Raw genomic sequence first — 56,482 nt, forward strand, 5'->3', positions numbered from 1 at the left:
TAGTGCCGAGCCATGCTCGGCAGGATGCGCCATGAACACCGCAGGAAATGCAGCCGAGCATGGCTCGGCTCTTCAGGCTGGCAAGCCGGTGATTGATTTCACCGGCCGCTGTGTGCTGATCGCCGGCGGCAGCAAGGGCATTGGCCGTGAAATGGCGCTGGCGTTTGCCGGCGCCGGTGCGCAGGTCTCGGTCTGCGCGCGCGGCCAGGCCGGTCTGGATGCCCTGCGTGCCGATGCACGGGTGCAGGGCTTCGAACTGCACACGTTCTCCGCCGATCTGGCCGACCCCGGCCAGATCCAGGCCTGGCTGCAGGCCGCCGCCGATGCACTCGGTGGCATCGATGTGCTGGTCAACAACGCCACTGGCTACGGCATGGCCGACGACGAGGACGGCTGGGCCGCCAGCCTGCAGATCGACCTGATGGCGGCCGTGCGTGCATCGCGCCTGGCCCTGCCTTGGCTGCGCGCGTCCAGTGACGCCTGCATTCTCAATCTCTCTTCGATCGCCGCGCAGCAGCCGCGCCCCGGTGGCGCACCCTACGCCGCCGCCAAGGCCGCGCTTTCGCACTACACCACCTCGCAGGCCCTCGCGCTGGCCAAGGACCGGATCCGCGTCAACGCGATCGCACCGGGCTCGATCGAGTTCGATGACGGCCTCTGGGACCGCCGCCGCACCGAAGATCCCGCCCTGTACCACGGTACGCTGGCGAAGATTCCGTTCGGTCGCTTCGGCCACCCGCGTGAGATCGCCGATGCCGCCCTGTTCCTGTGCTCGCCCCTGGCGCGCTGGATCACCGGCCATGTGCTCAACGTGGATGGTGGCCAGGTGTTGATGGGCTGACACCGGCACTCCGGTAGTTGCCAACCTTGGTTGGCATGCCTTTCGTCGACCAAGGTCGACGCCTACCACGGCTGGAATGCCTTTCGTCGACCAAGGTCGACGTCTACCACAGCTGGAATGCCCTTCGTCGACCAAGGTCGACGCCCACCATCGCATCCGCCGGGCATGGGATTGCCCGGGCAGAGGCACTATCATGTGCACACTGCCAAGGAGGACCCCGATGAGCGTGGCACCCCGACAGACAAGCGCCCTGGCCGTGGTCAGCCTGGTCATGGGCATCGCCAGCTGGACCGTCCTGCCCTTCGTGGCCAGCATCGTGGCCATCATCACCGGCCACATGGCCCGCGCCGAGATCCGCCGCCGCCCGCATGAACTGGAAGGCGATGGCCTGGCCGTCACCGGTCTGGTACTGGGCTGGGTGATGGTCGGCGCGGTGATCGCCGCCATCCTGGTCTTCATCCTGTTCTTCGGCGGCCTGGCCTGGCTCGCTGCGATGTCGAACTGACTGCCATGACCGCCTCCGACAGCACTGAACGCTTCAGCAGCCGCGTCGCCGATTACGTCCGCTACCGGCCCGATTACCCACCCGCGCTGCTGGAATGGCTGCACGGCCCGATGGGCGTCAGCCGCGAGGCGCTGGTCGCCGACATCGGCGCCGGTACCGGTATTTCCAGTCGCCTATTCCTGGCCAGCGGCCATCCGCTGGTGGCGGTTGAACCCAACGCCGCCATGCGTGGCGCGGCCGAGGAATGGCTGGCCCCGCAGTACCCGCAGTTCCGCGCGGTCGACGGCCGCGCCGAAGCCACCACATTGGACGACGCCAGCGTCGATCTGGTCAGCGTCGCGCAGGCCTTCCACTGGTTCGACACCGTAGCGGTACGCGCCGAATGGCAGCGCATCTTGCGCCCCGGCGGCCAGGCACTGATCTACTGGAATTCGCGCCTGCTCGATGCCAGTCCGTTCCTGGTCGGCTACGAACAGCTGCTGCTGGATTACGGCACCGACTACTCCGCCGTGGCCGAGCGCTACCAGGACGATGCCACCATGCAGGCCTGGTTCGGCCCCGGCCTGCGCGGCATGGTCGAGCTGCCGAACGTGCAGCACCTGGACTTCGATGCCCTGCGCGGGCGCCTGCTGTCCTCCTCCTATGCCCCGCAAGCCGGTCATCCGCGCCACGCGCCGATGATCGACGCTCTGCAGGACCTGTTCGCCGCCCACGCGGTCGACGGCCAGGTCGCTTTTGAATATCGAACCCGAGCCTTCCTCGGCACGCTGGACTGAACCGACGCATGTATTCGCTTGCCCGCCCCTTCCTGTTCTCGCTCGACGCCGAGCGCGCCCACGGCCTTGGCCTGTCCGCCCTGGACCTGGCCTACCGCACCGGCACCACGCCGCTGCTGGCCGCACGCATCGCGCCGATGCCCAGCACGGTGTTCGGGTTGACCTTCCCCAATCCGGTCGGCCTGGCCGCCGGCCTGGACAAGAATGGCGAGCACATCGATGCGCTGTTCGCGCTGGGTTTCGGCTTCGTCGAAATCGGCACCATCACCCCGCGCCCGCAGGCCGGTAACCCGCAGCCGCGCCTGTTCCGCCTGCCGGAACACAACGCGATCATCAACCGCATGGGCTTCAACAATGCGGGCGTGGACGCGCTGGTGCGCAACGTCGAGCGCGCGCGCAACCGCCGCGGCCTGCTCGGCATCAACATCGGCAAGAACAAGGACACCCCGAACGAACAGGCCGTGGACGATTACATCGCCTGCCTGGACAAGGTGTACCCGCTGGCCGACTACATCACCGTCAACATCTCCTCGCCCAACACCGCCGGCCTGCGTGAACTGCAGGAAGAAACCGCGCTGCGCCAGCTGGTCAGCCAGCTGCGCGACCGCCAGGAAGATCTCGCTGCCCGCCACGGTCGCCGCGTGCCGATGCTGGTCAAGGTGGCACCCGACCTGAGCGAGCGCGACATCGATGCCGCTGCCCGCGTACTGGGCGAACTGCAGGTGGACGGCGTGATCGCCACCAACACCACCATCGACCACAGCAAGGTGGCTGGCGACCCGCTGGCCAACGAGGCCGGTGGCCTGTCCGGCGCGCCGGTGCTGGAGCAGTCCACCCTGGTACTGCGCCGCCTGCGCTCGCGCCTGCCCGAATCGGTGCCGCTGATCGGCGTCGGCGGCATCCTGTCCGGCGCCGATGCCGTGGCCAAGATGGCTGCAGGCGCGGCACTGGTGCAGTGCTACAGCGGCCTGATCTTCCGCGGCCCGGCGCTGGTCTCCGAATGCGTGGAGGCGATCCGTCGCCGCCGCGAAGCGCCGAGCCGCGGCGCGGTGGCGCCGCTGTGAGCGCGCCCATGGATACCGTCGACGGCAACGCCCCGCTGCGCTGGACGCTCACCCGCAATGCGCCGCTGCAGGCGCTGAACACTTTCCATGTGCAGGCCAGCGCCGCTCAGCTGCTGGAACTGCACGATCCCGCGCTGCTGCCGGAGGTATTGGCACTGCCCGAGGTGGCCAGCGGCCCGCTGCTGGTGCTGGGTGCCGGCAGCAACGTGCTGATCGCCGAGGATCTGCCGGGCACCGTGCTGGTGTTCGGCAACCGTGACATCAGCTTCCTCGAGCATCGCGCCGACCATGCCGTGATCCGCGCCGGTGCCGGTGTGCCGTGGCACGGCCTGGTGATGTGGTCGCTGCAGGAAGGCCTGTCCGGCCTGGAAAACCTGGCCCTGATTCCCGGCACCGCCGGTGCCGCGCCGATCCAGAACATCGGCGCCTACGGCGCGCAGGTCGGCGAGTTCATCCAGGCCGTCGAAGCCTGGGACTGCCAGGAGCAGGCCTGGGTGCGGCTGGACAACGAACAGTGTGGCTTCGCCTACCGCGACAGCGTGTTCAAGCAGCAGATGGACCGCTACCTGATCACCGCCATCGAACTGAAGCTGCCACTGCTGCATGACCTGCGCATGGACTACGCCGGCATCCGCGAGGAACTACAGGCACAGGGTGTGGAGCTGCCCAGTGCGGTGGACGTGGCCAATGCGGTGATCGCGATCCGCCGCCGCAAGCTGCCCGACCCGGATGTACTGGGCAACGCCGGCAGCTTCTTCAAGAACCCGGTGCTGCCGCTGGAACAGGTCGACGTGCTGCTGCAGCACTTCCCCGAGCTGCCGGTGTTCCCGTCCGACCAGGACGGCAAGCGCAAGGTCTCGGCGGCATGGATGATCGAGTCCTGCGGCTGGAAGGGCTTCCGCGAAGGCGATGCTGGCGTGGCGCCGAGCCACGCACTGGTGCTGGTCAACCACGGCAACGCCACCGGCGCTGAACTGCTGGCGCTGGCGCGACGCATCTCTGCTTCCGTGCTGGAGAAGTTCGGCGTGCCGATCGAACCGGAGCCCCGCCTGCTCGGCGCACAGTGGTGAACACCCCCGCCCTCTCCCCCAGCGCCACCCCGATGCGGGCGGCGCTGCTGATGCTCGGCAGCACGATGGCATTCGGCCTGATGGCCGTGGCGATCCGCTATGCCACGCGCTACGTGCCCACCCAGGAAGTGGCGTTCTTCCGCAATGCCTTCGGCCTGCTGGCGTTGCTGCCGATGCTGCTGCGGCCAGGCCACGCGCCGCTGAAAACCCAGCAGCTGCCGCGCTACTTCGTGCGCAGTGCGATCGGCCTGGGTTCGATGCTGTGCGCCTTCTGGGCATTGGGCCATCTGCCGTTGGCGCAGGCGGTCTCGCTTTCGTACTCCACCCCTCTGTTCGTCACCATTGCCGCCGTGCTGTGGCTGGGCGAGACCGTGCGCGTGCGTCGCTGGGCGGCGGTGGTTGTCGGCTTCATCGGCGTGCTGGTGATCGTGCGCCCCGGCACCGCCGGTTTCACCGCTGGCAGCCTGGTCGCGGTGGCCGCCGCCGTGCTGAGTTCGCTGGTGGCGATCCAGATCAAGCAGCTGACCCGCATCGACAGCGCCGACACCGTGGTGCTCTATACCTACGTGTTCTGGGTGCCGCTGTCGCTGATCCCGGCAGTGTTCGTCTGGGTCTGGCCCACCGGCATGGCGTGGCTGTGGCTGCTGGCCACCGGCGTGCTGGGCACCATCGGCCAGCTGCTGTGGACGCGTGCGCTGCGCCTGGGTGAAGTCTCGGCACTGACCCCGATCAGCTTCCTGCAGCTGCCGCTGGTCACGTTGTGTGGCTGGCTGCTGTTCAACGAAACGGTGGACCGCTGGACCATCATCGGTGCCGGCATCATCCTCGCCGCCAACGCCTACATCGCCCATCGCGAGGCCGTGCTGTCGCGCCGCGCCGCAAGCGCAGCGGCCTCGGCGGCAGCCAAGCCCGCCGAGTAGATCCGCGCCATGCGCGGATGATTCCTGTCCGCCCGATCAACGATGGCGGCACAAAGAGCTGCCGAGCGTAACTGTAGAGTCGAGCCATGCTCGACTCATCGCGCGAAGCGCGACGGTTCACCCATGGCAGGTGACGTGCATTTACAACGCGCGATACACCCGCTCCGCCGCATCGAACACATTGCCCGGCGCGAACTGCTCGCCCAGGTAATGCAGCGACTGCCGGCGCAGTTGCGGCGAGCGCTCCTCACCATCGCTGCCCAGCAGCACCTGCTGGAACTCGATCAGGTCCTGCAGGATGCGCCAGTGCCGGTACCAGGCGATCCAGCGCGGGTCGCCGCGGTCGCTGCCGTAGCCGTCCTCGAAGCCCAGCGGATTCTCGCGCCCCCAGCGCCCGCCAACTGCCGCACCGATGAACATCAGGTCGCGCTCGCGCGGTGCCAGCGACAGGCCATCCCAATCAATCAGGTGCAGGCCCCCGTCATTGCCCATCAGCAGGTTGCCGGCATGCAGATCGGTGTGGCACAGGTGCAGGTCTACCGGCACGTCCTGCAAGGTCGCGAGCAGTTCCCGTGCCTGTGAATGCAGCGCCGCGATGCGCGCATGCTGCTGGTCCCATACCGAAACGAATGCGCGGCCCAGCCCGTCCTTCGCGGCCGCCAGACCCTCGCCGGCCAACCACTGCCCGACGGTCTCCAGCGCCGCGGTTTCCAGCCGGACGATCGGCAGCGCCTGCTGCAGTTCCGCTGGCAGCTGCGCGCCGTGCAGGCGCCGCAGCACCTCACCCAGTCGTTTCCACTGCGTGCGGCTCAACGCCGCCTCGAACCCGGACTGGCCTTCCACGTAAGGGAACAGGGTGAACTGCAATCCCCAGCGCTGTACCGACGCACCACCGGTCAGTGCCGGCCACGGCGCGACGATCTCATCGATACCCAACGTGCCGCGCATCCAGTGCAGGCTGTCCCACACCGATGGGTCGACCTGGTAGGTGCGGCATTTCAACCACCACTGCCCGTGCCGCGCATCGACGCGATACACGCTGGCATTGGCGTCGGCGCCCACCGGGCGTGGCACCACGGCGGTGGGGGTGATGCCATAGGATTGTTGCAGGACTTCGCCGAGATGCTGCGCCGAAGCGAATGACATGGATGCAAGCGGAAAGTGTTACCTGCCGCCACTATCGCAGATGCGCTCGCCACGACACAGACATGTCCGTCACAACATCACCTCGGCACGACCAAAGAACTAGCCTGCAATACGGCGCATCACCGCCTCCAGCGGACCGCGCGCGAACTGCCATGACCACAGCCACGCCGCAGCGGTCGCCAGCATCAGGAACAGCAGCGCCCACAACAGCACCGACGCGAGCGAAGCACTGCCATCAAGCAGGCCCAGGCTTTCCAGCGTGCCCATGCCCAGCAGGATGTGACCCACGTACAGGGTCAGGGTCATGCGCCCGGCTGCGGTGAACGGCTCCAGCCAGTCGCCCGGATGTACCCGTGCCAGCCACAGGCAGGCGGCGATGACACTGCAGGCCGCGCCCGCACCAGTAAGCACGTAGGCGGGTCCCGGCGGCATCGGCTGCGTTCCCAGCCACGCCTGCCACGGCGTTCCCTGCGCAATATGCTGCACGCCTTGGCCGGCGCCGATCAGCAGCAGCCCCAGCACCAGCAATGCATGCTGCACCCGCGGCTGCGACAACGGAAGGCGCGCCAGCAGCATGCCCAGCAGGAAGAAGCACACCCACGGCATCAACGGGTGGAAGCCATTGAACAGCAGGTTGCGGGCCGCGCCCGGCCATTGCCACAGACCGGCGTATTCCAGGGTCTGCCAGTTCCATCCCTGGCTGTAATCCCAATGCAGCAACGCCCAGAACGAACAGGCCGCCAGGCCCACGATGCTGGCCAGCAACACCCGCGGCGAGGCACGCAGCCACACCACCGCCAGCGCGAAGTACACCGCGTAGTAGTGCAGGATATCGGCCGGGAACAGGGTCAGGTTGAGCAGGCCCAGCACCATCAGGAACAGCGCGCGCCTCCAGGTCTGCACGCTGGCCGGCCACCACCCTTGCCGCTGCGTGGCCAACACCAGGCCCAAGCCAGCCAGCGTAACGAACGTCGCCGAAGCCTTGCCTTCCAGCAGATGGAAGAACCCTGCCAGCCAACCCTCACCCTCTGCCGGCACGGCCATCGCCAGACGGAAATTCACCAGCACCATGCCGGCCAGTGCCAGGTAGCGTGCCAGATCCAGGCCGTGCAGCCGCCGGTCCACGGCGCTCATGCACGCGCCCCCAGCAGCAGCGCGAGCAGGCCAAGATCCAGCGATGCTTCATCGGTGCCCTCGGCTTCGCCCAGCCCCCGACGCAGCGCATCGCTTTCGATGGCATCCAGCAGCACCTGCGCCTGCAGTGCCGGCGCCAGTACGGGACGCCGACGTTCGCGCTGTGCCATCTGCTGCAGGGCTTCGGCCAGCGTCGCCTGCAATTGCCTGCGATTGGCCGCGAAGGCCTCGGCGACGGCCGGATTGCGTGCACTCTCGGCCAGCACCTCCACTGCAAGTGTTGCCCACTCCGGCTGCCGGCACAGTGCGTGGAAGTCCTGCAGGAAGGCCATCACCTGTGTGCGTTCGCCATCGGACGCGGCCAGTCGCTGCAGCAACGGTGCCAGTTCTTCGCTCTCGGCCACCGCCACCGCAAGGATGATCGCCTCCTTGCCCGGGAAGTGGTTGTAGAGATTGCCCAGGCTGACGCTGGCCGCCTGCGCGATGTCACGCATGCTGGTCTGGTGGAATCCCTTCACGAGGAAGCACTGCAAGGCGGCCTGCAGGATCTGCGCGATGCGTTGCTCGTTGCGGTCGGCTCGGTTCATGGCACAAATAGTGAACGAACGTTCGTCCAATTAGAAGCTGGCAATCCGGCCAACGCCGGGCTCCGTTCAGCCAGCCTTGACCTCAACTGCGGTTGAGGCCCGATGCTGCGTGGCCTGTCCCACGCCCAACCCGGAGTTCCTGCATGCCACGGATGATCACCACCCTGCTCGACAGCCGCGTGCTGTGGTTCCTCGCGCGGCTGTTGCTGGCCGTGGTGTTCCTGTCCTCGGGCCTGGCCAAGCTGCTGGCGTGGGACAACAGCGTGGCCGAAATGCAGGCCGCCGGATTGCAACCACCTGTGCTGTTCAACATCGCCAGCGCCGTGGTGCTGCTGGGCGGCGCACTGTGCCTGCTGCTCGATCGCCTGCTCTGGCTGGGCAGCGGCGCGCTGGCGGTGTTCATGCTGCTGACCATCGTCATCGTGCATACCTTCTGGAACAAGCACGGCGCCGAACAGCAGCTGGCCCTGTTCTTCGCGCTGGAACACCTGAGCGTGGTCGGTGGCCTGATCTGCGCGGCCATCGCCAGCCATGCGCGGGCTCAGAAGAACTCGTCGAGCAACCGGTAGAACGCCAACCGTCGTTCGTCGGCAACCATGCCGTAGCGCTTGAACAGCGGCGCCACCCAACGCGTGTTGTCCAAATTGTAGACAAGGCTGCGCACGGCCAGCGCCAGGTCCTGGTAGCGGTCGGCCACACCCAGCCGGCCACAGTCGATGAAGCCACTGAAGCGGCCCTCGACCGCCATCAGGTTCGGCAGGCAGGCGTCTCCGTGGCTGACCACCAGGTCTTCATGGTCGGGCCGGGTGCTGCACAGTTCGGCGAAGACCTGCTGCGGACTCTGGCCCAGGCGTTCGTCATCGAAATCATCGGCATCCACCAGGCCCGCTTCAACGCGGGCCTGCGCAACCTGCACGCGCGACGCCAGTCGCTGGTCGAACGGACAGGCTGCCACCGGCAACGCATGCAGCCCGCGTAGCGCGTCGGCCAGCAGCTCCACCAGCTGCTGCGGCGCGAGCTCCGGCGACGAGGCCAGGTCGCGGCCAGGCAGCGCGCTCATCAGCAACCAGCGCCGGCCCGCCTCTTCGGCAGTGGCAATCACCGTTGGCACCGGTTGTCCCTGTGCCTGCAGCCAACGCAGGCGCGCGATCTCATCGCCCAGCTCACTGAAGGCGTCGATCACTTCCGACTTCAGGAAGGCATCGGCCTGGCCCGGCCGATGCACGCGGGCAACATCCGCACGCGACACACCGATCGATTGCCGCTCGATGCGCGCATCGGCCAACGCCTCCTGCCAAGCCCACGGCAGCGGCATGTCATCACTGATGGATTCGGGTGCTTCCATGCCGAGGTGTTCCTGTTGCCGGTGACCCCACGGATTCTCGCTCATCCTGCATGGACCGCAGCCAACAACAACGCGGAAAGGTACATGCCCAGGCCGAACACACTGTGCGCCACCAGGCTGCGCAGGCGCGCCTTGCCCGGCGCCGGGGTCTTTGAAGCGGCAATGCCCGCGCCCATGCCCGGCTGCAGGATGAGGAACGGTGCGGCGACGCTGAGGATGCCGAAGGCCAGCGCCGGCCACAGTGTCGGCGCCTGCACCCAACCGTTCCCCACCACGGCCAGCAGCAACGCGGCGAAGACCACACCGATCACGTAATGCGCGGTCCAGCCCAGCGCGCGCTCGCCACTGACCGCAGCCGAGCGGCCGATGCCATCGTGGCGGAAGCGCCCGCGCGGCAGATGCCCCAACCAGCGGCCCACCATCGCGAAATCCAGCGAGGGAATGCCGAGCAGCCGCCGCTGCACCAGCGCCCACAGGTCCATCACAGCGGTCGCTCCCACGCCGACTACCACCGAATCCATCACGAATGTCGCCAGGCCAGCCATATCGCACACCTTCAATTATTTGCTTGAATGATAGAGCGATGCTAGCGTGCGCCGCATGAACGCTGCAACAGAGCCACCGCTCTCACCGCTGGAAGCCTTGGCCGAGATCGCCCGCACGCTCGGCCATGCCCATCGCCTGGCCCTGCTGGAGCACATCGCCCAGGGCGAGCGCGCCGTGGAGCGCCTGGCCGAACTGACCGGGTTGTCGGTGGCCAATACCTCCCAGCATCTGCAGCAGCTGCGCCGTGCTGGCCTGGTTCAGACCCGACGCGATGGCAAGCGCATCCTCTACCGCAGTGGTGAGGGTCCGCTGGGCAACCTGCTGGCCGCGCTGCGCGACTATGCCGACCACCAGCGCAGCGAGATGCACGGCGTGATCCACGACAGCCTGCAGCGCCGCGATGCTCTGGAAGGCCTGACTGTCGAGCAGTTGCTGGAACAACGCAGCAGCGTGGTGCTGCTGGATGTGCGGCCGCGTGAGGAATTCGATCTGGGACACCTGCCCGGCGCGCTGAACATTCCCGTTACGGAACTGCGTGCACGGATGGACGAACTGCCGCGTGCCGTCCACATTGTCGCGTATTGCCGCGGTCCCTACTGCGTGCTGTCCAACGATGCGGTGGCGATGCTGCGCGAGGCCGGACTGACCGCGCAGCGGCTCGCCGCCGGTTACCCCGAATGGAAGGCCGCCGGCCTGCAGGTGGACCTGCCCCGGCACTGAGCGAGACACCGGTCATGGATGATGTGTTTGCCCCGTTGATCGATGCGACCTGGCGCAGCGTGTTCTCCGGGCAGCGCATGTTGCAGGATGATCCACTGCTGCAGTTGGCGTGCAGCGATGATTTCGATGAGGGCGAGGACGGCATGCTGCTGCAGCCGGTCGTGGGCCCCGCGCGCGCACTGCTGCGCCCGGCCCTGGCCGCTCGCCTGCAACTGCACGCGCAGCCGCACTGGACGCTCCCGCAGCTGCAACTACGCCTGCAGCAGCTCGGCCAGCGCACGCATGGCGCGGATCGCGTCTTCTACTTCCCCGCCGCAGAACTTGCGGCCCTGGCCGAGCGCCCTGCACCGCCACATATCCGCTGTCTTGGCCCGGCCGACGCAGCCGCGTTCGACGGGTTCCAGGCCAGCGCGAGCGAGGAGGATCTGGATGCCGCCTGGGTCGAGCTGGACCACTGGCAGGTGTTCGGCGCCTTCGATGGCGAGCGGCTGGTTGCCGCGGGAAGCATGTACCCGTGGAGCCTGGATCCGGCCCTGGCCGACATGGGCGTGCTGACCCTGCCCGAGGCCCGCGGTCGCGGGCACGCGCGCCAGCTGGTACGCGCCATGGCCGTGTCCGCACAGACGGCCGGGCTGCAGCCGCAGTACCGTTGCCAGCTCGACAACACCGCCTCGATCATTACCGCCGAACGCAGCGGCCTGCGTGCGTTCGCCGATTGGGACACCGTTCTGGCGGTCGACTGAGGCCGCCGCAGTACAACAAGGAAGCAACATGAAATTGATGGTCATCGGCGCCAGCAGGGGCCTCGGTCGGGCGTTCGTGGAAGGCCTGTGCAGTGCAGGCGACACCGTCATCGGCGTTTCACGCAACCGACCGCGCGATATTGAATGCCCCGAGGGCGTCACCCTGCAGTGGATCGAAGCCGATCTGTCCCAGCCGACCGTGGCTGCCGACCACATCGCAGCACAGGCACCTGCCGATCTGGATGTGCTGATCCACAACCTGGGCATCTGGGAACAGACCGCCTTCAGCGACGAGTACGCCTTCCTCGACGAAACCGATGCCGCACTCACCCAACTGGTCGACGTCAACATCACCGCCACCCTGGTGCTGCTGCAGCGCCTGCTGCCGCGGGTGCTGGGCGCGCCACGCCCGCAGCTGGTGCTGACCGGCTCGACCTCGGCACTGCCACGCAGCGGCCGCCCGGAAGTGGCGTTCGGCGCATCCAAGTTCGCGCTCAACGGCATCGCCGATGCATTGCGCGAGGGCTTCCGCGATCGCCGCCTGGCGGTGACCAGCCTGCAGCTGGGCTACCTCAACACCGACGATGCACTGTCAGTGCCGGTGGCCGAGGCCGCAGCGCGCGGCGACGGCGAGCTGGTGCCGGTGCACGACGTCGTTGCGATGGTGCGCGCGTTGCTGCAGTTGTCACCGTCCGGCTTCGTGCGCGAACTGGTGCTGCCGGCCATCGCCGACCCGCGCTACTGACCGCGCCTGCACAGGCCAGGCTCACCCTCTTCGCGCAACAGGTACCCGAGCACGATGGCGGTCAGCACGGTCGCCATCGCCAGGACAAACAGCTGGCCACGGACGGACTCCATGTATGCCTGGGCCAGCGCCGTTCTCGAAACGCCGGGCAATGCCTCCACCGCTCCGCCAAGGTCGCCCATGGACAGCCTGTGCACGGCGGCACGGGCCACGACGCTGGCGTCAAGCGCCATACTCCGGCCAATGCGGGATGAGAGCATGATGCCGACAAGCGCGAGGGCAATGGAATCGCCTGCCAGTCGCATTGCGTTGAAGATGCCCGCGGCCATGCCTGCCTGCTCTTTGCCAACCACGCTGACCGCCAGGCCATCCATGATCCCCCAAGGCAGACCGATGCCGATCCCGATGACCAGCATCGGCATCCAGCGCACCGAAGGTAGCTGGAACACCTGGGCCAGCCATGCGAGTCCAAGCGCGCCGATCAGCAGGCCCGCACAACACAGCGCCCGCGCCGGAATCCAGCGCAGCAGGTAACCGGCAACCAGGGGAACAACCAGCAAGGGTGCAGACAATGCTGCCATCGCCAGTCCGGCTTCGGTGGGCCGCAGCCCTTCAACACCGATGAACCCCGCCGGCAGCACCACCAGAAGGACGACGTACGAGAACGCAGGCGCAGCGGCGAGAATCTGCACGCCGACAAAGCGCCGGTTGCGGAACAGCCCGAGATCCAGCAGCGGTGTTCGATGGGAGCGCTCGACGGCAATGAACGCGGCCAGCAACACCATCGAGAGCGCCAGCAGTACCAGCGTCTGCGGATGCAACAGGCCGCGTTCCGGCAGCACGATCATGGCGTAGGTGAGTGACCCCAGCGCCAGCATGAAGGTGACGGCGCCCAGCCAATCCAGGCGTGGCGAACCGGTGCTCTTCGATTCGACGGATGACAGGGCGACCAACGGTACGGTCAGGGCGGCCAGCAACGCAGGCAGGAAGAACACCCATTCCCAGCCCAGCGCATCGATCAACCCGCCTGCCAGCAGCGGACCGCCTGCGGCTCCTGCACCAAAGGTGGTGCCGATCAGGCTGAACACCCTGGCCCGCGCCTGGCCGTCGAACACCTGCGCCAGCGACGCCATCGCACCGGCAAACGCAGCCGACGCCGCCATCCCCTGAAGCAGTCGCAGTGCATTGATCCACGCCACACCGGGCATCAATGGGATCAGGCCGGTGACCAGCGCAAACGACGCGCCGCCCAGAAGCCAGATCCGGCGCCTGCCATGCAGATCGGCCAGCCCACCGGCCACCAGCGTGGTGCAGCCGTAGGTCAACAGATAGGCGTTGATGATCCAGGACAACGCCGCAGGCGAACCGCCCAGCGCGTCCCGGATGGCGGGAATGCCAACGGCGGGGCTGGCAATGCTCAACGGAATGGTGAGCGCCGTCAGGCAGCCCGCAAGCACCACTCCAATGCGTGATGATCCGGCCGTCTCAGCAGAGGCAACAGACATGTCGATGAAGCTCCAGCGTGGCCAGGCGCCACCCCATTGATGCTATCGACGACGCTATCGCCTAAGAATCCATCGTTGTGTCCGTGCTTTAATGACATGAACGTCATCAATGGCCATGTCATGGACAGCTTTGCCGGTCTCAGCCTCTTCGTTCTGGTCGCCGAGGCACGCAGCTTCGCGGCCGCAGCACGACAGCGTGGCATCACCCCTTCGGCGGCAAGCAAGACCATCGCCCGGCTGGAAGAGCGCCTGGGCGCCCGCCTGCTGAATCGCAATACCCGCAGCGTCAGCCTGACTGCCGAAGGCGAGCAGTTCCTTGAACGCTGCCGTCGCATCATGACCGAGGTCGCCGCAGCGGAGCGCGAGCTGACCGACGCCCAGGCCGCGCCCAGCGGTCGCCTGAAGGTCAGTCTTCCACTCGCCAGCGGACTGATGCTGCCGGTGCTATCGGCCTTTGCGCACCGCTTTCCCGCCATCGAACTCGACCTGCACTTCAGCGACCGTCTTGTCGATGTCATCGAGGAGGGCTTCGACGCCGTTGTCCGCACGGGCAACCCCGCCGACTCCAGGCTGCACGGCCGCAACCTCGGCAGTGCCCGCCTGCTCTGTGTGGGCGCCCCTGCGTACTTCGCCAAGCGCGGCACGCCACAGCACCCGGATGATCTGAGCGGCCACGCGTGCCTTCTCCATCGCTTTCCCGGCACCGGCCTGATCGAACGTTGGCCACTGCCCACGCATGAGGGAGGCACCGAGCTGCGGCTGACTGCCGCAATGACCGCCAATCATCTTGAGACGATCCTGCACACGGCCATTGATGGCCATGGCATTGCGTGCCTGCCCGACTTCGCCACGCGTGATGCGCTGGACCGCGGTGAACTCGTCAGCGTCCTGGACCCATGGAGCACCGAGCGCAGCACCTTCTGGGCCCTCTGGCCAAGCCATCGCCATCAGCAACCGCGTGTACGCGCGTTTGTCGATTTCATGGCCGACCACCTCCTGCCCGAACCCAGCCAGTGCAATTGAACCTGCGCCCTGCTGCGACTACGCTGCTCGTCACTGGCCGTCGGTCACAGGCGGGAACCTGCTATGGATGCGCTTTCACGGGTCTCGGCCCAGGTCCTGGACAGCGCCCTGCCCAGCCTGCCGCTGTACCTGCTGCAGGCCACGGCGGTGATCGGCATGATCGGCGTGCTGCTGATCGCCACCCGCCGCGCCGGGCACGCCATTGAAGGCCGTCGCCTGTATGTCGGCGTGGCGCTGGGCCTGATCTACCTGTTCAATTCCTGGTTCGTGGCCCGTTACACCCAGGGAGTGGTCAAGCTGCACCTCGGCTTCGACATCCTGCTGGTCAGTGGCCTGCTGGGCGGTTGGCGCGGTGGCCTGACCTGCCTGGCCGCCAGCCTGCTGGCGCGCTACCAGTTTGCCGGCACCCAGTATTTCCTGCCGGCCGGCCTCGAGGCCACGCTGCAGATGCTGGCCGGCGTCTGGCTGCGCAGGCGCCTGCACCCGCGCATGCTCAATGAGCTCTCGCTGCGCGTGATCCTGCAGGCCTGGGGCGTGCGTATCGCCGTCACTGCGTTTGGCCTGGCACTGGGCGTCGCAATCATCGGCGCCAATCAGCTGCCCGTGGAGGAGTTGGCAATCCAGCGGCTGCTGGCACTGCCACTATCGCTGCTGATGCTCGGCGCGGTGTTCGCGCTGGTCTACAACGATGCGCAGATCGATGCACAGCGTCAGCGCGAACAGGCCTGGCTGCGCATCGATCCGATCAGTGGCCTGCCCAACATGCGTGCACTTGGCGAACGCCTGCAGCATTACTGGCGCGACAACGACGGCATCGGCAAGGCCTGCCTGATCGTGGCCGAGATGGGCAACCTGCGCGATCTGCGCCTGCGCTATGGTCCGCTGCAGGACAACGGCCTGTGGCAGCGCGACAGCACCGACGAGGTGCATCGGCTGCTGCCCTCGCTGCCAGCCGGGCAGCTGGAGATCTACCAGTTCGGCGATGCCGCGCTGGCGATCCTGGTGCGCGACCTGACCTTGTTCGAACTGCGCACGCAGCCGCAGATCACCGAGCTGGCCAGCAACCTGGCCGATCGGGTCGGCCGCGATTGGCCCGGCTTCCGGCCGCTGTTCCGCTGTGCGGTGGTCGAACTGAAGCCCCCCGCCGATGCCGACGAAGGACATCTTCCGTTCCGCGCGATCACCGTGGCGCTGAGTGCGATCGAATCAGGCGTTGTGTTCTTCGACGATCCGGTTCAGCGCGACAGCGAGATCGACGCCCTGATCGAAGTCGCCCTCGAACGCTGGTTGCAGCAGGGAGATGCCCCCCTGTGCTACCAGCCCAAGCATCGTCTGCAGGATCGCCAGCTGGTCGGCGCCGAAGCACTGCTGCGCATGCGCGACGGCGAGGGCCGGCTGATCGCGCCGATGCGGGTGATCTCGCTGCTGCGCCGGCAGGGGCGGTTGGCTGAACTGGAATGGGCCACGCTGCAGTCGGCCATCCACTTCCTGCAGCAGTGCCGACGCGATGGCTCGCAGCTGAAGATCGCCGTGAACGTCTCGGCCGAGTCACTGCGCCTGCCCGACTTCGGCCTGCGCCTGCAGGAACTGCTGCAGCTGCACGATGTGCCCGGCATGATGCTGCGGCTGGAGATCGTCGAATGGACCGAAATCGTCGAGCGCGACGTCGTCGATGCCAACATCGCGCAATTGCTGGCGGCGGAGGTCACGCTGTCACTGGACGATTTCGGTGCCGGCTATTCAACCCTGATCCTGCTTTCGCAGCTGGCCATCGCCGAGGTCAAGATCGAGCAGGCGCTGATCGCCACGCTGTCCGACGCCAAGTCGCAGTCGATCGTGCGCTTCATCGTCGAAGTCGCGCACCGCTGCGGCGCCATCGTGGTGGCCGAAGGTACCGAAACCCTGGCGCAGGAACAGCAACTGCGCGCACTGGGCGTGGATGTCGGCCAGGGCTATCTGTACTCGGCGGCGCTGCCGGCCGACGAGTTCCGCCGCTTCGCCGCCAGCTAGACCGCGTAGTAACCCAGGAACATCGCCACCGCCGATTCGGCCACGCGTGCGCGCTCCTGTTCGTTCAACGGCGCCTGCCCCATCGTCACCTGTGGCCAGAATGCAAAGCTCTTCACCAGCCCGTGCAGCTGGTGGCCGGCGAACTCCGGATCGACCTGGCGCAGCCGGCCATCGGCGATTGCCGCGCGGATCCACGCACTCTCACCGCTTTCCTTCTCGCCCATGCGGCAGACGATGGCCTGCGCACGTTCCGGCGAATGGATGATCTCGGCCATTGCCACCCGTGCCAGGTCGATGAAGTTGGCATCACTGAGCAGTTCCAGCTTCTGCCCCAGCAGCTGCATCAGCTGCGCCTGCAGCGGCTGGTCGGCGCGGTACGGCAGTGCGTCGCTGGCCACGCTGCGCTCCCACAGCTCCTCCAGGATCATCGAGAACAACGCTTCCTTGCTCGGGAAGTGGTTGTAGACGGTGCGCTTGGAGACCCCCGCCACCTCGGCGATGCGGTCCATGCTGGTCGCCTCGTAGCCCGATGCACGGAACTCCTCCACCGCCGCACGCACGATGGCTTCGCGTTTGCGGTCGGTCAGGCGTTGCGGGGCACGAGACATGGCGGAAACCGGATAACTGAACGGACGCCACCATTTTACACCCGGCAGTGTACTTTTGAAAAACACGAAACTACACTGTGCAGTGTACCCAGCGGACGTCACCCATGAAGCGCCTGCTCCTTGTCCTTTTGCTTGGAATCCTCGCCGTGACCGCCTACACCTTCTGCAAGTCCTGGTCCCTCCCCGACTTCCCCGATTCGCCGCAGTACCGCGACGGCAAGTTCCGCAATGCCCTGCCGCGTCCGGCGATGGGCGTGCGCGATGGCGCGGAGATCTGGTGGACGTTCCTGTTCAACAAGCCCAAGGGCACCGTGCCCGCCCACCCCATTCCGGTGCTGCCGCTGGACCGTGCAACCCTGGACGCCGCGCCTGATCGCAGCCTGTTCCGGCTCGGGCATTCCACGATCCTGCTGAAGCTGCGCGGCCAGTACTGGCTGACCGATCCGGTGTTCTCCGAGCGCGCTTCGCCGGTACAGTGGCTGGGCCCGGCGCGCTTCCACGCACCGCCGATCAGCATCGACGAACTGCCGCCGATCGCCGGCGTGATCCTCTCGCACAACCATTACGACCACCTGGACCATGCCGCAGTGATGCAGCTGGCCGGCAAGACCGCGCGCTTCATCGCACCGCTTGGCGTGGGCGACCAGTTGATTGCGTGGGGCGTGGACGCCAGCAAGGTCGAACAGCTGGACTGGTGGCAATCGACCGAGGCCGGTGGCCTGCGCCTGACCGCCACCCCGGGCCAGCATTTCTCCGGCCGCGGTCTGGGCGACAGCGATCGCAGCCTGTGGGCGTCATGGGTGATCCAGGACGGCGACTTCCGCATCTTCTTCAGCGGCGACACCGGCTACTTCGACGGCTTCAAAGCCATCGGTGAGAAGTACGGCCCGTTCGACCTGACCATGATCGAAACCGGTGCCTACGACCCGCGCTGGGCCTTCGTGCACATGCAGCCCGAGCAGACCCTGCAGGCGCACCTGGACCTGCGCGGCAAGTGGCTGCTGCCGATCCACAACGGCACCTTCGATCTGGCGCTGCACGCCTGGCAGCAACCGTTCGAGCGCATCACCGCATTGGCCGCCGCAAAGAACGTGCCGGTGGCCACGCCGATGATGGGCGAAGCACTGGACATGCAGGCGCCGCAGGCGGGTACGCGCTGGTGGGAGACGGTGGAGCTGTAATGGAGGATGCCGCTTGACCTGCCGGAAGCCATGTAGAGCCGAGCCATGCTCGGCTGCTTCTGAGAAGTGCGCCGTGGACGTCAAACAAGCTCAGCTTTGGAGTCACCGCAATTGGAGACGCCGCCAGCATTGCTGACATCGACATGCACGGTTATCAATTCGGCTTCCGGTACCGCATTCTGGACCTGCACGCATGCGGCACGCGCGACATCGTCTGCGGCTGTGCCTTCTCGCTGGAATCGCAACGCCAAAACGCCCGGCGAACCACTGCCCAGCAGCGCATCGTCGCACCCCACCTCTGCAAGACCTCGCTCAAATGCACTGAGATCTTTTCCGGTATCAGGCACTCGGTACATCAGCGTGAAACTGAACTCCATCATCAATCCATTTCAGATCGGTGGTCGTTGCCAATCAGCATAGGGGCAAGCCTGCAGCCGTCCAGAGCCACATCCGTCAGCGCTCCCGCGATGGCAGCGCCAGCGCCCGGCGGCGCTGCAGTGCGTCATGTAACCGATTACATCCCTTGCTAGCGTAGCGCTCGCCCGATTCCGGTCGAACCTGCGAGGCTGTCCGTAATGACGTTGCGCGCCGAACGTTCCAAGGTCTTCCGCTCAGCTATCCCATGGCGATCTGCCACTGCCCTGCTGTTGGCCGCGCTGGCCTTCAGCGCACAGGCACAGACGCTGCCACCACGCAGCCAATGGCAGGCCAGCGCCTCCTCGCAGCAGGTACCGGCGATGGCGATCAGCCACCTGATCGACGGCGACCCCAAGACCGTCACCGGCGGCGCCTTCAGTCCGGGCCACTGGTTCCAGATCGATCTGGGTGCACCGACGATGCTGGCGGGCGCACGGATCACCTGGGATGTCTCCAATCCAGAGGGCTATTCACTGCAGACCTCGCTGGACGGCACACAGTGGCAGACCGCGTACACCATGGCCGATTCGCTGGGCGACGTGGAAACGCTGTACTTCGCGCCACGCCAGGCGCGCTACCTGCGGTTGGCCAGCCCACAGCGCACCTCCGATTGGGGCGTGTCGATCTTCGAGATGGAGCCGCTGGACAGCACGCTCAGCGCACGCATCAGCGGTGTCGATGCAGCGCAGGCGGCGGCGCTCTGGCAAGGCGGTGGCACCGTCGCGGTTCCAGCCGGAAAAGGTGGATCCCATACGCTCGAGATCATGCTGCCTCGCACCCAGTCCACGGCCGGTCTCGCGGTCGACTGGGCCGATGGCGGGCGCGGCGCCGCCCGCTTGCGGGCGCAGGACGCACAGGGCCGATGGCAGGACCTCGCACACGATGCACAGGCGGCCAGCCATCGGCAGAGTTGGCTGGCTGCTGACACGGCACAACCTCTACGTGCATTCCGCCTGGCCGTGGACGGCGCTGCCCCGCAGATCGCGCGCCTGCGCCTGCTTGGCCCGAAAGCCGTGATGACGCCGATGAAGCGCTACCAGATTGCCGCCAGCGGTGCGCAACGTGCCTTGTTCCCCGCCTCGCTGCAGATGCAGCAGACCTACTGGACCGCCGTGGGTGTGCACGCGGGTCGGCAGAAATCCATCTTCGACGAATACGGCAACCTGGAAGCGTTCAAGGGTGCGCCGCTGGTACAGCCGATCTGGCGAAGCGCCGACGGGCGTTCTGCAGGTGCCGCCGGTCAGCCCGTACAGCACGCCCTGCGCGATGGCTGGAAGCCTATGCCTTCGGCCACCTGGTCGCCGCAGCCTAGGCTGGAGCTGCGCAGTGAGGTGTTCGCCATCGAGCGCGATGGCCAGCCGGTGACCTTCCTCCGCCATCGACTGCACAACACCGGCACCACGGCGATCGACGGCACGCTCAGTCTGGTCGTGCGTCCGATGCAGATGAATCCGCCGTGGCAGAACGGCGGGCTGTCGCCGATCCGCGAGGTGGCCATCGATGGAAAGGCCCTGCGCATCAATGGCCGCACGCTGCTGCATTCGCTCACGCCAGTGGCTGCGTCCGGCGTGGCGCCGTTCGGGAAGGACGGCGCAACGGAGATCACCGCAGACGTCGCTGCCGGCGAACTGCCTTCCTCGCAGCAGGCACGTGACGAGCAAGGACTGGCCGCAGCCGCATTGAGCTACCGGATCCGCCTCGCGCCCGGTGCCAGCGATGCGGTGGTCGTGGCGTTCCCACTCGGCACCGCCGCTGCCGATGCCAATGGCGTGCTGCCCGAGGCGCCTGCGCTTGACCTGTCCACGCTGCCCCGTGATGCCAATGCGGCGTTCGAGACGCTGGCCACGCAGGCGTCCGCAGATTGGCAGGCGCGGCTGGGCCAGGTCGGCCTGCGCCTGCCCGATCCCTCGCTGGTGGACATGCTGCGCGCGCAGGCTGCCTACATGCTGATCAACCAGACCGGCCCGGCCATGCAGCCCGGCCCGCGCAACTACAACCGCTCCTTCATCCGCGATGGCATGGCCACCTCGGCGGTGCTGCTGCGCATGGGCGAAGCCAAGGTCGCGCGCGACTACCTGGCGTGGTACAGCCAGCACGGCGTGCACGGCAGCGGACTGGTCTCGCCGATCCTCAACGACGATGGCAGCGTCAACACCGGCTTTGGTTCGGACATCGAGTACGACAGCCAGGGCCAGTATGTGGCACTGGTCGCCGATGTCGCCCGCCTCGATGGCGGTGCGGAGTCGGTGCGCGCGTACCTGCCGAAAGTGAAGGCGGCGCTGTGCTTCCTGCAGCAGCTGCGCGAGCGCACGCTGGTAGCGGGTTACATGGCTGACCAGCCAGCGCCGGAGCGCTTCGCGGGCATTCTTGCGCCGTCGATCAGCCACGAGGGCTACCCTTCGCCCACCCACAGCTATTGGGATGACTACTGGGGACTGAAGGGCTGGCACGACGGCGCGTGGCTGGCAGAGGCACTTGGCGACCATGAAACCGCCCGTTGGGCGCGCGAACAGTACAAGCTGCTGTACGACGCACTGCATGCCTCGATCCGGGCGACGATGGCGTGGAAGGGCATCGACTTCATTCCGTCCTCGGCGGATCTGGGCGATGGTGATCCCACCGGCGTTTCGATTGCATTGGACCCCACCGGTGCGCAGAGCGTGCTGCCGGCAGATGCGTTGCGGACCACCTTCGCCCGCTACCTGGACGACGTGCGCAAGCGCAGCCAGCCCGGTGCGCTGTATGCCTACACCCCGTACGAGATCCGCAATGTATTGAGCTACGTGCATCTAGGCCAGCCCGAGGCCGCCGACGAACTGCTGCAGGGACTGCTGCATGATCGGCGCCCGCTTGAGTGGCAGGTGCTGGCCGAAGTGGTGCATTCGCGGTTGCGCTTCCCGCGCTACCTGGGCGACATGCCGCATACCTGGATCGGTGCCGAATACGGCCGCACGCTGTTCGGCATGTTGATGCGCGAGGACGATGACGCGTTGTCATTGCTGCCGGGCACGCCGCCGTCTTGGGTGGCCGGGGATGGGTTGTCGGTGGAACGCCTGCCGACCGCGTATGGCACGTTGCAGATGCAGGCGCGGCAGCGCGACGGACTGCTGACAGTGGTGATTGGCGAGGGGCTGCGCAAGGACACCGCCGTGCGCATGTGGTGGCCGAACCGGACCGCGCCGAAGTCTGTGCGCGTAGATGGACGCAGCGTTTCCGACTTCGATGCCGAGGGCGTGCGCCTGGCGAAACCGTTCCGGACGTTGGAAGCGGTCTGGTAATGCAGCCGAGCATGGCTCGGCTCTACAGAATGCACGCTCCGCGAGTAGATCCACGCCATGCGTGGATGCTCTTGTAGAGTCGAGCCATGCTCGACTCATCGCGCACCGCGCGAACTGCAGCCGAGCATGGCTCGGCTCTACAGAAGTCAGACTCTGCGAGTAGATCCACGCCATGCGTGGATGCTCTTGTAGAGTCGAGCCATGCTCGACGCATCGCACACCACGCGAACTGCAGCCGAGCATGGCTCGGCTCTACAAAAGCAGCGGTAGCTGCCGGGCGATGCCCGGCGTCAGAGCGTCGGCAGCCCCGGCGGGTTGGTCTGCGACTGCGGCACGGCCTCCTCGGCCACATTCCATCGCTTCAGCGCCTGGGCATAGGTGCCACTGCCGATCTGGGTGTTCAGCGCCTGCGTCACCGCATCAGCCAGGCCGCTGCCCTTGCGCGTGGTCACCGAGATCGCCGCGGCGTTCGGCCAGCCCCCCGGGAACAGGCCCACACGCCGCACCTTGCCATCGCGCGCCGAATAGGCGCCGGTGGCGTTGGGCTCGAACGAGACATCGGCGCGCCCGGTGATCACTGCCAGCCGCCCAACCACGGCGTCATCGAAGTACTGGTACTCCACCGGCTTCAAGCCAGCGGCGATGTTCTGCTGGTCCCACTGGCGCAGGATCTGGTCCTGGTTGGTGCTGGCGCCGACCACCACCTTCAGCCCGGCCACGTCAGCCGGCTTTTCGATCTTCTGGATCGGCCCATCAGTGCGCGTGTAAATTCCCAGCAGATCGTAACGGTAGCTGGAGAAATCGAACTTCTTCTTGCGCTCTTCGGTCACCGTCACGTTCGACAGCACCGCATCGTACTTGCCTGATTCCAGACCCAGCGGCCAGTCGGCCCAGGCCACCGGCACCACCACCAGTTTCAACCCCAGCCCATCGGCGATCAGGCGAGCGATATCCGGCTCGACGCCCACCACGTCCTTGCTGTCGGCGCCGTAGTCTGCCAAGGGCAGCTGACCGGGATGGGTGGCGATGGTGAACGCACCGGGCGTGACGAAGCGGTAGCCGGCCGGGATCAATGCCTGCGCCTTGGGATCGAGCGTTCCTTTCAGCACCGCCGTATTCGCACCGGCAAGGCTGGTCGCGGCCACGACGCTCGCGTCCGGTGCCTGACGCACGCGCGAATAGACGATGCCGGCGATGCCGATGACCAGCACGCCCACGATCAACAGGGTGCTGCGTGAGGGGCGACGCGGTGCTTCAGGGCTCATGGTCTTCCTTCCGGGGTTACAGGGTCTTGGCCAGGAAATCGGCGGTGCGTTGCTGGCGCGGGCGCTCGAACAGCGCCTCGGGCGAGCCCTGCTCGATCACCCGCCCCTGGTCCATCATCACCACGTGGTCGGCCACGCGGCGGGCGAAGCTCAGTTCGTGGGTGACAATCACCAGCGTGGTGCCGGAGCTTGCCAGCTCCTCGATCACGCTGAGCACTTCGGCCACCAGCTCCGGGTCCAGTGCCGAGGTCGGTTCGTCGAACAGCAGCACCTTCGGTTGCAGGGCCAGCGCACGAGCAATCGCGATGCGCTGCTGCTGGCCGCCGGACAGCTGGCGCGGGAAGGCATCGGCCTTATCGGCCAGGCCGACCCGTTCCAGCAGCGTGCGCGCCTGCTGCTCGGCCTGCGCGCGCGACACGCTACGCACTGCGATCGGTGCCTCGATGATGTTCTCCAGCGCAGTCAGGTGCGGGAACAGGTTGAAGCCCTGGAACACCATGCCCACCTCCGCACGACGGCGGCGGATCTCACGCTCGGGCAGCTCGTACAGGGTGTCACCATCGCGGCGGTAGCCGATCAGCTGGCCGCCGACGGTCACGTAACCGCTGTCGGCACGTTCCAGGTGGTTTATCAGCCGCAGCAACGTGGACTTGCCGGCGCCGGACGGGCCGATCAGCACCGTCACGCTGCCAGCGCGCAGGTCCAGGTTCACGTCTTCCAGCACCGGCTGGTCGCCGAACACTTTGCCCACACCGTGCAGCGATACCGATGCCCCCTCGCCCGCTTCAACCTGCGCGGCGATGCGCGGGCGATTGACCACGCGCGGTGCAGCCTCACCTGTGGCGCGCGTCGGTGACGAGACACGCGATACCGAACGCTCGCGCTGCAGCTGACCGCGCGCGAAGCGCTGCTCCACGCGCCGCTGCAGCAACGACAGCACGGTGAGGATCACCAGGTACCAGACCGTGGCCACCATCAGCAGCGGCACCACTTCCAGGTTGCGGCGGTAGATCACCTGCACCGTGTAGAACAGCTCAGGCAGCGCCAGCACGTAGACCACCGAAGTGCTCTTGGCCAGGCCGATCACATCGTTGAACGCGGCCGGCAGGATCGAGCGCATCGCCTGCGGCAGGATGATGCGGCGCACCTGGCGGCCACGCGGCAGGCCAAGCGCGGCGGCCGCCTCATACTGCCCATGGTCCACAGACAGGATGCCGCCACGGATCACCTCCGCCGAGAACGCCGCCTGGTTCAGGGTCAGGCCCAGCACCGCCGCGGTGAACACACCAATCAGCTGCGTGGTCGGGTACGAGAACAGGCTGATACCGGTGAACGGCACGCCCAGCTCGATGGTGGTGTACAGGTAGCCCAGGTTGTTCAACAGCAACAACAGCACCAGAAGTGGGATCGAACGGAACAACCAGACATAGCCCCACGACACCGCCGACAGCAGCGGTGAACCGGACACCCGGGCCAGCGCAAGCAAGGTGCCCAGCGCGAAGCCTAGACCGGTACCGAGTGCGGTCAACAGCAGCGTACGGCCCAGGCCTTCCAGCACCGGGCGTGCGAAGAACCACTCGGCGAAGGTGCCCCAGCCCCAGCGCGGATTGCCCAGCACTGATTGCAGCCCGATCAGGATCAGCGCCAGTGCCAGCACCGTGCCGAAGACCTGCAGCGGATGCCGGGCCGGCACGATCTTCAGCGCCGGTGCTGGCGCCGGCCGGGTTGCAATGCCATCCAGCGCGGTCGAAGGCGTGCTCACGCGTGGGCTCCTTGCAGCTGGGTCTGCGCAGGCGCAACGACAGGCGTCGCTGCCCGCAGGTGCTTTTCGAACGGCAGATGCGCAACCGTTTCCGGGTCGGCCTCCAGGTCGAACAGCGCGGTGTAGCCATGGCTGAGGTACAGGCCAACAGCCTCAGGCTGGCGGAAGCCGGTCGTCAGGAACACCCGCCGGTATCCTTGCCGCGCTGCCTGGTCTTCCAGCTCCTGCAGCACGCGCCGCGCGATGCCCTGGCGGCGCAGCCCTGGCAATGTCCAGATGCGCTTGAACTCGGCGGTATCCGGATCGCGGTGCGGCATGAAGGCACCGCCGGAGATCGCCACACCATCGCGCAGCAGCAGCACGAACGCGCCAACCGGGGCAGCAAAGGCCTGCGCCGGGTAGCGCTGCAGCTCCTCGCGGGCGCTGCCGCCGATGCGTCGACGCACGTCGGCGTAGCGGCTGTCGTACTCCTGCTCCAGGCCATCAAACAGCGGCCGCGCCAGCGGATCATCCACCGAGGTGTAGAGGAAGCGTTCGTTGCTGCTCATGCCACGTCCTTCACCAGATAGTCTTCAGCCAGCCGCGCCCACAGGCTGGCAGCGGGCGCGATGGCGGCGTCGTTGAATACATAGCGCGGGCTGTGCAGCGGCGCGCTGTCGCCGTTGCCGACGAACACGAAACTGCCCGGCCGCGCCTGCAGCAGGAACGCGAAATCCTCACTGGCAGTGCGCGGCGCGAATTCGGGCACCACGTGTTCGCTGCCGAAGCCCTGCACGGCCACCTCACGGATGTAGGCGGTCTGCTGCGGATGGTTGATCACGCTCGGGAAGCCACGCGGGAACTCGATCTCCGCGCGCGCGCCGAACGCGGCGGCGGTCCGCTCGGCGACCTCGGTAACACGGCGCCGCAGGGTGTCACGTACCTCGGGCAGGTAGGCGCGCACGGTCAGCTTCAGCTCCACTACGTCCGGGATCACATTGGCGGCCTGCCCGCCGTGGATCGAACCGACGGTGACCACGCCCATCTGCCGTGGATCCACATTGCGCGAGACAACGCTTTGCAGCGCCGTGACGATATGCGCTGCCGCCAGGATCGGGTCGACGCTACCCTGAGGCTCGGCACCGTGACCGCCCTTGCCGATCACTTTCAGCCGCGCCCAGTCCACCGATGCCATCGCCGGACCGTCGACGAAGCCGAAGTGGCCCACCGGCACACCCGGCCAGTTGTGCAGGCCATAGATCGCATCCACCGGGAAGCGTTCGAACAGGCCGTCGGCAATCATCTTCGAGGCCCCCGAACCGGTTTCCTCGGCCGGCTGGAACACCAGCTGCAGGGTGCCGTCGATGCGGCCGTGATGGGCCAGGTAGTGCGCCGCGGACAGCAGGATGGCGGTATGCCCATCGTGGCCGCAGGCATGCATCAGCCCCTCGTTCTGGCTGGCGTACGCCAGGCCGGAGTCCTCGTGGATCGGCAGTGCATCGATGTCGGCACGCAGCCCAAGGCGACGGCTGCCCTGCCCGCGCTGCAGCGTACCGACCACGCCGGTACCGCCGAGGCCGGTGGTGACCTCATAGCCCCACTGCTGCAGCAGCTCGGCCACGCGTGCGCTGGTGCGGTGTTCCTCGAAGGCCAGCTCCGGGTGGCGGTGCAGGTCATGGCGGATCGCGATGGCCGCCTCGGCGCGTGCCGCGATTTCCGGCAGCACGCCAGTCGTTGGGGAATTCCGCCGGGCATGGCCCGGTGCTGCCGCGCTTTCTCCGCTCATCGCCTTACCCCACCTTCCGCGCCGGTTCGGCGTCGGTCGAATGGCGGCTGGCCTTGTACGGCAGGCCCAGATGCGCTCGCAGCGTCTGCCCTTCCAGCTCACGCTGGTGGTAGCCGCGCGCCTGCAGGATCGGCAGCACCTGGGTCACGAAATCGTCCAGGCCTTCGCGCTGTGCCGCGAAACCGAGGATGAAGCCGTCGCTGGCACCAGCATCAAACCAACGGATCAGCTCGTCGGCCACATGCTCCGGCGTACCGATGAAATTTGGCCGTGGGCTCACCGCTTCCAGCGCCACCTGGCGCAGGCTCAGGCCCTTCTCACGCGCATCCTGCTTGATGCGGTCGGTGGTGGAACGGAACGAATTGCTGCCGATGTCACCCAGCTCCGGGAACGGCGCGTCCGGATCGTACTGGCTGAAATCGTGATGGTCGAAGAAGCGCCCCAGGTACGCCAGCGCATCCTCCAGCGTGGCCAGTGCGGCGATCGCCTGGTACTTGGCTTCAGCCTCCTCCGCGGTGCGACCGACGATGGGGCCGATGCCCGGGAAGATCTTCACGTCATTGCCGCTGCGGCCGTGGGCGATCGCCGAGTTCTTCACCTTCTGGGTGAACGCGCGGGTTTCTTCCAGCGACGGCGAATGGGTAAACACCGCATCGGCATACTTGCCGGCCAGCGCGATGCCATCGTCGGACGAACCCGCCTGGAAGATCACTGGCTGGCCCTGTGGCGAACGCTGGATGTTGAGCGGCCCTTCCACCTGGAAGAAGCGGCCCTTGTGGTCGAGGCGGCGGAACTTTTCCGGCGCGAAGAACGTGCCGCTGTCGCGCTCACGCACGAAGGCATCGTCATCCCAGGAATCCCACAGCCCTTGCACTACGTCCAGGTACTCGTCGGCGATCTGGTAGCGCAACGCGTGCTCCGGATGCGGCCGACCGTAGTTGCGGCCCGAGCCCTCCAGTGGCGAGGTCACCACGTTCCAACCGGCACGCCCGCCGCTGAGCAGGTCCAGCGAAGCGAACTGCCGGGCCACGGTAAACGGGTCGCTGTAGGAGGTCGACAGCGTGCCCGCCAGGCCGATCTTCTTCGTCGCCGTGGCCAGCGCCGACAGCAGCGAGATCGGCTCGAAGCGATTGAGGAAGTGCGGGATCGACTTCTCGTTGATGTACAGGCCGTCGGCTACGAAGCCGAAGGCGATGCCGTTGTCCTCGGCGGTACGCGCGATGTCGATGTAGAACTGCAGGTTGACGCTGGCATCGGCCGGATTGGAGGGATGCTTCCAGGCATGCATGTGGCTGCCAGGACCCTGCAGCATGATGCCGAACGGAATGTGGCGCGGGGTCGTGCTCATGGGAATCGCTCCTGCTGGTCAGGCCACCGCCGCGCGCGGCGCCGGCGACAGCAGTTCAAGGGATGTCAGGCGTGCATCAAGGTCGGCCACCGGCGCATCGAGGATGAACTCGCCCACGCCGAAGCGCCGGTGCAGCGCATCCAGTTCGTCACGCACGTGCTGCGCATCACCGGACAGCACGCTGGGGCGCGTTTCTTCGATGCGGAAGTCGACCACGCCCACCTGGCGCGCGTACTCGGCAGCCGCCTCGGGGCTGGGCAGATTCACCGTCTGCCCGGGACCAAGGTGCAGCTTGTAGACGCGCAGTGCACCGATATGGCGGGCTGCGGCTTCGGCCGTCGGCGCGGCGAAGGCCACCGTGGCCAGCAACGGTGGCTGCAAGGAGACGCTGCGGTAGGCGTCGAACGCAGCTTCAATGTGCTTCGGGTCACCATCGAAGTGCGCGGCATAGACAAAGCGCCAGCCCAGTTCGGCCGCCTGCTGCGCGCTCTGCGGGCTGGCCCCGAGCAGGAAGCGCTCCGGTGCCTGCTGCGGAACCGGCCGAGCCTGTGCCTCGGTGTCGGCCCCGGACAGATAGCCTTCCAGGTCACGCAGTTGCTGGTCGAAGTCGGCGAACGCCGGACGCCCGGCTGCCAGCGCCGCGGTCGAGGCCGGCAGGCCACCGGGGGCCTTGCCCACGCCCAGATCGACACGCCCCGGCGCCAGCGCCGACAGCAGGTTGAAGTTCTCCGCCACCTTGTACGGCGCGTAGTGGCGCAGCATCACCCCGCCACTGCCGATGCGGATGCGCCGGGTCTGCGCCAGCACCCACGCAGCCAGCACTTCCGGTGCAGGGCTGGCCAGCGTCGGCGTAGCGTGGTGCTCGGCAAACCAGTAGCGGTGGTAGCCCAGCTGCTCGGCGCGCTGCGCCAGCTGCAGGCTGTTGCGCAGCGCCTGCTCCGGCGAGGCACCTTCGGCCACCGGGCTCTTGTCCAGCACGCTGATCTGATAGCTCATGGTCACGTCCTCGCTCAGGGGTGGGCCACGGGAATGCCGAGCAACCCGTTCAGCGCGGCCAGGATCGGCTCGGCACCGGAGATGTACTGGCGGTCCTGGTGCGCGCCACTGGCAAGCTCGCTGCGCACGCCCTGCGGCAGCACCAGCTTCGGCAGCGACTGGTCCTGCTCGCCGATCTCGGCAATCACCTCGCGGCGCGGCCGCGCGAAGCCGATGCGACGCACGTCCAGCTGCGCGTCCAGGCCATCGATGCTCGATAGCGCGCCCTCCAGCAACAGGCTGTGCCGGCAGAAAAAGCGCTGGCCGGGAATCTGGCCGTCCTCGAACTCACGGTCGAGCAGGAACAGGATGGGTTTGCTTGCTGCGTCGAAAGTCACAGGGGTCGTCCTCATCGGGGCCGGCAATGCGATGCCGCTTCGATATCGATGCTAGAGATGCCAGCAGCCGCAGCAGCGACGGCTGGCGACAATCGGCGGTCAGATCCGGCCACGCAGATGCGGCCTAGCCATAAGCAAAGCGCCGCCGGTTATGGCGTCAGGCAATACGTCGCAGCGGCGCCGCTACCGCCAGTGCCTGCGTGGCCAGATGCCCCGCTGCACGTTCGGTCGCCAGTTCGATGCGTGCCTGCAAGGCCGCACTGCTGATGTGCTCGCCCTCGAAGTCGGCCGGTGTGGCATACACCCCGATCGGCAGCGTGTGCGCCTGCAGGAAACTGAACAACGGTCGCAACTGGTGGTCGATCACCAGCGCATGGCGCTCGCTGCCTCCGGTTGCCGCCAGCAATACCGGCGTATCCACCAGCGCTTCCAGCTCGATGAAGTCGACCAGGTGCTTGAACAACCCGGGATACGAGCCGCGATACACCGGCGCGGCCACCACCAGCAGCTCCGCCGCTTCGATGGTCTGCAGTGCCCGTTCCACCGTCAGCTCCGCCTCGCCACGCGACAGCGACTGGCCCAGCGAACGCGCGATCGGCGCCAGCTCCACCAGTTCAACGCTGGCGTGCACCCGCTGCTGCAGCGAGTCCAGCAGATGCCGCGCCAGCAGCAACGTGCGCGACGTCGCCGAGCTGGTCGGCGACCCCACCAATGCAACCAACTTCAATGCAGAAGACATGAACTGCTCCCATGTAGAGTCGAGCCATGCTCGACTGCCCTTCGCCTTTTGTAGAGTCGAGCCATGCTCGACTGCTTCCCACCTCAGAACCGGTAACTGACCCGCCCGTACCAGTACGCACCCACATTGCTCAGCACATCGCCGCTGTCCCACGTGGTCTCGATACTCGCCACATCGGTGGCACTACGCGCGTACTCCGGCACCTTGCGGGTGCGCTTGTCGAACACGTTGTTGATGCCCAGCGCCGCACTCCAGCCCGCGCCCAGCTCCACGCCACCGGAAAGATTGGTCACCAGCACCGGCGGCTGCTTGTACTCCACGCCGTTGTTCAGGCGCTTGATGGGGCCGTAGTAGGTGAAGTCCAGATTCGAGCGCCAGCGCCCGTTCTGCCAGCCCAGCCCCGCCACCTGCGTATAGCTGGGCGTGCGGAAGCGCAGCGCATACTCGCTGGATCTGGTCAGCAGGTTGATGTTCGGCAGGCCCTGCAGCGCCGCCGGAATGTCGCTGACCTTCTGGATGGTGGTGCGGCCGACGTTGGCCGCGTAGCTCCAGCGCAGCTTGCCCCACGCGGTTTCCTGGTTCGCCTCCAGGGTCAGCTCCACACCCCGTGTACGGGTATTACCCACGTTGGTGAAGTAGCTGGCGTAGAACGCATCACCCGGCAGGATGCTGATGCCGGCCGAACCCAGCAGTGCATCGATGGTGTTCTTCTGCGCCGCACTCAGCACCGTGCCGCTGTTGTCGGTGACGCGCGCCGGATCCTGCGCGTTGTAGCCGATCTGGCTGGACTGACCGAGCTGGCCGCGGATGTCGATCTGATAGGCATCCACCGCCAGATGGAACGCCGGGCTCGGGTCCCAGGTCACGCCCAGGCTGTAGTTGGTGGCCTTCTCCGGCTTCAGCGGCGTTGCACCCAGCGCGATCGCCGCCGGCGAAGACACCTGCGCCACCAGCGTGGTGCCGCACGGGCAGCTGCCGGTGGCCTGGTAGTACTGCGCGCCCAGACTGGGCGCATGGAATCCGTTGCTGACCGTGGCGCGCACACCCAGCGCGTCGGTGAAGTCGAATCGCGTGGTCAGGCGGCCGGTAGAGACACTGCCGAAGTCGGAATGGTCCTCCCAGCGCGCGGCCGCATCCAGGTACCAGCGCGAGGTGATGTTGGTGGCCGCACCCACGTACACCGCCTTGCTGTTACGGGTGGCTTTCACCGCGTCCGCAGTGGAATAGCCGACGAAGGCTGCAGCGCCGAAGCCGGTATACGACTCCCATTGCCCTGCGCCGCGCTCGTACTGCTCGTGCTGATACTCGGCGCCCGCGCTCACCTCCAGCGGCGAAGCAAATGCCGCCACCTCGAAGCCACGGCGCAGGTCCAGGTTTGCGATGCCCTGCTGGTAGTCCAGCTTGCCGTCATAGAAATCAGTGGGTGAACCGGGATACGGCAGCGAGTAGTTCACCGAGTTACGCGTATAGGTGCGCACGGCGCTGCGGTTGCCGGTCAGGCTGGCGTCATAGTCCCAACCCGCGATCTGGCCTTTCACCCCGGCCGTACCGGTGTACTGCTTCTCCTTGGTTTCCAGCACCGGCAGGAAGCCATCCGGAAACACGCTCAGAACGCCGGGAGCCCTGTAAGTGGTGAAGATGGTCGCCGGCAGACGGAAATTCTGGATCGCCTGTGCGGTGCGGTCACTGGCCGTAGCATTGGCATAAAACTGCGCGCTCTCACCCAGTCCATGGCCCGCGTTCACTGCAAAAGCCTTCAACGCATAGGACGGCGAGCTGAGGATGGTGTTGGCCTCGGCATCGCGGTTGGCCTCGGCCGGGTTCGGCGCAGCACCTGCTGGCAATCGATTGTTCGGCCGCAGCGCCACCAGATTGCCGCTGCCATCCACTGCCGGATAGCTCAGGTAGCCATCGATGTAGCGACGGGTACGGATCGCATGATGCTGGCGGGTGGTCTCGCCAGACAGGTTGACGAAGCCATCCTGGCCCCACGGCAGGCCGACGTTGGCGCGCACGCTGGTTCGCGAACCATCACCATCGGTGCTCTGCCCGCTCTCCACCGACACATCACCACCGTGCGCCTGCGACTTCAGGATCACGTTGACCACGCCGGTGATCGCGTCCGAGCCGTAGATGGCGGAGGCACCATCACGCAGCACTTCCACATGGTCGATGGCCGAGACCGGAATCAACGCCAGGTCCGCCCACGCATGTCCGGGGAAGCCGCCCCCATTGGCACCGCTCACATAGGCACTGGCATTGCGGCGCTTGCCGTTGACCAGCACCAGGGTGTAACCCGGCGACAGATTGCGCAGCTGATAGCCGCGGATCAGGCTTTCCTGGTCGCTCTGGTAGCCGCCGATCTGGCTCAGTGACGGCAGGCTGCGCTGCAGCGCTTCCAGCAGGTTGCCCTGCCCGGTAGCAGCAAGGTCCTCGGCGGAGATCACGTCGATGGGCGTGGAGCTGTTCTTCACCGTACGCGTGCTGGTGCGTGAACCGGTGACCACCACCGCATCCAGCGTGGAGGCTGCCACGTTGGCAGTGGCTGCAGTGGTGGCAGGGTCCGCATCGGCTTCCGCCGCATGGCTGGGCGAAGCAGCGAGGACGGCGGCGATCAGGACAGCTAGAGTGCTCAGGACTGGGGCGTAGGCGGCAGGCATGGGGGCTCGTGGGGGTGGGCCGGAAACACGCTTCCATTCAAGGGCCTGTTCACCCACCGCGACAGGCGGGATCGCGTCACCCAACCGTCATATCCGGCCATCCACATGACTGCTGGTAATGACGTTAGGCGGCCTGCACCGGCGCACTGCTCTCTGTAGAGCCGAGCCATGCTCGGCTCAATGCCAGACGAAGCCCATTCAATTGAGCCACAAAGAACAGCCGAGCATGGCTCGGCTCTACATGCTCCGCCGGCATCACCTCATGCCCGCGCACCGCTCTGCGCCACGCACCGCCACCCGTAGCATCAAGCCATGCCCAGCCCACCCGCCGATCCCGCCGCCCCGCTCGTCGCCATCGTCGCCTGCCACGGCCAGGGGCTGTTCGAGTTCGGCTGTGCGGTCGGCCTGTTCGCACCGATACGGCCTGAACTGGGCGTGGCCTGGTACCGCACCCAGCTGTGCGCCGGCGAGCCCGGCGCACTGCGCATGCTCGGCAGCACCCAGGTGCAGCTGCCCTACGATCTCAGCAGCGTCGATGACGCCGACATCATCGTCATCCCCGGTTGGCGCGAACCCAGCGAACGTCCGCCGCAGGCCCTGCTCGATGCACTGCGCCGCGCCCATGCACGCGGCGCACGCATCGCGTCGATCTGCTCCGGTGCGTTCGTGCTGGCCTGGGCCGGGCTGCTCGATGGCCGCGAGGCCACCACTCACTGGCGCCTCACCGAAGCGCTGGCACGCGACTTCCCACGCATCGACGTGCGCGAGGATGTGCTCTACGTGGACACCGGCAGCATCATCACCTCGGCCGGCTCGGCCACCGGCATGGACATGATGCTGCACATGGTGCGCAAGGATTACGGTGCGCGCGTGGCTAATCTGGTGGCCGAGCGACTGGTGCTGGCACCTTGGCGTGATGCCGGGCGCAGCCAGCGCGTCAGCCGGGCCATCCCCAACGGCGAGCCCACGCGGTTGGCGAAGCTGATGGAGTGGATGCGCCGTAACCTGCGCGAGCCGCACTCGCTTGGCAGCCTCGCCGAGCAGGCCGCACTCAGCCAACGCACGCTGCAGCGGCAGTTCCTGGAAGCCACCGGCCTGTCGCCCATCGACTGGCTGATCCGCGAGCGCGTGGCCTTCGCCCGCGAACTGCTGGAAACCACTGACCGGCCCTTGCAGTGGATTGCCGAGCAGGCCGGTTTTGGTTCGCAGGAATCATTCCGTCGGCATTTCCGCGGGCAGGTCGAGGCCAGCCCGACCGAATACCGCAGCCAGCATCGCAGCGGTATTGGTGCGGACCGGCTGGTCGGCTGCTGAACCCCGTGGGTAGGGCCGGCCGCTGGCCGGCGTGTCGAGAAAGCCTGGGAAACCCCGGCGGCCGCTCAATGCGAAGACACGTACACCGCATCTGCAGGCCCCGGCGGAAGGGCAAAACTCCGCCGCATCCGCGCCACCTCGGCTGCCGGCGGCAGCGCGAACAGGCGCTTGAACTCGCGGTTGAACTGGGACGGGCTGGCATACCCCACCGCCAGCGATGCCGCTTCGGCAGTCATCCCCTGCCGCAGCATCAGCAGCCGCGCCTGGTGCAGGCGGGTCGACTTCACGTACTGCATCGGCGACGTGCCGGTAATCGCGCGGAAGTGGTCGTGGAACGTCGCCACGCTCATGCCCGCTTCGGCCGCCAGCTGGCCCACGTCCAACGCAGTGGCATACAAGGCGTGGATCGTACGCAGCACCCTGCCGATGCTGCCGAAGCGGCCGCGCATGGCCAGCGCCTCGCGCATCGCGCCGCCCTGCGCACCGGTCAGCACGCGGAAGTACACCTCACGCACCAGCGCCGGGCCCAGCACGACCGCTTCGAGCGGGTCGGCCAGCGCCTCCAGCAGGCGTAGCACCGTGGCCTGCATCGGCGCCTGCATCGGGCTGGACATCATGCTCTGTGCCGGTGCCTCCGATGTGCCCGCCTGTTCGCCCAGTTCAATCAACAGATCCGCGGCCAACTGCAGATCCAGATGCAGGTAGATCGCCAGCAGCGGCGCCTCTGCAGAAGCATCGGTTTCCATCGTGAACGGCACCGGCACCGATACCGCCAGGTAGTGCTGTGCGTCGTACTGGTAGACCTGACCGCCCAGGTAACCGCGCTTCACGCCCTGGCAGACGATCACGATGCCGGGGTCATACAACACCGGCGTGCGTGCCAGAGGCCGGTCGGAGCGCAGCAGCCGCACCCCCGGCAGCGGCGTGAGCGTATAGCCCTCCTCCACCGCCAACGCCTTCAGCAGGCCGACCATGCGTGCCTGCACCTGTCGTTGCAGGGAATCGACCACCGGCACGCGCACTCCAGAGGAATAGGCAAGAATGGTCGAATCCTAGGCCTGGGGCGGGCACCGTTCAAGAACTAACGTGCAAGCCCTGTCCACCATGAGCGCCTCCCCATGTCCCCATCCCGCCTTCTCCTCATCACCGGTGTCAGCAGCGGCTTCGGCCGCGCCCTTGCGCAGCAGGCCCTGCTGGCCGGGCATCGCGTGGTCGGCACCGTGCGCAACGAAACCACCCGCCAATCGTTTGAAACGCTGGCGCCCGGCCGCGCATTCGGCCGCCTGCTGGACGTCACCGATGCCGACGCCATCAATGCGCTCGTCACCGAAATCGAAACCAACGTCGGCAACATCGACGTGCTCGTCAACAACGCCGGCTACGGACACGAAGGCATCCTCGAAGAATCGACGCTGGCCGAGCTGCGGCACCAGTTCGAGGTGAACGTGTTCGGCCCGGCCGCGCTGATCAAGGCCGTGCTGCCGCACATGCGCGCGCGCCGCCGTGGCCACATCCTCAACATCACCTCCATGGGCGGCTTCATCACGATGCCCGGCATCGCCTGGTACTGCGGCAGCAAGTTCGCACTCGAAGGCATCAGCGAAGTGCTTGGCAAGGAGGTTGCGCCGTTCGGCATCCACGTCACCGCCGTCGCGCCGGGCTCCTTCCGCACCGACTGGGCAGGCCGTTCGATGGCGCGGGCACCGCGCAGCATTGAAGACTACGACGCGCTGTTCGACCCCATCCGCAGCGCGCGTGAGGCAAAGAGTGGCCACCAGCTCGGTGATCCGCTGAAGGCTGCGCAGGCCATGCTGCAGGTCATCGACAGCGACGCGCCGCCCAGCCACCTGCTGCTGGGCAGCGACGCACTGCAGCTGGTGCGGGCGAAGCTCGCATCGCTGGGCGACAGCATCGACGCCTGGGAACACCTGACCCGCACGACCGACGGCGTCGCTTGAGGCCCGTAGGCAGCCGATGGTTTCATCGGCTGCCACCATTCCACCCGCTCAGTCTTCCTGCACCAGCTTGAACTCGCGCAGGAGGCCACCGATCTGGGTCTTGTCCAGCTTGTTCATCAGCAGGTTGCGCAGGAACGCCGGGCCGGGAATATCCAGTTCCCTGCCATCGCGCAGGCGACCGGTCGCCGCCAGCAACGAGCGCACGTCATAGGTGGAATTGAACACCTCGGGCACACCGCGTTCGATACCTAACAGCGTGTACACCGCTTCCATCGGTGTGCGCACCGAATACTCGGTGGTGAAGATGCAGTCGCGCTGCTTCGATTCGGCAAACTGGCCGATGAAGGCGAAGTTCACCGCACCGTCCGGCACCACGTCCGGGCGGTCACCGGCCTGGCGCGGCATGAAGAACGCGGTGATGTACGGCATCATCACCGGCACCGTCTTCGCGCCCGTCGCGGCCAATTCGTCGATCTCCTCCACCGGCACGCCCAGGTGGTACAGCCACTCGCGGGTGATCTCTTCGCCGGTGCAGTCCTGCATCGGCTTCTTCACGTAGTCTCCGGGTGTATCCACGAACAGCGAATACACCCAGACCACGATCTGGTCCTTGGGCTGGTTCTTGAAATGCGGCTGGCGGTTCACGGTCCAGCTCATCAGCCAGCGCGAGTCGCGCACGCTGACGATGCCGCCGGTCACCACCTTGCCGCTGAAGGGATCGCGCTTGGCGATCTTCTGGATGTAGGCCGGAATGCGCGCATCCAGCGTGGTCACCGTCGCCGATTCCCACTTGGTTTCCGGAATGTGCGCGCCGAACACGTCCGGGCGCCCGAACGCTGCATCCTTCGCGGCAATGCGCCGCCACAGGTCCCAGGCCGGCGCCGCGCCTTCATTCAGGCGTGCCGCAGTGTGGTGGTCGCCATTGTCCGAGTTCTCAGTCAGCGAGCCGATGGTCATGAACAGAAGATCGTCCGCGCCCAGACCCACGCCACCGGCTACACCATCACGCATCCAGTGGATGCGCGTGGCCTGCTTGCGGCCCGGCTGCAGATCGAAGTCGACGTCGGTCACCTCGGTGCCGTACTGGAACACCACGCCATGGTCCTGCAGCCACTTCACCAGCGGCAGCACCAGCGATTCGTACTGGTTGTACTTGGTGAACTTCAGTGCCGAAAAGTCCGGCAGGCCGCCAATGTGATGGATGAAGCGATGCAGGTACAGCTTCATCTCCAGCGCCGAATGCCACTCCTCGAATGCGAACATGGTGCGCCAGTACAGCCAGAAATTGCTGTCCAGGAAATCACGGCCCAGCACTTCGTTGATGCGCTTGTTCTCCATCTCCTGCCGGGTGGCCAGGAACAGCGCGATGATGTCCTTCTGCGCCTGCTCGGTCAGGGTGAACAGGCCGTCGGTGTGTGCATCTTCGCCGCGATTTATCGTGGCCCGCTGCAGCGAATAGTTCGGATCATCCTTGTTCAACCAGTAGAACTCGTCCAGCACACTGGCATCTTCAATCTCCAGCGACGGAATCGAGCGGAACAGGTCCCACAGGCACTCGAAATGGTCTTCCATCTCGCGGCCGCCGCGGATCACGAAGCCCTTCTCCGGCACCTTCAGGCCATCCAGCGCGCCGCCGGCAATCTGCTGCTGCTCGAGAATGGTGATGCGCTCACCGGCCATGCGGCCGTCGCGCACCAGGAACGCGGCGCCGGCCAGCGAGGCCAGGCCCGAACCGACGAACCATGCGCGCTTGTCATCGACACCCGCGGGCTTGCGCGGGCGCGCAAAGGCTTCGTAGTTGCCACTGCTGTAGTACATGCGTTGCTCCTTCCTGGAGGGGGTCATCAGGAACCCGCAGCGGAATGACACAGCCATCCGATGCAGGTCATGCCCCTACTCTAGCGCCGAACCGATGTACCGTTTCCTGCATGCGTGCTGCGACGGAATGACGCAGCCGCGTCAGAGCTGTCGCCGCAGCAACATCCCCGGCCAGCCGTCCACATTGAACGGCGCGATGCGCGTATACCCGCAGGACTCATAGAAGCGCACCAGATCACCGTTGCCACCGCCGTAGCAGTCCACGCGCAGATGGTCGAGCCCGGCAGCGCGCGCCTGCTCATCCGCAAAGGCCATCAGGCGGCGGCCGATGCCACGCACGCGCACGTCACGCGATGCCACCAGTACCCGCACATACAGTTCCGGGCCGGTGGGCGCAGGCACATAGGGCATCGACTCGCCCAGCGCCAGGAACGCGCGCACCTCACCCAGCTCGTTCTGCGCAACCCATGCACCCGGCAGCGCGCACGCATCGGTCACCTGGGTGATCCGGCGCGGCATCGTGGACCACGGCTCACTACCCCATTGCTGCAGGTTGCCGATCGACACGAACCATTCGATAACTTCGTCGAAGAGCATCAGCACCGCAGGGGCATCGTCTACGTTGGCGCGGCGGATGTTCAAGATTTCCTTTCCTGCTTCAGTCATGTGCGCATTCCTTTCAACGCTTCAATCAATTGCGACGAGGATGCCGGCCAGCGGCCGGCACTACCAGGGCTGGAAGTCCGTGAGCCGGATTTGACATGCAGGCATTTACCTGCCTATAGTCCACCCAAGGACGGCACCTGTCCGCCCAAGCGAGGAACCTGCAATGGTCGATATCGCACACAGGGTCGGCATCAAGGCCCCTGCAAGCCAGGTGTACCAGGCTCTGGCCACCCCCGAAGGCGTCGCCGCCTGGTGGGCTGAAGACACCCATGGCGACCGCGTGGCCGGCGGGACGGTCAAGGTGCGCTTCACGAACAACGGCCGGGAAATCGGTGCCATGGAAATGAAACTTGAGCAGCTTGTTCCAGGCGAGCTCGTGCTTTGGCGGTTCCTCGCCGGTCCCGCCGAATGGATCGGCACCCACGCGCGCTTCGTGCTGAAGCAGGAGGGCGACTATTGCATCGTCCTGTTCACCCACGAGGGCTGGAAAGAGCGCGTCGAGTTCACCTCCCACTGCAGCACCAAGTGGGCGGTGTTCCTGATGAGCCTGAAGGCCCTGCTGGAAACCGGCAAGGGCCAGCCCAATCCACACGACGTCAGGATCGACAACTGGAACTGAAGACATCCCCATGGCGGTAGACAACGTGCGCGACGCAGACAAGGTCTTCAAGGCACTGGCCGATCCCACGCGCCGGACGCTGCTGGACCTGCTCTGCGAGCACAACGGCCAGACCCTGGGCCAACTGTGCGACCACCTGGACATGGCCCGGCAATCGGTCACCCAGCACCTGGGCCTGCTGGAAGACGCCAACCTGATCAGCACCGTGCGCCGTGGCCGCGAGAAGCTGCACTTCATCAACCCGGTGCCCCTGCATGAAGTCTACGAGCGCTGGGTACGCAAGTTCGAGCAGCAGCGCCTGAGCCTGCTGCATGACCTGAAACGAGAACTGGAAGGAGAATGACGATGTCCGCAGCGTCCACCCGCTTCATCCACGTGATCTACATCGCTTCCACCCCGCAGAAGGTGTTCGAGGCCATCACCCGCCCCGAGATCGCCAGCCGCTACTGGGGCCACGAAAACGTCTCGGACTGGAAACCCGGCTCGCGCTGGCAGCATGTACGTGCCAACGAAACACGCTCGGTCGAACTGGTGGGCGAAGTGGTGGAAAGCACCCCACCCTCGCGGCTGGTCATCACCTGGGCCGCCGCCTCGCAGGCAGAGAACCCGGATGCCTACAGCCGCGTCACCTTCGACATCGTGCCCTACCAGGACATGGTGCGGCTGACCGTCACCCACGAGGAACTAGAACCCGGCAGTGGCATGGATACCGGCATCCGCCAGGGCTGGCCGATCGTGCTGTCGAGCCTGAAGTCGTTGTTGGAGACCGGCAAGGGATTGGATGTGTTTGCCAAGCCGCAGTAAACGGCTGCGCCGGGACGACGCCGCAGGCGCCTTGGCCGCTGCGGCGTCGGCAACGCGGCCGATGCCGGTCCGCTAGCGGGCCGTCCAACCCCCATCCACCGGCAACGCCGTGCCGGTGATCTGCGCCGCCGCGTCCGAAGCCAGGAACACCACCACCTCGCCCAGCTGCTCGGGCGTCACGAACTGCAACGACGGCTGTTTTTCAGCCAGCAGCGCACGCGCAGCGGTCTCCTGATCCGTGCCTTCGTGCTCGGCCAACGCGGTGATCTGCTGCTCGACCAGCGCCGTCCGCACCCACCCCGGGCAGATCGCATTGGCGGTGATGCCGGTGCCCGCGTTCTCCAGCGCTATCACCTTGGTGAACCCCACCACGCCGTGCTTGGCCGCCACGTAGGCCGACTTGTTCACCGAGCCCACCAGCCCGTGCACGGATGCGATGTTGATGATGCGGCCGGCGCCCTGCTGCTTCATATGGGGCAAGGCTGCCGCCGTTGCATGGAACACCGCCGACAAATTCAGCGCGATGATCGCATCCCACTTCTCTATGGGGAATTCCTCGATCGACGCGGTGTGCTGGATGCCTGCGTTATTCACCAGGATGTCGATGCGCCCCATCGTCGCAACGGCGTGGGCGATCATTCCGCGCACCGCCTCGCCACGGGACAGGTCGGCACCGTCATGCGCCGCGCGAACACCGAACTCGGTTTCCAGGTTGGTACGGATGCGTTCGATCTCCGCCGCATCGCCAAAGCCATTCAGCACGATATCGGCGCCTTGCCGCGCCAGCGCCGTAGCGATGCCAAGACCAATACCGCTGGTGGAGCCGGTAACCACCGCAACCTTTCCAGAGAACATGGGTGAGCTTCCAAGGGGCGTAGGTAGGCAGTGTAGCCCTCTGGATCCACCGCACGCTTGGATCAGTAGATCCACGCCATGCGTGGATGCTGCCCCTCGGCAAAGATCCACATCCCCCCTATATTCACCCCAATCCACCCATGGATGGCTCGATGAACCCGTGCAAGGCCCTGCTGCCCGCCGTTGTTGCCGCCCTGCTCGCCCCTACCATCAGCCAGGCCGCGCCGCCTGCTCAGGATGCTGCGCCACTCACCACCGGCAGCGTGCGCCTGGACATTGCCAGTGGCCGTGTCGAAGGCGATGTCTGCGTATCCAACCGCCGGGCCGAATCGATGGGCACCTTCGTGCTCAACGCCGGCCTGAATGTCGCGCGGGTGACCGATGGCGATGGCGCGCCGATGGACTTCGAAGGCTGGTATGCCCCCGGCGTGGATGGCGAAGCACGCGTGTACACCGTGGCCAAGCCACCCACCACGCTCTGCGTGCAGTATGTGGGCACCTTCCCGGTCTACGCCCGGCACGATGCCCCGACCGACTTCAAGGGCCTGATGGCCTTCAACGGCGACAGCGCCCGTTTCACCGAACAGTCCGCATGGCTGCCGCAGGCGTTCGATCCCAGGGCCCGCGTGCGCAGCAGCGAAAGCCGCTACGACCTGCAGGTGGATTGCGCCGGCTGCCGGTTCCTGTATCTCAACGGCAGCCAGGCCATCGAAGGCGCGCAGGGCCGCTTCCGCAGCGACAACGCACGACCGATCCTGCTGTTCGGCGGCAGCGGCCCGATCACCCGCACCGCGCAGGTCACGATCCTCAACGAGACGCTGCCCGCGGCCAAGGTCGATGCTCTTTCCGGCACCGTGCAGAAGATAGCCGACGTGCACAGCCGCTATATGGGCGTGCCGCTGGCCGACCGCCCCACCTTCCTGCGCATGGTCACCCTCAACCAGATCGAGCGCGACCGTGAGGGCAGCGAATGGGGCTTTGCCACCTGGCCGACCATCGCCATGAGCGGCAGCATCGGCAACGTGGCCGATTCACTGCTGACCGGGGGCGAGAACGCCGAGCGACGCGTGCAGTACATCGCGCACGAAATGGGCCATTACTACTTCGGCACACTGAACCGCCCGCAGGGCCCCTACTTCTGGGTGCTGCTGGAATCCAGCGCGGAATTCCTGTCGATCAAGGCGCTGCGCGAGATCAGTGGCGATGCCGCGGCTGATCGCTACATTGCGCGACTGCAATCGGCCATCGAAATGCAGGAGAAGCCGCTGCCGGCGTTCGATGCCATCGACGGCAACTCGGATCTGGGCGAGATGTATCGCTACGTCTATGCGCCCTTGCTGCTGCTCTCGTTGGAGAAGCAAGTGGGCGAAGCGAAGATGCAGGCCTTCATGCGCGGGCTGCTGGCCTCGCCTTCGCCGAAGAATTGGGCGGAGCTGCAGGGCATCGCGATGAAGGCTGGCATTGATGCCAAAGCCTGGGAGCATTGGCGGGCAAGCTGTGTGGCTGGCGGCAGGCCAAGCTGTAGATCCACGCCACGCGTGGATTCACTCCCTCAACGCCCGCACATCTGAATCATCCAGCACTCAGAAGAACAGACTCGCTCGCTCAACGGTCGCGAGCGGATTAGCCTTCCGCACCGCCTCCAGAAAGAGCAGAAAGTCGCGGTTGAACAGCGAAAGGTTGTTGGTGAACATCACGCACTTTCTACCCGATGCTCTGCTGAAGCATACCTGCCAGAAATAGCGCGCATAGATGACGTCGGACGTTCGAGTGACTGAGGTGATCTGCGAAAGCGGAACTGCCGTGGGAACCGGCCCCCGCCGCAGGTAGAAGTATTCTGTATCAAAGAAGTAGTGCTCCCGATCCTCTTTCCCATCCACCATCACCAAGGTCATGGACGTGCCGGAGATCCGGCGCGGAGGATTCAGACGCAACCCTGATCCCAACGCCGAACGGGCTCTCGCTGGCATTTGCCGAAGGATGAACCAAAGGATCACCAACGGAAGTGCCACAAGGACAACAAAGCCTACGGTCTTCAAAACAGTTTCCAGCGTGCTGGGCACACAGATCTCCAGGATGAACGTTCAGGCACTGACGACGCCCGGGTAGATCCACGCCATGCGTGGATGGCTCTCCCTCAAAGCCCCATCACTTCCAATGATCCGGCCCCAAAAACGGCAGGCTCAACACAAACACCGGAACCGCCACGGGAATCAACGCCGCGCCCAGCACCTTGCCGGCCGCCGTTCCGACACCCGGCTTGTCCTCCCTCTCCGGCAGGATCCGCTGCGCCCGCGCACTGATCGGCTGCGCCAGCTTCCCCTTCTCCGCCAACGCAGCAGCGTCCGGCAACTTCACCCGCTCGCCGTCGCCCTCGAACAGCGCGCTGTAATAGCTGCCGCCCTTCTTTGAAAGATTGCAGGCCCGATCAAAAGCCAGCGCATAACGGCTCCGGTCCTGCGGCAGGTAGTAGCGCGCACGCTCGTCCACATACTTCGCCTCGCGCTGGAGCACCTCAATCCGCTCCAGCTTGAACTGCGCGGCCTGTTCCGCCGTCACCTGCTCCGGCCGCAGCAGCAGCGCATAGCTGCCGTGCACCTTGGCCTTGTTGGCCGGGTCGCGCCAGTCCTCATGGAAGTACATCTGCGCGCAGGCCACCGCCTCGCGTAGCGGGCTGTCCATCAGCGCGCGGTACTCGCGGAACGGTGCAGCATTGAAGCGCATCGGTTCTTCAAAGCGCGGCAGCAGGTACAGCTGGCCATCGTCGGCCACGAACGCACCCGTGATCTCGCGGCTTGAAGCATGCTCCTCCGGACCACTGGCACAGCCAGACAGCAGGCCAAGGCACAGGGCGGAGAGAATGAAAAGAGACGTTCGCATGTCGTGTTCGAGGGCTTCCCTGGGAAAACGGCCCCGCCCGGAAGGACGAGGCCAGTCCGCCATGGTGCCACGGCACCGCATGCGATGCAGAGCCCGCCCTACTTCAACCGCTCCACCAACCGCTGCCCCACCTCCAGCGCTGAAGCCGGGTTCTGCCCGGTAATCAGCTCGCGGTCCACCACCACATGCCCGGTCCACGGCGTGGCATTGCTGCTGAACTTCGCACCCGCCCGCTGCAACGCCGTCTGCGGGTAGAACTTCATCTCACCGCCACCCAGCAGCGGCTTGGCCTGCTCTTCCTCCTGGTTGCTGATCACCGTCATCTGGTAGCCGCTGTAGATCCACTTCGGCGTAGCCGGCATCGCACCCGCGTCCAGCTTCGCCACGAAACCCGCCGCATCCGGCAGCGTGGACAGCAGCGCGATCGGCCCGTGGCAGACCAGCGCGGTGGTCTTGTTGCGCTGGTGGAAGTCGGCCAGCAGCCGGCCCAGCGCCGGGCTCTTCAGCAGGTCCTGCATCGGCGCGTGGCCACCGGGAATGTAGACCGCATCGAAATGCGCATAGCCCTGCTGCTCGACGCGCGCAAGGCTGACCACCGGCGAGGCGGTCGGCGATGTCAGCGCCAGTTTCTCCAGCAGTTCCTTGTGCAGCGCCAGCTGCGCGGCATCGTTGCCGAAGTACGCCGCCGTCACCGAGGACGCATCCACCGTCGGCGCCCGCCCCTGCGGCGTGGCGAAGGTCACCTCGTGGCCCGCGTCCAGCAGCAGCTTGACCGGCTGCATCAACTCGTTGAGATAGAAGCCGGTGGACAGCACCTTGCCGTCCTTCAGGTCCAGGTGGTTTTCGTCGGACAGCACCACCAGCACGTTGGCGGCATGCGCGCCGCTGGCGGCCAGGGTCAGGGCCAGCGCTGCGGCCAGCCGGGTCATCAGGTTCATGGGGAGCTCCTATCGGGGAATGGCCGCCACTTTATTCATCGCCCCAGCGGCGATAAATTGGCCCCATCGCAAAACATCTGTTCCCCGGAGAGCTAAATGAGCCGCAAGTTCGACTACCTGGGCGACGTGGAGGTGTTCCTGGCGGTGGTCGAGCACGGCTCGTTCACGGCCGGCGCGGTGGCGCTGTCCACCACGCCTTCGGTGCTGAGCCGCGCGGTCACCCGCCTGGAAGCGCGGCTGGGCCGGCAGCTGCTGCAGCGGACCACCCGCCGCGTGGGCCTGACCGACGCCGGGCGGCTCTATCTGGAACAGGTGCGCACCGCCTTCGGCCTGCTGGACGACGCCGAGCGCGACGTACAGGGCCAGGACGGCGCGCTGGCCGGCCGCGTGCGCCTGAGCGTGCCCACCACCTATGGCCACTACCGGCTGCCGCCCGTGCTGGCGCGCTTTGCGCAGCAGTACCCGCAGGTGCAGGTGGAACTGAACATCACCAACCGCAACGTGGACCTGGTGGCCGAAGGCTTCGACCTGGCCATCCGCCTGGGCCAGCTGCCGGACAGCGGGCTGGTGGGGCGGAAGCTGGAAGATGCGCCTTTGGTGCTGGTGGCTTCGCCACAGTACCTGCAGCGCCGGGGCACGCCGCAGACGCTGGACGACCTGCAGCAGCACCTGTGCCTGCCCTTCGTGATGCCGCGCACCGGGCGGCTGGCGCCGTGGATCTTCCGCGACGGTGGACGCGACGTTGACTGGCTGCCGCGTTCGTCCATCGAAACCTCCGACGATGTGCTGGGCGTGGTGTCGCTGGCCGAACAGGGCATTGGCATCTGCCAGAGCTATGAGTTCATCGTGCGCGAGCGATTGCAGCGTGGGGAGCTGGTGGAAGTGCTGCCGCAGCTGCGGGGACGGTCGCGGCCGTTCTCGGTGATCTATGCGCCGCATCGGCGGCAGTCGGCTGCGGCGCGGGCGATGATTGAATTGCTGGTGGGGAATGCAGCTGTGGCTTCGGACGTTGCTGGTTGAGGCTGCGCTGCCTGCTGGGGGTGTCGTGTTTGAACCGCTTTTCAGGGCGTGAGGCTGGTCGGGCACCGTTGCCTGCAGAGCAAGACTAAGAACTGTTGTAAAGAAGGCCGTCGCGCTATTCGCTTGCGGCGCGGGCGATTGCGTCATTCTGAATCGCAATCAACAGAGCAGCTGCGCGAATACGTCTGGCGGTGTCGCGTGCTGCACGAATGGTGCATGCCACAATAGTTCCTCGCTCTCGAATTCCGCTTCCTGTTCGCCATTTTCTATTGGCGTTCGCAGCGGCGGTGTAAACACCATGACGCGCCACCGACAACGGGTGGCCGGGCGTGCAAACCCGAGACGTAGAGTGAAAACGCTTGCCAGTCGGCACCGTCCTTGAGGCGGTGCCGGCTGGCAATCCGTCGGCCTATATGGCGGACGGTGCGCGGGGGCCTTCGGGCCCGCCGGTCACTTCTCTGCGTCCCGGTTTGCAACCCGCACCGTCCGCCACCCGCTTACGCGGTGGCGCTGTTAAGCACAGCCAAGGAAACCGACGCCATGAACGATTCTGACATCCTCTCCGCCTACACCGTTGTTGAGCCCATCAACGACGACGCTTCCCTGCCCGACCTGAACTACCTCCTAGGCATCCTCAAGCGCATGCGCGGCTGCGAGGGTGCAGATGGGCACCCGTGGCCGGAAACCGATGTGTCGCCCGGCCGGCGCGTGAGCCTAGCACGGAGCGAGCGCGCGATGGTGGGGGCGCTGACGGTGTTGGAGCTGCTGCACGCTGCGGACCGCTGCAGGGTGGCAGCAGACCCGGAGCGGCATTTGGATGAGGGGGTTGTGGACGGGTTGTTTCTGGCTTGCCGGGGGCTGGTTGAGTGGGCTTGTCGGGAGGTTAGGCCAGAGTAGGTTCCCTTCGCCGCTTGGATGCCTGCTGACGAACCCGGTGTCCGTTTTCGGCCAAGAACGGAAACTCCCAAACTCTGCCCTTCACAACTCGGGCATAACCTCTCCCTGCGCGCCAAAGGTTTGACGCTCACTTTCACGGGCGCTAGCCAAGAACTATGCTCTCCCCACTTCCAACTCAATGATCAACTGGCAGAATGGTAGCTTAGTGTGACCGTCCTCAGCGAGACGGATGGAAGACAGATGGAAGTCGGCTTCACTGGAGGAAATCAATGGATGTTGATGTCGCTTTTTTTTCGCAAGAACGCGGTTTACCAAAGTTGGGCCGGACACACCCTAAATTTCGCGGTAGAAGGGCCAGCCAATGGGTATACCGGATTTCGGAAGCCTCAACGCGCTGCTGCATTTGCTGTTTTTTCCCATCTGGACTCCGATCCCGAAGTGCCAGGGACCGTTGTTATGCCTACCGGCACCGGAAAAACGGACACAATCTTCGCAATCATCATAGCCGGTCGGTTCCGACGCACACTGCTGATCGTGCCATCTGACGCGCTTCGCACCCAAATTGGTGATCGATTGGCCAGCTTGCAACGTCTACGGACCATCAATGCGATTTCCGACGACGTTCTTTCACCGATCGTCCATCGCATCGATGGTCGCAATGCTGCAGTCGACGTGCAAGCCATCGAAGCCTCCAACGTCACCATCGCGACGCCTGCGGCATTGACCCAATTAGATGACAACGAACTGGAAGCCTTTGCAGCGCACTTCAGTCACCTCATCTTTGACGAGGCTCACCACGTTGCCGCCATGACGTGGGGACGCATTCGAAATGCTTTCGGCTCCAAGCCAGCCATCTACTTCACTGCGACGCCATTCCGCCTCGACCAGCAGCGGTTAGAAGGCAAGATCATCTTCAACTATAGCCTGAGCCAAGCGCAGCGAGACAACTACTTTCAGAAGATTGATTTCTTTCCTGTTCGCGAGTATCTAACCAGCGAGATTGATCGAACCATCGCCGCCAAAGCCGTTGATCTGCTAGCCAACGACCTGGAAGAGGGTTTCGATCACATTCTTATGGCGCGATGCGCCACGATATCTAATGCTAATCGGATCATTGAGCTGTATCGGGAACTGAACTTTGGGCTACCTGCCAGCTGAGACGGCACTGTCTTTGGTGTACTTGAGGTGCTATGGAAAGTTCCGTTGAGCAATTCAGGCGGCTGTGCGAGCGGACGATCACAAAGTTGAGTGATGCCGAAGCTATAGATCACATCGCGCTTCTAGTGGATTCGTCCACAGACCAAGGGTTGGCGAAAGGTGCTAACCGAGCAATTCGTCTACTTGATCAGCTTTCCGAACGGGGGTTGAACGATAGGAATGGCGCGCTGTCTGAGTACTTGCGTGCCAACGCTTTCTCCTGTTTGGCCAAGACTGAGAAGGTCAGGCAATCCTGGGCATGGGAGGAGCCACTGCGACAGAAGGAACTGTTGGCTCTTTCTCGATCCGCGAGCCACCCAGGCTTCCAAGAGCTGGATAGGCTCCGTCGCTGTCAGATCCTGACCAATCAGGCAAACCAACTTAATACGACGGGACGAACGATCGACGCGATTGAGCTTTGGTCAAAAGCGTTGAGTATCATTCCGCGATTTGCAATGGCCTCGGGGAATCTGGGCTGCGGCCTGTTGACGTATGCCAAGATGGTATCAGACCCGGGTCAGCGTTCTACTCTGGCACTTCACGCCTTTGATGCACTTACGGCAGCCACTTCAAAAGATGCGGTCCTCGATTCCGAGGGACTGGAGCCAGCTCTTGAGTACTTCGCGGGCAAGGCAGATCAGCTCTCGCGCATGTGCGACATACCCGCTATTCGAGAGATTCGAAGGCGCCAGGTCCCCGAGAACCGGCAGTCTAACGCTGAGCGCAGCTATCGGAACTGGTGCCTTCAACGTGGGCTGTTTCTGAACCCCCTGAATGATCTTGGAGATCTTCCCGACGCAGGGGTAGACGAGCTCATGCTGCCGCCGCTAACGGAGCGTATCGGCGAGAGGGCTGAGGGCCACCTTCCTCCGCCTATAGTAGGATTCTTCAATCAGTTGAAGCAGGAGTACGTTTCCGCGCGCTTCATGCTCTACGAGGGTGCAACTAGTTCTCGAGTTCACTTCTCGGACAAGGGTGTGTCTCTCGTTGACACATTGGACTACCCCCTTCACTCCCTGGCTACTGAGCGGGTCAGAACTGCCTTCCGAGTCGGGTACTCTCTTCTCGATAAGGTCGCGTTCCTCGTGGACCTTTACTGGAATCTTGGCAAGGTTCCGCACTCTATTAGCTTCAGGAATGTCTGGATGGTTGAAGGCGGGCGTCGCCTGCTGCCACAGCTTGAAGCCCGTGAAAATCTTCCGCTTCGAGGACTGTTTTGGCTCTCAAAAGAGCTCTTTGACGATGAGATACAAGGCACTACAGCAGCCGATGCTCGAGATCTTCAGCGCATTCGAAATGCGCTTGAGCACACGTATCTACGGGTATACGAAGGCTGGACAAGACCTTTCCCCATCGGTCATGAAGCAGCCCCTGATGTCGGGTTCAGCATTGGAAGTGATGAGCTCGAAGCCAAGGCGGTGCGCGTAACGAAGATGGCACGATCAGCCCTGATCTACGTGAGCCTGGCCATTGGCGTGGAAGAGCGACGTAAGGAGAGGATCAATCCTGATAGCCTGAAGGCAGTGATGCCCCTGTCGAGCCTCGTGAACTGGCGAAAACGGCGCGAACCCACGTAGCTCCATTTGGGAGTCTTTGGATGGCTCCCCCTCTTAAGTCACTCTCGCTATCTGGATAGCAGTTGAAGACCATGTTGCCGCGGCATCCTACTTAACCTTGTTGAGCAGCAAGGTGGTCCCGGATGGATTCAAATGAGCGCAGCTCTCCGCTACAGAGGACTTGGATGGCTGTGCGGCCGCCAAAGATCTCGGCGGAGTTCGAGCGGTGGACCCAGCCATCGGCCTGCGATCGATCTGAAAAAATTGTATGGAGGATCCGGTAGATTGAGATGATGTATGAGATGCGCAGTGGGGTCGTACCTTCTACAGGAAACTCTTCAACGGCTTGCCATGGTTCTGCTTCGGGCAGGGCAAGGATCTTGCGCTGATCCTCCTCTGTTAGCTGCCATGCCTCTGCGATTCGAACGAATGTTCTAAGCGCAGCACCTTCTAGATCAATTGGACCGCTAGTCGCAGGTCGGTTCATGGAGTTCTATCTTCACTAGCCAATCTTGAGGATATCCGAACTTGGAAGTGCTGTAGTTCGCAACCAGCGTGTGTTGGTTGGACTGCCTGGGCAGGTGGGCGCTCACCTAGTAGTTGCCCTAGATCGAGGCAAACTTGTGTGCTCAATCTCCACCGGAAAGCGAGATTCCATAGGTTGACTTCACCCTCAGTCCATTCCATTCCGATTCACGTGCAATCGACCTCAATGCCTCTTCAGCATTGCTTCCCGCGCGTGAGTAGGCACTTGGGTACTCTGACCGCCTGCCCAAAAGCGCCTTCAATACTAGAAAGCTCTGCGGCATGCGCTTCAGCGCAGCGACTAGCTCTGATACCTCTGCGGAAGCCACTGCATTGAAGGAGTCCTGGTCGCCTGTCCCCTTGCCAATAGCCTCCAAGGCGAGGTCTAAGTCGATGAGAGTCGCGGAACTTTGACGGGCCTTACCAAGTGCGTCGAGAAATTCGGGATCTTGGATTTCCCCAAAGAATGAGACAGCCTCCTCGCCCATCTCTCCGACCCTTGCCCCGAGGCGCGCGTTGACCCAGCCTGAGATGATCTCAGACGCCATTTCAGGATGCCCATGCACTCGCATGAGTCGGGCCAGATCGTCTGCGTTACGTGAGCTGTCAGTGTCAACAACACCCTTCCAACTCTCCATCATCTCAACGAGGACATCCTCCTCTTCTGCTGAGAGATCTCCTCGGTACCGGCGCCATGAAGCCGAGAATCGATGGTGCTTGGCATTTGTCCTTTCCTCGCGATCCCGTGCCTCAATGGCTTGAGCTAGCCCATCCACGGGAAAGCCAGCAGCTACGCTGTCAGACAAGAGCAAAGTTAGCCTGTCGCTTCCATCAATGCCATAGTTGCTGATCTTCTCCGCCAGAGCCAGCTCTTCTGCTGACAGTTGACCACCACCCTTCTCACGTTCCAGTCGCTCCGCTGCAAATGAAAGCGGCGACGTCCGCTTCAGGAGCTCCAAGCTAGGTGCGCCCATGGCGGTGCCGTTGTGACAGAATTCAAGAAAGACCAAGTCGCGTACGACTCTTATCAGCGTGAATTCGTGAAGCTGTGTTAGTTCACCAAAGACGAGCCCCAGCATGCGAGCAATCCGTCGAATGATGCGAACGTTGCGGATGGAGAGATCTTCCAGTGCTTTGACCGCATGGGGATACCACGCCTGCAGTTGGTCGCCAGAACCCAGCGCGACGCTGATCACTTGGGTTGCGGATGGGTCGTAAAGCAGCTCCGCCTCAAATACCTTTTCTCGCTGACTAGCCCACACATCTGCATCAGCGTCATCGAACGCACCAGAGTTGAGGATTACACAAACTCGACAGCCTCGCTGTTCTTCGAGATAGGAAACGAGGCCGAGTACGTCCTTAAGTTGGAGTTTTTCGCCCCTGCGTTCGACATCGTCTATGCAGACCAGGCGGTTCTTGACGAAGTGAAATGCCAGCGACTGTGTCGCCTCGGTCAATGCCGAGCTACCGCCGAACCTGGATGGAACTAGGGGGGCTGAACGAGTAATGGCGCCAAGAATGTCTCTGAAGTAGTAGCGCCGCTTCAGAAAGCTCACACCCCGCTGATCCTGAGCTGACAGTGCGATCTGAGCCTTGAGTCCAGCAAGTGAGTTGATGCCGAAAAGTGAGACGTATGTGTGCTCAACCTTCTGCGACTTGACGACGCTCTTCCATAGATGGGTCTTGCCACCTCCCCATGGACCTTGGAGACAGATCGCGCCACGAATACTGCTAGCAACAAATCGCTCGAGGTTCTCTTGGGCGGACATGGATGGGTCCCAGAATTCTCTACAAAAATACACTCTCAAAATGTGTGCAGGGAAGCGTCGTCATGCCTGGGTTGAGTGACCGACCTCCATACGGTCTGTGTCGTCACGGATGTCTTCCTTCGAGGGGGCAACTGGGCGCAGCGCCGACTGCTCGCGTCAAGCGCGCGCCGGCGTAGACCGGCAGAGACTGTCTCAGTTGTCTCCGCTTGAGAACATAGGACTCGCCAGTAGACCTGCGTCGGCTGCATTGAGGCTCCAAGAGGTTGTACGGCCCAACGTGACGGCCCAGTAGGTAGGCGGAGCTTTAAGACACTTGGACCCGGTATGGCCAGCGCCTGCAAGGTCACAGCTTCCTTTACCCAATGGGCCGAGGGAACGCAGGGATAGGGGGGGCTTCAGAGACCTCCGGCCCCCCCAAGGGCTGCCAGGCCTCCAGGGACCCCGAGGCCCTCAAGGCCCCGCAGGCCCTCCATACCCCCAAGTCCCCTAGGGTCCTTGGAGGTTCCAGGGACCGGGCTACCCCTAAGGGCCCAAGGGGCGACTAGGCGTTGGGGCCATGCGGATCCTCCTAGAAGAGGTGCCTCAGGGCCAAGCAGGCCTACCCGATACCGTCCCTTTTCTTGATTCTCAGCCGGTGAGACGACAACCCCACATCATGCCCTTGTGAAAGTGCGACGCAGCCCACAGTTCTAAAATTGGGCCTGGGTTGGCAGAACCCACCGAAGCAGCCCGCAGCAACGAGAGCGATGGGTAACGGGAGTCGCTCAGTTATGTGCAACACCGCATGACTCAATCAAGGGAGTGGTTTATGGATAGCTTGGCACCGAAGTCGCGGTTGGAAGTGCTGTTGAAGGACATTGATTTGCCCGAAGGCGCCTACAAGCGAGCGGAGAGTCGATACCACGACCTCGCAAGTTGGATTTCCAGGGATAGCTCTACTCTCGCGCCCTATGACGCGCACATCTTCGTCCAGGGCTCGTTTGCTCTTGGGACGGCCATTAGGCCCGTCAATCCCGAAGAGGAATACGACCTCGACTTCAGTTGCAAACTGCGCGAAGGCATTTCCCGTGAGTCGCACTCGCAGGCCGACCTTAAGGAGATGATTCGCGTCGAGCTGGAGGCGTATCGGAAGTCTAGGGGTATTCAGAGCCCGCTTGAACCGAAACGTCGCTGCTGGCGCCTGAGCTACCAAGATGAGCTCGCGTTCCACATGGACGTCGTGCCGGGCCTCCGCGCCGATGACCAGCGCCGCTCTGTGCTGACGGAGCGCATGGTAACCGCCGGCGTAGGCCGGTCATTGGCGCAGGAAGTGGCTCGTCGCGCTCTTTGGATCACCGACGATCAGCGCGACGACTTCAAGATGCTGACCAAAGACTGGCCATCCAGTAACCCTGGCGGCTATCAGAAATGGTTCACCTCGCGCATGGAGCCTTCGGGCTTGCGTGCACTGGCTGAAGCTCAGGTAGATCCCGTACCGGTGTATCGCGCACGCCAACCATTGCAGCAGACGGTGCAGCTGCTTAAGCGGCATCGGGATGTGATGTTTGTAGATCAGGCAGAATTGAAGCCGGCCTCCATCCTGATTACGACAATCGCAGGATTAGCTTGCGTTCCCGGGGAGTCCCTCGACGTGACGTTGGGTCGGGCTCTCAATGGGCTGAAAGAGGTTCGTGATAGGCGATCCATGGAGATTCTTAATCCGATCAACCCGCACGAAAATTTTGCGGACCGATGGACTGGCCCCAACTGCCCACTTCGCCTCAATTTCTATCAATGGATCGACTCGGCGTTGACCGCGTTCGACGCATGGCGGTCGATCAGCGTTCCCCAGCGGCTTATCGAGGTCGCTAAGGACGACTTCGAGGTGTCCCTCGGTGCAGACGCAGCACGGGCGCTCACCGGAGGGGCGGCACTGGCTCCGACGGCTCGGCGAGTTGCGATTGACGCGCCCCCGGCGCCTTGGCGCGGATAAAGGGGATGCATTTCGCTGAGGCGGACATTGGAAGGTTGCTCGATGCATTCTCGCGACTGCGTCGGCGCCCAGTCCATCAGCCAGGTACTGCTATTGTTGAAGGGGCTGTCGCGTTCGAGTCATCACCGCCAGGCAAGCCTACGATCATCGACGAGTATCGGGTTCGTATTGAGGTTCCGCTGGGCTCGTCGTCGGAGCTACCCAAGGCATACGAAATTGGCGGGCGAATCCCGCGTGGTGCAGATAACCATATAAATTTCGATGGTGATCTATGCCTCGGGTCTCCCCTTGCAATTCTGGCTGTTCTGGGCAACAGGCCGACTTTGGTCGCATTTGTCGAGAAGTGCCTCGTGCCATTTCTATACGCTGCATCATGGCGAGAGCAGGGTCTGCCTGGATTCCCATTTGATGAACTTGCGCATGGCACAGCGGGACTCGTCGACGACTACCAACGGATCTTCTCGATCAAAGGCCGGGATCGCGTAGCCTACACTTTGCATCTGCTTGCACTGCGGAGGCGAGTGGCCAACAAGATGATGTGCCCATGCGGCTGCGGGCTTCGGCTGGCAAAGTGCAGGCTGCACGCCTCGCTGATGCCCTTTCGACGCTTTGCACCAAGGTCCTTCTATCGACGCCAAGCGAAGACTGTACTTCAGGCAGGAAGTTCGCCTAGGGATCTCTCTGGGCGAGCGGCCAGTTCCCCGCTAGTGGTGCGATCTGTCCGGACGCAACATCCGTTGTTACTTGGTTTGGCGAACTGACTATCTTGAGGCTTCTATGAGCTGGAATTCTAAGCTGCAGGATTGGGTGTCCCTCTTGGTGCACTGGGTGATCCGTCGTCGTCATCCCGGTAGGATCATGCTGGGCTCGGGTGTGGCACTGGCCGCGACAAGCTTGACCGGAGGTTGGACTTTTGGTGTGCGTGGCTCTGCCGGCGCGCTTCACTTGGCAGGCTTCGCCTCGACTAATGATGGTCTACCAGAGACATTGTTGATAGTGGTGCTCTTCTCTGGCCTTTCGCTGGCCCTGGCGGGCGTGGGACTGATGCTGTTCGACTGGAGATCCTCCAGGAAAGCCGCGGAACGTGCCGCGATTGTCGTGGTGGAGCTTAGAGGGCTCGTTGACACCTCGGACAGTTCGCTCCTGAATTCTGTACCCCGCGGTCTGACCGGTCAGAGGCTGGACGCGCTCATTGATGTTCGCGAGCTCGCAACGGCCGGAGCCATCAGGCATGCAATGCAAAAGATCGTAGCGGTTCCGGACCTGATTAGGCGCCTGCGAGGATCTCGCCCACGATCTGATGTGAAAGTGGTGGTCGGAGGGGTACTGCAGGTGCCGCTCCTTTTTTTGGCGGGTGTAATGCTCGACGATGAAGGCCGGGTTCTACCTTTCGACTGGGATCGAGTAACCGAAGTCTGGAAGTCGCTTGATGAGCCTGATGATGGTGAGCGCTTCGAGCTTTCCGGAATGGATGAATTGCCAAACGGAAGTCACCACGTGGTGCTCGCTGTCTCTGCGTCGTACCTGACCGACGTCTCCGCCGTCAAGGATACATTCGGAGAGGTGCCTGTGGTGTCGCTGTCGCTGGCGAATCCACTGCCCGGTTCGCTTTGGTCGGGTGCAAAGCAGGATGCACTGGCGGCACAATTTACGGCTGCAGTTGCAACTCTTGGCAACAAGGGCGTTAGAAGGGTCTCGCTGGTGTTGGCTGCGTCCAGTACTCTGTCGCTTAGGCTGGGGCGCGCCTACGATCGCAGGAACATGCCGGAGATTGCCTGCTATCAGTACGAACGTAAGCTTAGGCCAGCTTATCCTTGGTCTGTTCTGATTAGACCAAGCGATGTGGAACTCGTAAAAACCAGTTCTGAAGAGGTGGCATGCTGATTGGCACCAGTGCGTGCGCAGTTGTCCCCCGGGCTACCGTGCGGCATGCTCCGCAAACACTTTAGCGCCAGTGGGGCAACTGAGCAGCTCAGCTTTGGTTGATGCGCGCGGAGAAACCCGCCATAGACTGCCGGGCTCCTCCATTGGCCTGGTCTCGAAAGCAAGATGGCGACGAAAGACTCTAGAGCAAAGCGATTCGCGCGCGTGCCCCTCACGTTGCAAGCCGGATCCCAGGTAGTGGATACCCTTCGCCGATTGCAGGATTTTGCGTTGAATGCTTACATCTGGGTCGCTAGAAAAGCGCGAATGGTCGAAGGCTTGCTCAAGTTCAACCCAATCGCCGTATTGCTCCTGTTTCCACTTGTTTCCACGCCCGCGCGCTTTGCAAAGTCCCAACGCAGAGGTTTGGGAGCCTCTCTGCTCGCGACGGCCGTACTCTTGTGGACTGCTGCAGGATTCTGGACGTCTGCGATGCAGGAGCTTACTGCGAAGTCGCTTCGGATGATGGATGAGCTTCACTCCACTCAGATGGACGCGATCGCCAAGCAGCAGTACGAGCTAATACTCGGCACCATCATGGGCAGGCCCATGGGGTGCGTGGTAGTGGCATCCATCATCTTGATAGGGTGCTGCCGCACCGTCTGGTACAAGGCCTTCATTGCGGTCTACTACCGATCTTGGGGTCATCATCCGATCGTCGGACTGCACTATTTCCTCGTACAGTCCGCCTGCAG

General features: G+C 64.6%; 52 protein-coding genes. 26 read left to right on the forward strand and 26 right to left on the reverse strand.

Going from position 1 to position 56,482, the window contains the following annotated elements:
• Nucleotides 1-31: 31 nt before the first annotated feature.
• The 6 genes from ABE423_RS01355 (at nt 32) to ABE423_RS01380 (ending at nt 5,176) form a co-directional block, all read left to right on the forward strand.
• Nucleotides 32-841, forward strand: coding sequence for an SDR family oxidoreductase (locus ABE423_RS01355; RefSeq protein ID WP_346484675.1), 810 nt, complete (start codon nt 32-34; stop codon nt 839-841).
• Between the two features lie 220 nt (nt 842-1,061).
• Nucleotides 1,062-1,346 (forward strand): DUF4190 domain-containing protein, encoded by a 285-nt coding sequence (locus ABE423_RS01360; protein WP_010484694.1) that lies wholly within the window; start codon nt 1,062-1,064, stop codon nt 1,344-1,346.
• A gap of 5 nt (nt 1,347-1,351) precedes the next feature.
• Nucleotides 1,352-2,122: a class I SAM-dependent methyltransferase gene (locus ABE423_RS01365; RefSeq protein WP_346484676.1), complete on the forward strand. Its 771-nt coding sequence runs from the start codon at nt 1,352-1,354 to the stop codon at nt 2,120-2,122.
• Nucleotides 2,123-2,130: 8 nt separating this feature from the next.
• Nucleotides 2,131-3,186, forward strand: coding sequence for a quinone-dependent dihydroorotate dehydrogenase (locus tag ABE423_RS01370; RefSeq protein ID WP_032127499.1), 1,056 nt, complete (start codon nt 2,131-2,133; stop codon nt 3,184-3,186).
• 8 nt (nt 3,187-3,194) lie between these two features.
• Complete coding sequence (murB, locus tag ABE423_RS01375) at nt 3,195-4,256, forward strand: UDP-N-acetylmuramate dehydrogenase (protein ID WP_153854962.1); 1,062 nt, start codon at nt 3,195-3,197, stop codon at nt 4,254-4,256.
• A 32-nt stretch (nt 4,257-4,288) separates the two neighbouring features.
• Complete coding sequence (locus tag ABE423_RS01380) at nt 4,289-5,176, forward strand: DMT family transporter (RefSeq protein WP_346484721.1); 888 nt, start codon at nt 4,289-4,291, stop codon at nt 5,174-5,176.
• 141 nt (nt 5,177-5,317) lie between these two features.
• Here the strand turns inward: ABE423_RS01380 and ABE423_RS01385 are convergent, their stop codons facing one another.
• From ABE423_RS01385 to ABE423_RS01395, 3 genes are all read right to left on the reverse strand, one after another.
• Nucleotides 5,318-6,322, reverse strand: coding sequence for an aminoglycoside phosphotransferase family protein (locus ABE423_RS01385; protein ID WP_032129733.1), 1,005 nt, complete (start codon nt 6,320-6,322; stop codon nt 5,318-5,320).
• A gap of 99 nt (nt 6,323-6,421) precedes the next feature.
• Nucleotides 6,422-7,456 carry a heparan-alpha-glucosaminide N-acetyltransferase domain-containing protein gene (locus ABE423_RS01390; protein ID WP_346484677.1) on the reverse strand — a complete coding sequence of 345 codons (1,035 nt, stop codon included), beginning with the start codon at nt 7,454-7,456 and terminating at the stop codon, nt 6,422-6,424.
• On the reverse strand, nt 7,453-8,043 hold the full coding sequence (locus tag ABE423_RS01395) for a TetR/AcrR family transcriptional regulator (RefSeq protein ID WP_346484678.1): 591 nt from the start codon (nt 8,041-8,043) through the stop codon (nt 7,453-7,455). The genes ABE423_RS01390 and ABE423_RS01395 overlap by 4 nt, the downstream gene beginning before the upstream one ends.
• Nucleotides 8,044-8,186: 143 nt before the next feature.
• Here ABE423_RS01395 and ABE423_RS01400 point away from each other — a divergent pair, with 143 nt between their 5' ends.
• The gene (locus ABE423_RS01400; RefSeq protein WP_088025763.1) at nt 8,187-8,612 is read left to right on the forward strand and encodes a DoxX family protein; all 426 of its coding nucleotides are present in this window, start codon (nt 8,187-8,189) and stop codon (nt 8,610-8,612) included.
• Here the strand turns inward: ABE423_RS01400 and ABE423_RS01405 are convergent.
• On the reverse strand, nt 8,585-9,388 hold the full coding sequence (locus tag ABE423_RS01405; protein ID WP_346484679.1) for an APH(3')-II family aminoglycoside O-phosphotransferase: 804 nt from the start codon (nt 9,386-9,388) through the stop codon (nt 8,585-8,587). The two genes, ABE423_RS01400 and ABE423_RS01405, sit on opposite strands and share 28 nt — an antisense overlap.
• A 41-nt stretch (nt 9,389-9,429) precedes the next feature.
• Nucleotides 9,430-9,933 (reverse strand): DUF2938 domain-containing protein, encoded by a 504-nt coding sequence (locus tag ABE423_RS01410; protein ID WP_132809975.1) that lies wholly within the window; start codon nt 9,931-9,933, stop codon nt 9,430-9,432.
• A gap of 55 nt (nt 9,934-9,988) precedes the next feature.
• Between ABE423_RS01410 and ABE423_RS01415 the strand changes: the two genes are divergently transcribed.
• The 3 genes from ABE423_RS01415 to ABE423_RS01425 are packed head-to-tail and all read left to right on the forward strand — an operon-like array spanning nt 9,989 to nt 12,142.
• Nucleotides 9,989-10,654 (forward strand): metalloregulator ArsR/SmtB family transcription factor, encoded by a 666-nt coding sequence (locus ABE423_RS01415; protein WP_032129739.1) that lies wholly within the window; start codon nt 9,989-9,991, stop codon nt 10,652-10,654.
• Nucleotides 10,655-10,668: 14 nt separating this feature from the next.
• Nucleotides 10,669-11,397, forward strand: coding sequence for a GNAT family N-acetyltransferase (locus ABE423_RS01420; protein ID WP_180836921.1), 729 nt, complete (start codon nt 10,669-10,671; stop codon nt 11,395-11,397).
• 28 nt (nt 11,398-11,425) lie between these two features.
• Nucleotides 11,426-12,142, forward strand: a complete 717-nt coding sequence (locus ABE423_RS01425; RefSeq protein ID WP_071228927.1) for an SDR family oxidoreductase — start codon at nt 11,426-11,428, stop codon at nt 12,140-12,142.
• Here ABE423_RS01425 and ABE423_RS01430 read toward each other — a convergent pair.
• On the reverse strand, nt 12,136-13,647 hold the full coding sequence (locus ABE423_RS01430) for an MFS transporter (protein WP_346484680.1): 1,512 nt from the start codon (nt 13,645-13,647) through the stop codon (nt 12,136-12,138). The genes ABE423_RS01425 and ABE423_RS01430 overlap by 7 nt on opposite strands.
• A 120-nt stretch (nt 13,648-13,767) precedes the next feature.
• Between ABE423_RS01430 and ABE423_RS01435 the strand changes: the two genes are divergently transcribed.
• Together ABE423_RS01435 and ABE423_RS01440 are read left to right on the forward strand one after the other, a co-directional pair.
• The gene (locus ABE423_RS01435) at nt 13,768-14,670 is read left to right on the forward strand and encodes a LysR substrate-binding domain-containing protein (RefSeq protein WP_346484722.1); all 903 of its coding nucleotides are present in this window, start codon (nt 13,768-13,770) and stop codon (nt 14,668-14,670) included.
• A gap of 63 nt (nt 14,671-14,733) precedes the next feature.
• Nucleotides 14,734-16,680: an EAL domain-containing protein gene (locus ABE423_RS01440; protein ID WP_346484681.1), complete on the forward strand. Its 1,947-nt coding sequence runs from the start codon at nt 14,734-14,736 to the stop codon at nt 16,678-16,680.
• On the opposite strand, the gene ABE423_RS01445 is transcribed toward ABE423_RS01440, so the two are convergent.
• On the reverse strand, nt 16,677-17,288 hold the full coding sequence (locus tag ABE423_RS01445) for a TetR/AcrR family transcriptional regulator (protein ID WP_049398557.1): 612 nt from the start codon (nt 17,286-17,288) through the stop codon (nt 16,677-16,679). The genes ABE423_RS01440 and ABE423_RS01445 overlap by 4 nt on opposite strands.
• A gap of 104 nt (nt 17,289-17,392) precedes the next feature.
• Here ABE423_RS01445 and ABE423_RS01450 point away from each other — a divergent pair, with 104 nt between their 5' ends.
• Nucleotides 17,393-18,469 (forward strand): MBL fold metallo-hydrolase, encoded by a 1,077-nt coding sequence (locus tag ABE423_RS01450; RefSeq protein WP_346484682.1) that lies wholly within the window; start codon nt 17,393-17,395, stop codon nt 18,467-18,469.
• An 80-nt stretch (nt 18,470-18,549) separates the two neighbouring features.
• Here ABE423_RS01450 and ABE423_RS01455 read toward each other — a convergent pair whose 3' ends face one another.
• Nucleotides 18,550-18,849: a hypothetical protein gene (locus ABE423_RS01455; RefSeq protein WP_177179524.1), complete on the reverse strand. Its 300-nt coding sequence runs from the start codon at nt 18,847-18,849 to the stop codon at nt 18,550-18,552.
• A 195-nt stretch (nt 18,850-19,044) separates the two neighbouring features.
• Between ABE423_RS01455 and ABE423_RS01460 the strand changes: the two genes are divergently transcribed.
• Complete coding sequence (locus ABE423_RS01460; RefSeq protein ID WP_346484683.1) at nt 19,045-22,164, forward strand: discoidin domain-containing protein; 3,120 nt, start codon at nt 19,045-19,047, stop codon at nt 22,162-22,164.
• A 290-nt stretch (nt 22,165-22,454) separates the two neighbouring features.
• Here ABE423_RS01460 and ABE423_RS01465 read toward each other — a convergent pair whose 3' ends face one another.
• The 9 genes from ABE423_RS01465 to ABE423_RS01505 all read right to left on the reverse strand — a co-directional run bounded on the left by ABE423_RS01465 (nt 22,455) and on the right by ABE423_RS01505 (nt 33,076).
• On the reverse strand, nt 22,455-23,429 hold the full coding sequence (locus tag ABE423_RS01465; RefSeq protein WP_346484684.1) for an ABC transporter substrate-binding protein: 975 nt from the start codon (nt 23,427-23,429) through the stop codon (nt 22,455-22,457).
• Nucleotides 23,430-23,445: 16 nt separating this feature from the next.
• The gene (locus tag ABE423_RS01470) at nt 23,446-25,191 is read right to left on the reverse strand and encodes an amino acid ABC transporter permease/ATP-binding protein (RefSeq protein ID WP_346484685.1); all 1,746 of its coding nucleotides are present in this window, start codon (nt 25,189-25,191) and stop codon (nt 23,446-23,448) included.
• Complete coding sequence (locus ABE423_RS01475; protein WP_125892936.1) at nt 25,188-25,739, reverse strand: GNAT family N-acetyltransferase; 552 nt, start codon at nt 25,737-25,739, stop codon at nt 25,188-25,190. The genes ABE423_RS01470 and ABE423_RS01475 overlap by 4 nt, the downstream gene beginning before the upstream one ends.
• On the reverse strand, nt 25,736-26,956 hold the full coding sequence (locus ABE423_RS01480) for a M20 aminoacylase family protein (protein WP_346484686.1): 1,221 nt from the start codon (nt 26,954-26,956) through the stop codon (nt 25,736-25,738). Before ABE423_RS01480 ends, ABE423_RS01475 begins: the two co-directional genes overlap by 4 nt.
• A gap of 4 nt (nt 26,957-26,960) precedes the next feature.
• Nucleotides 26,961-28,304: an LLM class flavin-dependent oxidoreductase gene (locus tag ABE423_RS01485; RefSeq protein WP_346484687.1), complete on the reverse strand. Its 1,344-nt coding sequence runs from the start codon at nt 28,302-28,304 to the stop codon at nt 26,961-26,963.
• An 18-nt stretch (nt 28,305-28,322) separates the two neighbouring features.
• Nucleotides 28,323-29,300: an MsnO8 family LLM class oxidoreductase gene (locus ABE423_RS01490; RefSeq protein WP_346484688.1), complete on the reverse strand. Its 978-nt coding sequence runs from the start codon at nt 29,298-29,300 to the stop codon at nt 28,323-28,325.
• 14 nt (nt 29,301-29,314) lie between these two features.
• Entirely contained in the window at nt 29,315-29,677 is a 363-nt protein-coding gene (locus ABE423_RS01495; protein ID WP_012510830.1) for a DUF3088 family protein, read from the reverse strand.
• Nucleotides 29,678-29,834: 157 nt separating this feature from the next.
• Nucleotides 29,835-30,416, reverse strand: coding sequence for an FMN reductase (msuE, locus tag ABE423_RS01500; protein WP_012510829.1), 582 nt, complete (start codon nt 30,414-30,416; stop codon nt 29,835-29,837).
• Between the two features lie 83 nt (nt 30,417-30,499).
• Nucleotides 30,500-33,076, reverse strand: a complete 2,577-nt coding sequence (locus ABE423_RS01505) for a TonB-dependent receptor (protein ID WP_346484689.1) — start codon at nt 33,074-33,076, stop codon at nt 30,500-30,502.
• 312 nt (nt 33,077-33,388) lie between these two features.
• Here ABE423_RS01505 and ftrA point away from each other — a divergent pair, with 312 nt between their 5' ends.
• Nucleotides 33,389-34,390, forward strand: coding sequence for a transcriptional regulator FtrA (gene ftrA, locus ABE423_RS01510; protein ID WP_346484690.1), 1,002 nt, complete (start codon nt 33,389-33,391; stop codon nt 34,388-34,390).
• A gap of 65 nt (nt 34,391-34,455) precedes the next feature.
• Here ftrA and ABE423_RS01515 read toward each other — a convergent pair whose 3' ends face one another.
• Nucleotides 34,456-35,400 carry an AraC family transcriptional regulator gene (locus ABE423_RS01515; protein WP_346484691.1) on the reverse strand — a complete coding sequence of 315 codons (945 nt, stop codon included), beginning with the start codon at nt 35,398-35,400 and terminating at the stop codon, nt 34,456-34,458.
• Nucleotides 35,401-35,508: 108 nt separating this feature from the next.
• On the opposite strand from ABE423_RS01515, the gene ABE423_RS01520 reads away from it, so the two are divergent.
• Nucleotides 35,509-36,348, forward strand: coding sequence for an oxidoreductase (locus tag ABE423_RS01520; RefSeq protein WP_125892951.1), 840 nt, complete (start codon nt 35,509-35,511; stop codon nt 36,346-36,348).
• A 48-nt stretch (nt 36,349-36,396) separates the two neighbouring features.
• On the opposite strand, the gene ABE423_RS01525 is transcribed toward ABE423_RS01520, so the two are convergent.
• Both ABE423_RS01525 and ABE423_RS01530 read right to left on the reverse strand, forming a co-directional pair.
• Nucleotides 36,397-38,166: an oleate hydratase gene (locus ABE423_RS01525; protein WP_346484692.1), complete on the reverse strand. Its 1,770-nt coding sequence runs from the start codon at nt 38,164-38,166 to the stop codon at nt 36,397-36,399.
• Between the two features lie 141 nt (nt 38,167-38,307).
• Nucleotides 38,308-38,832, reverse strand: coding sequence for a GNAT family N-acetyltransferase (locus ABE423_RS01530; RefSeq protein WP_346484693.1), 525 nt, complete (start codon nt 38,830-38,832; stop codon nt 38,308-38,310).
• Between the two features lie 163 nt (nt 38,833-38,995).
• Here ABE423_RS01530 and ABE423_RS01535 point away from each other — a divergent pair, with 163 nt between their 5' ends.
• Genes ABE423_RS01535 through ABE423_RS01545 form a run of 3 tightly spaced genes read left to right on the forward strand, consistent with a single transcriptional unit; the run spans nt 38,996 to nt 40,255 of the window.
• On the forward strand, nt 38,996-39,451 hold the full coding sequence (locus tag ABE423_RS01535; RefSeq protein WP_346484694.1) for an SRPBCC domain-containing protein: 456 nt from the start codon (nt 38,996-38,998) through the stop codon (nt 39,449-39,451).
• Nucleotides 39,452-39,461: 10 nt separating this feature from the next.
• Nucleotides 39,462-39,794: a metalloregulator ArsR/SmtB family transcription factor gene (locus ABE423_RS01540; RefSeq protein WP_049445795.1), complete on the forward strand. Its 333-nt coding sequence runs from the start codon at nt 39,462-39,464 to the stop codon at nt 39,792-39,794.
• A gap of 2 nt (nt 39,795-39,796) precedes the next feature.
• Complete coding sequence (locus tag ABE423_RS01545) at nt 39,797-40,255, forward strand: SRPBCC family protein (protein ID WP_346484695.1); 459 nt, start codon at nt 39,797-39,799, stop codon at nt 40,253-40,255.
• A 72-nt stretch (nt 40,256-40,327) separates the two neighbouring features.
• On the opposite strand, the gene ABE423_RS01550 is transcribed toward ABE423_RS01545, so the two are convergent.
• Complete coding sequence (locus ABE423_RS01550) at nt 40,328-41,110, reverse strand: 3-hydroxybutyrate dehydrogenase (protein WP_346484724.1); 783 nt, start codon at nt 41,108-41,110, stop codon at nt 40,328-40,330.
• 152 nt (nt 41,111-41,262) lie between these two features.
• Here ABE423_RS01550 and ABE423_RS01555 point away from each other — a divergent pair, with 152 nt between their 5' ends.
• The gene (locus ABE423_RS01555; protein ID WP_346484696.1) at nt 41,263-42,681 is read left to right on the forward strand and encodes a hypothetical protein; all 1,419 of its coding nucleotides are present in this window, start codon (nt 41,263-41,265) and stop codon (nt 42,679-42,681) included.
• A 12-nt stretch (nt 42,682-42,693) separates the two neighbouring features.
• Here ABE423_RS01555 and ABE423_RS01560 read toward each other — a convergent pair whose 3' ends face one another.
• The 3 genes from ABE423_RS01560 to ABE423_RS01570 form a co-directional block, all read right to left on the reverse strand.
• Nucleotides 42,694-43,173: a hypothetical protein gene (locus tag ABE423_RS01560; protein ID WP_346484697.1), complete on the reverse strand. Its 480-nt coding sequence runs from the start codon at nt 43,171-43,173 to the stop codon at nt 42,694-42,696.
• 85 nt (nt 43,174-43,258) lie between these two features.
• Nucleotides 43,259-43,990: a hypothetical protein gene (locus ABE423_RS01565; protein WP_346484698.1), complete on the reverse strand. Its 732-nt coding sequence runs from the start codon at nt 43,988-43,990 to the stop codon at nt 43,259-43,261.
• Between the two features lie 98 nt (nt 43,991-44,088).
• Complete coding sequence (locus ABE423_RS01570) at nt 44,089-44,928, reverse strand: type 1 glutamine amidotransferase domain-containing protein (RefSeq protein WP_346484699.1); 840 nt, start codon at nt 44,926-44,928, stop codon at nt 44,089-44,091.
• Between the two features lie 96 nt (nt 44,929-45,024).
• Between ABE423_RS01570 and ABE423_RS01575 the strand changes: the two genes are divergently transcribed.
• From ABE423_RS01575 to ABE423_RS01590, 4 genes are all read left to right on the forward strand, one after another.
• Nucleotides 45,025-45,948 carry a LysR family transcriptional regulator gene (locus ABE423_RS01575; RefSeq protein WP_346484700.1) on the forward strand — a complete coding sequence of 308 codons (924 nt, stop codon included), beginning with the start codon at nt 45,025-45,027 and terminating at the stop codon, nt 45,946-45,948.
• A gap of 540 nt (nt 45,949-46,488) precedes the next feature.
• Entirely contained in the window at nt 46,489-46,845 is a 357-nt protein-coding gene (locus ABE423_RS01580) for a hypothetical protein (protein ID WP_065184067.1), read from the forward strand.
• A 240-nt stretch (nt 46,846-47,085) separates the two neighbouring features.
• Entirely contained in the window at nt 47,086-48,003 is a 918-nt protein-coding gene (locus tag ABE423_RS01585; RefSeq protein WP_346484701.1) for a DEAD/DEAH box helicase family protein, read from the forward strand.
• 32 nt (nt 48,004-48,035) lie between these two features.
• Nucleotides 48,036-49,619 (forward strand): LA2681 family HEPN domain-containing protein, encoded by a 1,584-nt coding sequence (locus ABE423_RS01590; protein WP_346484702.1) that lies wholly within the window; start codon nt 48,036-48,038, stop codon nt 49,617-49,619.
• Nucleotides 49,620-49,710: 91 nt separating this feature from the next.
• Here the strand turns inward: ABE423_RS01590 and ABE423_RS01595 are convergent, their stop codons facing one another.
• The gene (locus tag ABE423_RS01595; protein ID WP_346484703.1) at nt 49,711-50,085 is read right to left on the reverse strand and encodes a DUF2384 domain-containing protein; all 375 of its coding nucleotides are present in this window, start codon (nt 50,083-50,085) and stop codon (nt 49,711-49,713) included.
• A 142-nt stretch (nt 50,086-50,227) separates the two neighbouring features.
• Nucleotides 50,228-51,892 (reverse strand): hypothetical protein, encoded by a 1,665-nt coding sequence (locus tag ABE423_RS01600; protein ID WP_346484704.1) that lies wholly within the window; start codon nt 51,890-51,892, stop codon nt 50,228-50,230.
• Nucleotides 51,893-52,700: 808 nt separating this feature from the next.
• Between ABE423_RS01600 and ABE423_RS01605 the strand changes: the two genes are divergently transcribed.
• On the forward strand, nt 52,701-53,864 hold the full coding sequence (locus tag ABE423_RS01605) for a nucleotidyltransferase (protein WP_346484705.1): 1,164 nt from the start codon (nt 52,701-52,703) through the stop codon (nt 53,862-53,864).
• Between the two features lie 777 nt (nt 53,865-54,641).
• The gene (locus ABE423_RS01610) at nt 54,642-55,748 is read left to right on the forward strand and encodes an SAVED domain-containing protein (RefSeq protein WP_346484706.1); all 1,107 of its coding nucleotides are present in this window, start codon (nt 54,642-54,644) and stop codon (nt 55,746-55,748) included.
• The last annotated feature ends 734 nt before the right edge of the window (nt 55,749-56,482 follow it).

The sequence above is a fragment of the Stenotrophomonas sp. TWI1409 genome, assembly GCF_039673015.1.
Classification (GTDB): domain Bacteria; phylum Pseudomonadota; class Gammaproteobacteria; order Xanthomonadales; family Xanthomonadaceae; genus Stenotrophomonas; species Stenotrophomonas maltophilia_A.

Bases quoted from the DNA above. Each gene is read 5' to 3' on its own strand.
- ABE423_RS01605 (WP_346484705.1), top strand. From the start codon at position 52,701: ATGGATAGCTTGGCACCGAAGTCGCGGTTGGAAGTGCTGTTGAAGGAC.
- ABE423_RS01600 (WP_346484704.1), bottom strand. From the start codon at position 51,892: ATGTCCGCCCAAGAGAACCTCGAGCGATTTGTTGCTAGCAGTATTCGT.
- ABE423_RS01370 (WP_032127499.1), top strand. From the start codon at position 2,131: ATGTATTCGCTTGCCCGCCCCTTCCTGTTCTCGCTCGACGCCGAGCGC.
- ABE423_RS01365 (WP_346484676.1), top strand. From the start codon at position 1,352: ATGACCGCCTCCGACAGCACTGAACGCTTCAGCAGCCGCGTCGCCGAT.
- ABE423_RS01505 (WP_346484689.1), bottom strand. From the start codon at position 33,076: ATGCCTGCCGCCTACGCCCCAGTCCTGAGCACTCTAGCTGTCCTGATC.
- ftrA (WP_346484690.1), top strand. From the start codon at position 33,389: ATGCCCAGCCCACCCGCCGATCCCGCCGCCCCGCTCGTCGCCATCGTC.
- ABE423_RS01355 (WP_346484675.1), top strand. From the start codon at position 32: ATGAACACCGCAGGAAATGCAGCCGAGCATGGCTCGGCTCTTCAGGCT.
- ABE423_RS01595 (WP_346484703.1), bottom strand. From the start codon at position 50,085: ATGAACCGACCTGCGACTAGCGGTCCAATTGATCTAGAAGGTGCTGCG.
- ABE423_RS01480 (WP_346484686.1), bottom strand. From the start codon at position 26,956: ATGAGCGGAGAAAGCGCGGCAGCACCGGGCCATGCCCGGCGGAATTCC.
- ABE423_RS01385 (WP_032129733.1), bottom strand. From the start codon at position 6,322: ATGTCATTCGCTTCGGCGCAGCATCTCGGCGAAGTCCTGCAACAATCC.
- ABE423_RS01555 (WP_346484696.1), top strand. From the start codon at position 41,263: ATGAACCCGTGCAAGGCCCTGCTGCCCGCCGTTGTTGCCGCCCTGCTC.
- ABE423_RS01415 (WP_032129739.1), top strand. From the start codon at position 9,989: ATGAACGCTGCAACAGAGCCACCGCTCTCACCGCTGGAAGCCTTGGCC.
- ABE423_RS01585 (WP_346484701.1), top strand. From the start codon at position 47,086: ATGGAAGTCGGCTTCACTGGAGGAAATCAATGGATGTTGATGTCGCTT.
- ABE423_RS01535 (WP_346484694.1), top strand. From the start codon at position 38,996: ATGGTCGATATCGCACACAGGGTCGGCATCAAGGCCCCTGCAAGCCAG.
- msuE (WP_012510829.1), bottom strand. From the start codon at position 30,416: ATGTCTTCTGCATTGAAGTTGGTTGCATTGGTGGGGTCGCCGACCAGC.
- ABE423_RS01400 (WP_088025763.1), top strand. From the start codon at position 8,187: ATGCCACGGATGATCACCACCCTGCTCGACAGCCGCGTGCTGTGGTTC.
- ABE423_RS01420 (WP_180836921.1), top strand. From the start codon at position 10,669: ATGGATGATGTGTTTGCCCCGTTGATCGATGCGACCTGGCGCAGCGTG.
- ABE423_RS01545 (WP_346484695.1), top strand. From the start codon at position 39,797: ATGTCCGCAGCGTCCACCCGCTTCATCCACGTGATCTACATCGCTTCC.
- ABE423_RS01435 (WP_346484722.1), top strand. From the start codon at position 13,768: ATGGACAGCTTTGCCGGTCTCAGCCTCTTCGTTCTGGTCGCCGAGGCA.
- ABE423_RS01440 (WP_346484681.1), top strand. From the start codon at position 14,734: ATGGATGCGCTTTCACGGGTCTCGGCCCAGGTCCTGGACAGCGCCCTG.
- ABE423_RS01390 (WP_346484677.1), bottom strand. From the start codon at position 7,456: ATGAGCGCCGTGGACCGGCGGCTGCACGGCCTGGATCTGGCACGCTAC.
- ABE423_RS01575 (WP_346484700.1), top strand. From the start codon at position 45,025: ATGAGCCGCAAGTTCGACTACCTGGGCGACGTGGAGGTGTTCCTGGCG.
- ABE423_RS01405 (WP_346484679.1), bottom strand. From the start codon at position 9,388: ATGGAAGCACCCGAATCCATCAGTGATGACATGCCGCTGCCGTGGGCT.
- ABE423_RS01550 (WP_346484724.1), bottom strand. From the start codon at position 41,110: ATGTTCTCTGGAAAGGTTGCGGTGGTTACCGGCTCCACCAGCGGTATT.
- ABE423_RS01360 (WP_010484694.1), top strand. From the start codon at position 1,062: ATGAGCGTGGCACCCCGACAGACAAGCGCCCTGGCCGTGGTCAGCCTG.
- ABE423_RS01475 (WP_125892936.1), bottom strand. From the start codon at position 25,739: ATGAGCAGCAACGAACGCTTCCTCTACACCTCGGTGGATGATCCGCTG.
- ABE423_RS01565 (WP_346484698.1), bottom strand. From the start codon at position 43,990: ATGCGAACGTCTCTTTTCATTCTCTCCGCCCTGTGCCTTGGCCTGCTG.
- ABE423_RS01425 (WP_071228927.1), top strand. From the start codon at position 11,426: ATGAAATTGATGGTCATCGGCGCCAGCAGGGGCCTCGGTCGGGCGTTC.
- ABE423_RS01380 (WP_346484721.1), top strand. From the start codon at position 4,289: ATGCGGGCGGCGCTGCTGATGCTCGGCAGCACGATGGCATTCGGCCTG.
- ABE423_RS01570 (WP_346484699.1), bottom strand. From the start codon at position 44,928: ATGAACCTGATGACCCGGCTGGCCGCAGCGCTGGCCCTGACCCTGGCC.
- ABE423_RS01485 (WP_346484687.1), bottom strand. From the start codon at position 28,304: ATGAGCACGACCCCGCGCCACATTCCGTTCGGCATCATGCTGCAGGGT.
- ABE423_RS01520 (WP_125892951.1), top strand. From the start codon at position 35,509: ATGTCCCCATCCCGCCTTCTCCTCATCACCGGTGTCAGCAGCGGCTTC.
- ABE423_RS01610 (WP_346484706.1), top strand. From the start codon at position 54,642: ATGAGCTGGAATTCTAAGCTGCAGGATTGGGTGTCCCTCTTGGTGCAC.
- ABE423_RS01580 (WP_065184067.1), top strand. From the start codon at position 46,489: ATGAACGATTCTGACATCCTCTCCGCCTACACCGTTGTTGAGCCCATC.
- ABE423_RS01450 (WP_346484682.1), top strand. From the start codon at position 17,393: ATGAAGCGCCTGCTCCTTGTCCTTTTGCTTGGAATCCTCGCCGTGACC.
- ABE423_RS01590 (WP_346484702.1), top strand. From the start codon at position 48,036: ATGGAAAGTTCCGTTGAGCAATTCAGGCGGCTGTGCGAGCGGACGATC.
- ABE423_RS01395 (WP_346484678.1), bottom strand. From the start codon at position 8,043: ATGAACCGAGCCGACCGCAACGAGCAACGCATCGCGCAGATCCTGCAG.
- murB (WP_153854962.1), top strand. From the start codon at position 3,195: ATGGATACCGTCGACGGCAACGCCCCGCTGCGCTGGACGCTCACCCGC.
- ABE423_RS01410 (WP_132809975.1), bottom strand. From the start codon at position 9,933: ATGGCTGGCCTGGCGACATTCGTGATGGATTCGGTGGTAGTCGGCGTG.
- ABE423_RS01525 (WP_346484692.1), bottom strand. From the start codon at position 38,166: ATGTACTACAGCAGTGGCAACTACGAAGCCTTTGCGCGCCCGCGCAAG.
- ABE423_RS01490 (WP_346484688.1), bottom strand. From the start codon at position 29,300: ATGAGCTATCAGATCAGCGTGCTGGACAAGAGCCCGGTGGCCGAAGGT.
- ABE423_RS01455 (WP_177179524.1), bottom strand. From the start codon at position 18,849: ATGATGGAGTTCAGTTTCACGCTGATGTACCGAGTGCCTGATACCGGA.
- ABE423_RS01445 (WP_049398557.1), bottom strand. From the start codon at position 17,288: ATGTCTCGTGCCCCGCAACGCCTGACCGACCGCAAACGCGAAGCCATC.
- ABE423_RS01530 (WP_346484693.1), bottom strand. From the start codon at position 38,832: ATGACTGAAGCAGGAAAGGAAATCTTGAACATCCGCCGCGCCAACGTA.
- ABE423_RS01540 (WP_049445795.1), top strand. From the start codon at position 39,462: ATGGCGGTAGACAACGTGCGCGACGCAGACAAGGTCTTCAAGGCACTG.
- ABE423_RS01430 (WP_346484680.1), bottom strand. From the start codon at position 13,647: ATGTCTGTTGCCTCTGCTGAGACGGCCGGATCATCACGCATTGGAGTG.
- ABE423_RS01465 (WP_346484684.1), bottom strand. From the start codon at position 23,429: ATGAGCCCTGAAGCACCGCGTCGCCCCTCACGCAGCACCCTGTTGATC.
- ABE423_RS01460 (WP_346484683.1), top strand. From the start codon at position 19,045: ATGACGTTGCGCGCCGAACGTTCCAAGGTCTTCCGCTCAGCTATCCCA.